Consider the following 57,195-nt stretch of genomic DNA (forward strand, 5'->3'; position numbering starts at 1 on the left):
GACGAGATCGACAAGGCCGACATCGAGTTTCCGAACGACCTGCTGCGAGAAATCGACCGCATGGAGTTCTACTGCTACGAAACGCGCGAGCTCATCCGCGCCAAGCACCGGCCGGTGGTGTTCATCACCTCCAACAACGAGAAGGAGCTGCCCGACGCCTTTTTGCGCCGCTGCTTCTTCCACTACATCAAGTTCCCCGACGCCGAGACGATGAAGCACATCGTCGCCGTGCACTTCCCCGGCCTGAAGCAAGAGCTGCTCACGGCTGCGATGAAGACCTTCTACGACGTGCGCAACCTGCCGGGCCTGAAGAAGAAGCCCTCCACCTCGGAGCTGCTCGACTGGCTCAAGCTGCTGGTGGCCGAGGACATTCCGCTCGAAGCCCTGCAAAGCAAGGACGACAAGGTTGCGGTGCCGCCCCTTGTGGGCGCGCTGCTCAAGAACGAGCAAGACGTGACGCTGTTCGAGAAGCTCGTCTTCATGCAGCGGAACAACCGATGAGTCCCCGCCCGGCCGCTTCGAAGGGGACTCGCACCGCAGTGCGAAGCACGGAGGTTTTCTTGTGAGCCAGCAGCCGCATCCCGTCGGCCAGCTGCTCAAGCTGGGCGTTGCGCAGGCCGTGCTGTTCGTGGCCGGTGCACTGCTCGGCCGCTGGATCGGCCTCCAGCTGGGCCTCGACGCCTTCGGCGCCAACGGCTACGGCAACCGCGAGATCTTCGGCATTCTGCTGATCGGCCTGGGTGGCGGCTGCGGCGTGCAACTGGCGCGCGCGTGGTACGACCGCAAGTACGGCAAGCCGCAGCGCTGAAAAATTCAATCGAGAAGGGTGTCTGCAAGATGGCGTTCGTCGAACCTGTCACGCTGAAGGCGCGCGACCTGGCCCTGGTGCCGCTGTCGCTCGACCATGAAGAGGGCCTGCGCGCCGCCGCGGCCGACGGCGAGCTCTGGAAGCTGCGCATCACCTCCGTGCCCGAGCCGCACGAAACCCGCGCCTACATCGAAGCCGCCTTGCAGGGGCGCGAAGCCGGCCACCGCTTTGCCTTTGCCGTGACCGAGGCCGAAACCGGCACCGTGCTCGGCAGCACCAGCTTTCACGACATCCTGCCGGCCGTGAAGCGGGTGGAGATCGGCTACACGTGGTATGCCAAGCGCTGCCAGCGCACGCACGTCAACACCACCTGCAAGCTGCTCATGCTGACGCATGCCTTCGATACCCTCGGCTGCAACGTGGTGGGCTGGCGCACCGACAATTTCAACTTCGCTTCGCAGCAAGCCATCGAGCGGCTCGGCGCGAAGAAAGACGGCGTGATTCGCGGTCACGCCATGCGCCGCGACGGCACGATCCGCGACACGGTCATGTACAGCCTGCGCTCGGGCGAGTGGCCGGACGTGAAGGCCCAGCTGCTCTACCTGCTCGACAAGCCGCGAAGCTGAAGCGAAGTTCAAGGAAAGAAAAGCCCGACCATGCTGATCGATTTCTTCTACACCCTGCGCTCGGCCAAGCTGCCGGTGTCGGTCAAGGAATACCTCACGCTGCTCGAGGCGCTGCAGGCCGATGTGGTGGGGCCCAATTCCGACGGCGCCTACGGCATCGACGACTTCTACTATCTCTCGCGCACCGCGCTCGTCAAGGACGAGAAGCACTACGACAAGTTCGACCGCGCCTTTGCCGCCTACTTCAAGGGCGTGGAAATGCTGGCCGACTTCACCAAGGAAGTGCCGCTCGACTGGCTGCGCAAGACACTGGAACGGGAATTCACCGCCGAGGAAAAAGCCAAGATCGAGAAGATGGGCTGGGACGAGCTCATGGAAACGCTCAAGAAGCGCTTCGAAGAGCAGAAAGAGCGCCACGAGGGCGGCAACAAGTGGATCGGCACCGGCGGCACCTCGCCCTTCGGCCACGGCGGCTACAACCCGCAGGGCATTCGCATCGGCGGCGCGGGCAAGAACAAGAGCGCCGTGAAGGTGTGGGACCAGCGCGCCTACAAGGACTACGACGACAGCCAGGAGCTGGGCACGCGCAACATCAAGGTGGCGCTGCGGCGCCTGCGCAAGTTTGCGCGCGAAGGCCACGACGAAGAGCTGGACCTGGACGACACCATCCACTCCACCGCGGCCAATGCGGGCTACCTCGACATCAAGATGCGGCCGGAGCGCCACAACAACGTGAAGGTGCTGCTGCTGATGGACGTGGGCGGCACCATGGACGAGCACATCCAGCGCGTGGAAGAGCTGTTCTCGGCCGTGAAGACCGAGTTCAAGCACCTGGAGTTCTACTACTTCCACAACTGCGTGTACGACTTCATGTGGAAGAACAACAAGCGCCGCTTCTCCGAGAAGTTCGCAACCTGGGACATCCTGCGCAAGTACAACAAGGACTACAAGCTCATCTTCGTCGGCGACGCGACCATGAGCCCGTACGAAATCCTGCAGCCCGGCGGCAGCGTCGAATACAACAACGAGGAAGCCGGCGCCGAGTGGATCCAGCGCCTGACGCACACCTTCCCCAAGTTCGCCTGGATCAACCCGGAGCCGCAAGGCGTGTGGCAATACCGCCAGAGCATTGCGGTGATGCAGCAGCTCATGTCCAACCGCATGTACCCGCTCACGCTGCGGGGCCTCGAAGAAGCAATGCGAATGCTTTCGAAGTAAGCCCGCGTGGGTGGGGCCGACCTGTTTCCGGATGCTTCCAAAGCCCGCTCGCCTTGCTGTCAAAATCCGCCCATGTTCAGGGTGGTTCCAGTCTTTGCGCCGGCGTGGTTGCCGGCTTTGCTTTTTTGCGGCGTCCTGCTTTTGCAGGGGTGCAGTCTGCTGCCCAAGAAAGACGCAGCCAAGGACACCCCCTCCCCCGTGCTGGTGCGCAACGGCGACACCGCGGCTACAGCCGCTGATGAAGGCACCAAGGAAGGCGAGAAGCGCGGCCGGCGCGATGCCTTCACCGTGGATGTTCGCGGGCCCGCCGCGGTGCGCGAATACCTCTCGCTGCACCTGGACATCCAGCGCTACCGCACGCTCGACGACCTGGGCGCCACCGAGATCTCGCGGCTCATGGTGGCCGCGGAAGCCAATGCCCGCGAACTGCTCGGCACGCTGGGCTACTTCACGCCCACGCTGACGCTGGAACTCAACGAAACGCCGGCCAGCACCAAGGCCCCGCGCGAGATCGTCATTACCGTGGCGCCCGGCGAGCTCACCCGCGTGAGCACGGTGCAGATCAGCTACGGCGGCCAGATTGCCAGCGACCCCACCGCCGAAGCCCAGCGCGATTCGATACGCACCGCCTGGGCGCTGCGGGCCGGCCAACCCTTCACGCAGCAGGGCTGGGACAACGCCAAGAACACCGCCTTGCGCAGCCTCACGGCCAAGCGCTTTCCCATCGGCAGCATCGAGGTGAGCCGCGCCGAGGTCGATGCCGACCGGCAGGAGGTGCGGCTCAGCGTCACCTACCAATCGGGGCCGGCCTACCGCTTCGGCCCGCTCGTGCTGCGCGGCGTCGAGCGCTACGACGCGGACGGCGCGCGCCGCATCGCGCAGCTTCCGACCGGCACCGACTACGACCAGCAGAAGCTGCTCGATGCCCAGCAGCGCCTGGCCAGCAGCGGTTACTACGACTCGGTGTTCCTCACGCTCGACACCGAAAGCGGCACGCCGCTGGCCGCTCCCGTGATCGCGCAATTGCGCGAAGCCCCCATGCAGAAGGTGGTGCTGGGCGCCGGCTTCACCACCGACAACGGTCCGCGGCTGTCGGTGGACCACATCCACAACCGCCTGCCGCTGCTCGGCTGGCGCGCGGTGTCGCGCCTGTCGGTCGACCGGGACATCAAGTCGCTGGGCACGGAATGGAACGGCATTCCCGACGACACCGGCTGGCGCTGGTTTGCCGGCGCCGAACTCAAGAGCGAAACCTCGGGCAGCTATGTGGTCGACAGCGGCCGCGTGCGCAGCGGGCGCAACAAGTCGAGCGGCCACATCGACCGCAGCTACTTCCTGCAGTACGACTACGCGCAGAACCGCGGCACCAACGCCCCGCCCTCCGCCTCCGCCGTCACTGCCAACTGGGGCTGGACCGGCCGCTACTTCGACGACAACGCCGCGCCCACGCGCGGCTACGGCCTGGCGCTCGAGCTTGCCGCGGGCTACACGCTGACGGGCGAACAAGTGCCTTTCACGCGCACCTATGCGCGCTGGCTGGGCGTGCTGCCGCTGGGCTTTGGAAACGGACAGGACGCCGCCACGCTCGCGCGCCGCAGCCGGCTCCAGCTGCGCGCCGAAGCCGGTGCTGTGTCCGCCAAGGAAAGCGCACAGATCCCCTCCACGCTGATGTTCCTGACCGGCGGCGACACCACGGTGCGCGGCTACAGCTACCGCCAGATCGGCACCGTGCGCAGCGACGGGCAAATCGTGGCAGGCCGCTACCTCGGCGTGATGAGCCTCGAATGGCAGCGGCCCTTCGTCTACAACGACAAGCTCACCGAGTGGGAAAGCACCGTCTTCGTCGACGCGGGTGCGGTCGCCGACAAGCCCGGGGAGCTCAAGCCCAAGGTTGGCGTGGGCGTGGGTGCGCGCTGGCGCAGCCCCGTGGGGCCGGTGCAGGCCGACCTTGCCTACGGCGTGGACACGAAGAAGTTCCGCCTTCACTTCCGCCTGGGCTTTACCTTTTGACCCAGCACGCACGGATGCAGACAGACGCCGAACCCCAGCCAGACAAGGCAGCGCCGCGCGCACGGCGCTCGCGCACGCGCCGGGTGCTGCGTGGGCTGGGCTGGACCGCCGCGGGCCTGCTCGCGCTGGTGCTTGTGCTGGGCGCGGGTACCTGGTGGTGGCTCGGCTCCAACCAGTCGCTGGCATTCGCGCTTGCCAAGGCCGCGCACTACCTGCCCGCCGGCCAGACGCTCGAAAGCCGCGACGTCACGGGCTCGCTACGCACCGGTGGGCGCATCGGCTGGCTGCGCTGGCAAAGCGAGAAATTGGCTGTGGAGGTGCACGAGGCGGACATCGGCTGGCAGCTCGCGCCACTCTTCAAGCGCAAGCTGCAACTCGGCGAAGTGCACGCGGCGCGGCTCGTCATCGAAAAGCGCGGCCCGCCGAGCGACACGCCCACCGAGCCGCTCGAGCAGCTCGCGCTACCCATCGAGGTCGACGTGCCGTTTCGCATCGACCAACTGCAGTGGAGCGGCCCGCCCGCGCTCCAGGCCAACCAGCTCGCGGGCAGCTATCGCTATACCGGCGCCGAGCATCAGCTGGAGGTCAAGGGCGTCGACATTGCCGAAGGCCACTACAGCGCGCGCGTGAAGCTGCAGGGCCCCGCGCCCATGGCGATCGACGCCACGCTGAACGGCCGCGTGAAGGCACCGCTGGCAGAAGGACGCAGCATCGACGTGCTGGCGCAAGCGGCCATCAAGGGCACGCTTGCCGGCACCGATGCGCGGCTGCAAGTCGCCGCCGAACTGAAGCCGGCCGAGCCCGCCGCGGAAGACCCGATGGAAGCGAAGCTGCAGGCCAACATCGCACCGTGGCTGCCGCAGCCCGTCATCGACGCCAAGGCCGACCTGCGCAACGTGGATGCGACCGCCCTGTGGCCCGGCGCACCGCGCACGCGCCTGACCGGCACGGTCGAACTGCAGCCCGACGCGGCCACCGGCGCATCGGCCTGGCTGGCCTCGGCCAGCATCCGCAACGCGGTGCCCGGGCCCTGGGACAAGGGCGCGCTGCCGCTCGAGCAGGTGGAAGCGCGCGTAGGCTTCGACGGCACCAACTGGACCATTCCCAATGCCGTGGTGCGCGCAGGCGGCGGCCGCATCGAAGCGGAGGGCCGCTGGAGCCCCGCCCCCGCGCCATGGCAAGTGCGCGCCACGGTGCGCGGTGTGCGCGCAGGCCTGCTGCACAGCGAGCTGTCGGGCGCGCCCATCAGCGGCACGGCGACGGCGCAGCAGCGCGAAGACACCATCGGCTTCGACCTGGCACTGCGGGCCGAAGGCGGCGCCGGCAGCAAGGCGATGCCCGGCTTCGGCCTGGACCGCGCGCTTGCGCAGGGCCAATGGAAGAACCAGGTGCTCGACCTGCGCACGTTGCGCCTGGAGGCTGAAGGCGCCAGCATCGCAGGCAAGCTGCAGGTGCGCGTGGCCGAGCAGGCCGCGAGCGGCAAGCTCGACTTGGCGTTGCCGGGCGGCGGCGCGCAGCTCGAAGGCCGCATCGCGCCGTCGCAGGGCGGCGGCGACATCAAGGCACGCATCGACGACGCCGACGCGGTGCAGCGCTGGATCGAGGGCCTGCCCGAAATGGCGAACGTGTTCGCCGGCAAGACGGCCAAGGGCTCCGCGCAGTTGGACGCCAGCTGGCAGGGCGGCTGGCAGACCATTCAGCGACGGCTCGAGAACCCCGGTGCGCCGGCCCAGCGCGGCGCGGTGGAACCGAGCATCAAGGCCACGCTCGGCGTGCCGCGCCTCGATCTGCACATGCCGGCGGCCAACGCCAATGCCAATGCCAATGCGGCAGCCACCGCGGTTCAATTGAAGGACGTGCATGCCACCCTCGACGGCAGCCTGACGCAGGCCACGCTCGCGATGCAGGGCGAGGCCACCACCGGCACGCAAAGGCTCACGCTCGACGCCCGCGCGAGCGGCGGCATTGCGGGCCCCAACCATTGGCGCGCTGCCCTTGCCAGCCTGCGGCTGCAGGCCCAGGACAGCGCGCGGGTCAACACCGCGGGCACCACCGCCGCACCGTGGACCGTGGAGCTCGGCCGCGAAGTCACCGCCACCATCAGGACGAGCGGGAGCGGCACCACCAGCCGGCTCGACCTGGAGGCCTCCGCGGCCGAGGCCACGCTGCGCGGCCCGGCGCCCGGCACCGTTCGCATCGAATGGCAGCCGCTGCGCTTCACCCGCAGCGGCGCGGGGCCCAACCAGGCTTTTCGCGTGCAGTCGAAGGGCAAGCTGCAGGGCCTGCCGATGGCATGGGCCGAGGCTTTCGGCGCCAGCACCACCTTGAATGAACTGGGCGTGAGCGGCGACCTGATGTTCGACGGCGACTGGGACATCGATGCCGGCGACACGCTGCGCGCGCACGCGCGGCTCGCGCGCCAGAGCGGCGACATCCGCGTGCAGGCCGGCGAAGCGGCCTTGGTCACGCGCATCACCAGCCGCGGCACCGGCACGGCCAGCGAGCGCACGATGAACTCCGCCACCGCCGGCGCGGAGGCACCCAGCACGCCCGCCGGCCTGCGCCAGGCCGAGCTGCGGCTCGATGCGCAAGGCCAGGCCGTGCGCGCCACCCTGGCGTGGGACAGCGAGCGCGCCGGAAAGATCAATGCCGAGCTGAACACGCGCATGCAGCAGCGCGCGGACGGCTGGCAATGGGCAGCCGATGCGCCGCTGGCCGGCAACATCAAGGCCACGCTGCCCAACCTCGGCGTGTGGTCGATGCTCGCGCCGCCCGGCTGGCGCGTGGCCGGCACGCTGGATGCGGACGCTGTTCTGGCGGGCAACCGCGCGGCACCGCGCTGGAACGGCACGCTCGGCGCCGACAAGCTTGCGCTGCGCGCGCCGGTCGAAGGGCTGGACCTGCGCGACGGCCGCCTGCGCGCCTCGCTCACGGGCGAGCGCATCGAGATCACCGAATTCACGCTGAAGGGCGGCGCCGGCAGCACCGCGCGCATTGCGGGCCAGAGCGGCAACCGCAGCACGGCGGCCAGCGAAGCTGGCACCGACGGCGGCTCGCTCACCGCGCGCGGCGACATCGGCTGGGGCGCGGCCAGTTCGTCGAGCACGGGCATCCGCATGGCCCTGCAGGCCGACCTGCGCGCGCTGCGCGTGCTGGTGCGCACCGATCGGCAAGTCACGCTCTCGGGCAACCTGCAGGCGCGGCTCGACAACGGCCAGTTCAACGTGCGCGGCAAGCTCAAGACCGACCGCGCCGTGATCATCCTGCCCGACGAGACCGCACCCAGCCTGGGCTCCGACGTGGTCGTGCGCTCCGCCGCCAAGGACCGGGAGGCGGCCGAGCAGGCCCAGCGCGATGCCGCGCGCAACGAGGCGCAGGCCGCCAAGCCGCAGACGGCGAAACCGCCCGACATCGTGGTGAACTTCGACCTGGGCGACGACTTCGCGGTGCAGGGCCGCGGCATCACGACGCGGCTCGAAGGCGATCTGGAAATCCGCAGCAACCGGCTCAATGCGCCGCCGCGCATCACCGGCGAGGTCAGGACCGTCAAGGGCCAGTACCGCGCCTACGGACAGCAGCTCGATGTCGAAACAGGCCTCGCGCGCTTCAACGGCCCGTTCGACAATCCGTCGCTCGACATCCTCGCCATTCGGCCCAACATCTCGCAGCGCGCCGGCGTGCAGATCACGGGCACCGCGCAGTCGCCGCGCGTCAAGCTCTATTCCGAGCCCGCGCTGTCGGATGCGGAAACCCTTTCGTGGGTGGTGCTGGGCCGCGCATCGGCCACCAGCGGCGGCGAATCGGCATTGCTGCAGCAGGCGGCTCTCGCGTTGATCGGCCATGTGAGCAAGAGCGGGAGCGGCGGCAGCCTGGCCAGCCGCTTCGGCCTGGACGAACTCGGCTTCAAGGGGCCGGGCAACGGCGGCGACCTGCGCGAGTCGGCGGTGACGCTCGGCAAGCGGCTGTCGAAGGATTTCTACCTCACCTACGAGCGCAGCGTGGGCGGCACCTTCGGCACCCTTTTCATCTTCTACGACCTGACGCAGCGGCTCACGTTGCGCGGGCAGGCCGGCCAGACGAGCGGGCTCGACCTGATCTACACGCTGAAGTACGACTGAGTCCGGGTCTGCCGCCTTGACCGCGGCAATCGCCAGGGATAAGAATCATCTGCGCCCTCCAATACAAGGAACGACGATGCACGATGATGGAGACAAGGGCGAGTGTTCCCGGCTGGACCGTCAGAAGTACGACCCCCCTGGGTACTCGCGAACTACGTTCTTGCGCAACGCACTCCGCTGCGTGATTGCCGCCATTGCGGCGGGCGCCGCGGTGGCGTCCATCCCCTACTGGGGCGGCGATGACTTTCCGCTGATGGGCCTGATCGTCTACGTGGCCGGCATGGTGTTCATCGCCATGCCGCTGTGCCTTTACTACGAGTCGCTGCTCCAATCACACGAAGAGCGCGTGGAGCACGCAAGGCACACGCTCACGCCCACCTAGTCCGTATTGGCAGGCTTGGTCTTCACCACCTGCCTGAGGCCCGCCAGGGCGGGATCCACGATGGCTGCATCCGCGCCGACCGCATACACCGCATAGGCCGGGTACAGAAACTCCGGCGTGTTGGGCACGCGGCGCAGCCGGCCCGATTCGAGATGGCTGCGCACCACGTCGTGCCTGAAGTAGCCCGTGCCGCCCGCGGCCAGCAAATACTCGCGGCCGAGCGGCCCCAGCCCCGCCATCACCGCCGCATTCGAGAGCTCCGGAAACGCGAGGCCGTGCTGCGCCGCGAACTCCGGGCCCCAGTCCACGTACACATAGTCTGCAGGCTTGGGCACGCGCGGGCGTTGCGCAGTGGTGACCATGACGAGCTTTTCTTCGATGAGCAGCTCCACGCGCAGGCCGGGCCGCTGCTGCGGTGCATAGGCAATGGCAATGTCGAGCACTCCGGCCGCGACCTTGTCGAGCAGGTCGTGCGGAAAACCGACCTCGGTGCGAATGGCCAGGTGCGGCGCGGCGATGCGCATCCATAGAAGCCATTGCAGCAGCAGCGGGTCCCACAGGCTGATCTCGCAGCCGATGGCGAGCACGGCGCGGCTGCCGCTTGGCACCGCGACCTGATGGCGCGCACGCTCCCACACCTGCACCAGCGTGGTGGCATGCGGCAAGAACTGCTCGCCTGCCGCGGTGAGCACCGCGCCGGCCTTGTTGCGCACGAAGAGGGGCCGGCCCAGCAGCTCTTCGAGCGTGCGCACACGCGCGCTCACCGAGGTCTGCGTCACGTGCAGCCGCTCGGCGGCTCGCTGGAAGCTGCGCGTGTCCACGATCGCGAGAAAGGTCCGGGCCAGGTTGATGTCCATCTCGGCGCCTCCAAGTTTCAATGCATTATTTTTGCATTCAAATGGCAATTAATATCGTTTTACTTACTGCGAACGCAGCCGGAAGATCGGGGCATCCAAAAAGCAACCAAGGAGCTTCCGAATGCCAACCCTTCGCCAACCGTTCCATGCTGCCGCTTCCGAGAGCTTTGCCGATGCGTTCAAGGCGCTTGTCGACGAAGCGCTGATGCTCGCCGAGGCCCTGCTGAGCCCGAACAAGATCATCGGCGAGGTGGAGCAGATGCGTTCGCTGCAAGTTGCGGCGGACAACATCGAAGCCACCGATCCGGTGCAAGCCGAAGCGCTGCGCTCGCGCGCCTCGCGCATCGGCCTGCGCTAACCCGCCAGCGGCCGCACGGTCTCAGGCAGGCCGCGCGTCCTGCGAGGCCGACTCGAACGGCACGATCTGCGAAATGAGCGTCGGGCCGTCGGCGAGCAGAAAGTCCTTGAAGGCTTGCGCCACCGGCGGCAGGCGCTTGGCGCGCCGGTGCACCACGTACCAGTTGAGCATCAGCGGAAAGCCCTGCACATCGAGCACGCGCAGGCTGCCCGCGCGGGTTTCCTGGCTGATGGTGTGGGCCGAGACAAAGCTCACGCCCATGCCCGCGATCACCGCCTGCTTGATGGTTTCGGTGCTGCGTATTTCCATGGCAATGTTGATGCCGCTCAGGTCGCCGCCAAAGCCCTCTTCCATCGAATGCCAGGTGTCCGAGGCCTTCTCGCGCACCACGAAGGGCTCGCGCATCAGCCGGTCCAGCGGGATTCTGGGCACGCCCACCAGTGGATGGTTGGGCGCCGCAACAATCACGTAGGGGTGCGGCGCGAACGGCTGGTTGACCGTGTCCAGGTCGGTCGGGGGCCGCACCATGATCGCCAGGTCGGTCAGGTTCTCCGCAATGTGGGTCATGAGCCCTTCGCGGTTGTGCACCGTGAAATTGAGCGTCACGCCGCGGTGCCGGCTCGCAAACTCGACCAGAAGGCGCGGGAAGAAGTAGTCGCCCGCGCTGATCACGCCCACGTTGAGCTTGCCGCCCGAGACGCCGTTGAACTGCAGCATTGCGTTCTCGGCCGCCTCGAACTGCTGGATGATGGCGCGGCTGATCTGCAGCAGCTCGGTGCCCGCGGGGGTCAGGTAGATCTTCTTGCCGAACTGCTCGAAGAGCGCGTTGCCCGCATGTTCTTCTAGCTTTCGCACCTGCGTGGAAACGGCCGGCTGCGTGAGGTGCAGTTCTTCCGCGGCGCGCGAAAAGCTCAGCAGCCGCGCCACCGCTTCGAAGACTTTCAACTGGCGCAGGGTCGCGTGCTTCATTCGGAAAAAGATGGCTGCTGCCGCAATCGGCCAGGCATCGTACTGCGCACCAGGCCGCTCTGGAGAAGGGCCTAGGGTATGCGCGCCACGTGCAGCAGGTTCGTCGTTCCCGAAAGCCCGAACGGCAGACCGGCCACGACCACAACATCGCTGCCTGTGCTTGCAAAGCCTTCGGTGCACGCCACGCGGCAGGCGCACTCGATCATCTCGGCCACGTCGTGCACGTCGTCGACCAGCACCGCATGCACGCCCCACACCATCGCCATGCGCCGGGCCGTGGCAATGTCTGGCGTCAAGCTCAAAATGGGAACGGCCGGCCGCTCGCGCGCGGCGCGCAGGCTGGTAAAGCCCGACGAGGTATACGTTGCAGTCGCGGCAGGCGCGAGCAGTGCGGCCACCTGGCGCATCGAAGCGCACACCGCATCGGCCGTGGTCGAGAGCGACGCCTCGTGCGTGGCGTCGATGCCGATTCGGTAGGACGCATCGGCCTCCACGCGCGAGATGATGCGGTCCATCATGGCCACGGCCTCGAGCGGGTATTTGCCGGAGGCGGATTCGGCCGAGAGCATCACCGCGTCCACACCGTCGTAGACCGCGGTTGCAACGTCGGACACTTCGGCGCGTGTGGGCACCGGCGCGGCAATCATCGACTCGAGCATTTGCGTGGCCACCACCACCGGCTTGCCGCGCTTGCGGCAGGCGCGCACGATGAGGCGCTGCAGCTCGGGCACGCGCTCGGGCGGCAGCTCCACGCCCAGGTCGCCGCGCGCCACCATCACGCCGTCGCACAGGTCGACGATGGCGTCCAGGTGGTCGATGGCCGCGGGCTTCTCGAGCTTGGCCATGATCCATGCGCGGTTGCCGATGATGGCGCGCGCCTCTTCGATGTCTTCAGGGCGCTGCACGAAAGAAAGCGCCACCCAGTCCACGCCCATTGCCAGGCCGCAGGCCAGGTCGTCCAGGTCCTTGGGCGTGAGCGGCGAGATAGGCAGCAGCACGCTCGGCACGTTGACGCCCTTGCGGTCAGAGATGGGTCCGCCGACGAGCACCGTGGTCTCGGCAAAGTCTGCGCCGTAGCTGTCCACGCGCAGCCGCAGCTTGCCGTCGTCGAGCAGCAGCTCGGTGCCGACCTGCAGCGCCGCGAAGATCTCGGGATGCAGCAGCGGTGCGCGGCGCGCATTGCCGCTCGTCTTGTCCATGTCGAGCCGGAAGCGCGCGCCCGCATCGAGCTGCGCGCGCCCGCCCTCGAAAGTGCCCAGCCGCAGCTTCGGCCCCTGCAGGTCGAGCAGCACGCCGATGGGCCGGCCAAACTCCGCCTCGAGCCGGCGGATGGTGTCGAGCCGGCGCGCATGGTCATGCTGCGTGCCGTGGCTGAAGTTGAGCCGGAACACATCCACACCGCGTTCGAACAGGGCACGAATGGCCGGCTCGTCGGTGGTGGCGGGGCCCAGCGTGGCCACGATCTTCGCCCTGCGTGTACGTCGCATCATCCGTTCCATTTCATTGATCACAGCGCACACATGCTGCGCAAAATCGCCCAGCCCAGTGGTGCTAGCCGGCCATCTCTTGAAGACAAACCCGGCCGCGCTGCTCTTCCATGGTACGCGCCAGCAATTTGACGAGCGCATACACGGTGTCGATGTGCGGCGTGGGGGTTTCGGTAAGCCGAGCCAGTTCGACCACGGCGCCCACCAGCGCATCGATCTCGGGCGCGCGCCCTGCCTCGACGTCCTGCAGCATCGATGTCTTGTGCTTGCCCACCTTCTCGGCACCGGCAATGCGCTTGTCGAGCGTCACGCGAAACTCGATGTCCAGCTTATGGGCCACGGCCTGCGCCTCCTGCATCATCGCGGCGGCCAGTTCGCGCGACGGCGGGTACTGGCAGATGTCGACCAGCGTGGAGTGCGAAAGGCTGCTGATCGGATTGAAGGTCAGGTTGCCCCAGAGCTTCAGCCAGATTTCAGAGCGGATGTTGTCGAGCACCGGCGCCTTGAAGCCGGCCGCGGTGAGGCAGGCCGAAACGCGGCTGACGCGCTCGCTCGAAGAGCCGTCGAGTTCGCCGACAGGAAAGCGGTCGCCTTCGATGTGCTTCACCACGCCCGGCGCAATCAGCTCCGACGCCGGGTACACCACGCAGCCGATGACGCGCTCGGCGGGAATCTTTGCGGCCACCACGCCCGTGGGGTCGACACTGCGCACGGGCGTGCCCGCCAATGCCCCGCCATGGTTGTGGAAGTACCAGAAGGGAATGCCGTTCTGCATCGTGACCACGACGGTCTCGGGTCCGAAGAGCTTGGGAACGTCGTTCGCCACGGCCTCGACCTGGTGCGCCTTCATCGCCAGGATGACGATGTCCTGCGGACCCGCCTGGTCGTAGCGGTCTGTCGCTTTTGCATTCAGCGCCACCTGCTCGGTGCCATCGGCCCCGATGAGCTTGAAGCCGTTGGTGGCAATGGCGTCGAGATTCTTTCCGCGCACGATGAACGTCACGTCCTCGCCGGCCAGGGCGAGCTTGGCGCCCACCAGGCCGCCGATGGCGCCCGCTCCGATGACTGCTATCTTCATGTCGATCCCCAAGTTGTTGATTCTTTGTGCGCGGGCAGGCATCAGCCGAAGCGGTTGCCGAGCCTGCCGATGCCGCCGATCTCCACCTCGACAAGGCTGCCGGGCTTCATCGAACCAACGCCGATGGAAGTGCCGCACAGGATCACGTCGCCGGGGTACAGCGTCATGTCGAGGGAGATCAGGCTCACGAGTTGCTGGACCGAAAAGCGCATATCGCTGATCGGATAGTTCTGGCGCACCTCGCCGTTGAGCAGCGTGGTCACTGTCAGCGTGGCGGGGTCGAGGCCGGTGGCCACCACCGGACCCATCGGGCAGAAGGTGTCGAAGCCTTTGGCCCGCACCCACTGCGCGAAGGAAGCGTCGCGGTTCAGTATGTCGGCCACCGTCACGTCGTTGGCGCAGGTGTAGCCGAACACATGGCTGAGCGCTTCGGCCTCGGGCACTGCGGTGCAGGTCTTGCCGATGACGATGCCGAGCTCGCCCTCGAACACGACCTTGCCGTCGCACAGGGGCTTGCGAATGTCCGCGCCGGGCGAGAGATAGGAGTTGGGCGACTTCAGCAGGTAGAGCGGCTCCGCAGGCACCGGCAGCTGGAGCTTTTCGCCGAGTGCGTGAAAGTTGTTCCACAGCGCGATGACCTTGGTCGGCTCGGTGGGCGTGAGCAGCCGCACGCCCGAGAGCACGAACACGCGGCCGGTGGGCTCGGGGCGGTCGAACATGTTGCCGCGGTGCTCGTGCACGGTGTCGCCGTCGAGCGTGCCGAAGCCGGTTTCACCGCCGTGCTCGAAACGGACCCATCGCTGTTGCTGTTGTGCTTGCTTGCTGCTGCATGTCGTGCCTTCCTTGGTTTCTGTTGGAGTGGTTTTTGCAGGGCTCAGTCGAAAGGCAGGTAGTCGGGAACCACGAGCGACGCGAGCAGCTTTCCCATCTCGGCGGGGTTGTCGGTCACGTGAATGCCGCACTCCTTCATGACCGCGAGCTTTTCCTGCGCGGTGCCCTTGCCACCGGAGACGATGGCGCCCGCATGGCCCATGCGCTTGCCGGGCGGTGCGCTCGCACCGGCAATGAAGCCGACCACGGGCTTTTGCATGTGGTCCTTGATCCAGCGCGCGCAGATCTCTTCGTCGTTGCCGCCGATTTCTCCGACCATGATCACGGCGTCGGTGCGAGGGTCGTCGTTGAACATCTTCAGCACGTCGACGTGCCGCAGCCCGCCGACCGGATCGCCGCCAATGCCGACGACGGTCGATTGCCCGATGCCAAAGCTCGCAAGCTGGCTCGCGGCCTCGTAGGTGAGCGTGCCCGAGCGCGACACCACGCCGATGCGGCCCTTCTGGTGAATGTGGCCGGGCATGATCCCGATCTTGATTTCGTCGGGCGTGATGAGGCCTGGGCAATTGGGTCCGAGCAGCAGGGTCTTGCTACCCTCCATGCGGTGCCGTGTGCGGATCATGTCGCGCACCGGAATGCCTTCGGTAATGCACACGACGAGGTCGAGGCCGGCATCGACAGCCTCGTCGATGGCGGCAGCCGCGAAGGGTGGTGGCACATAGATGACCGACACGGTGGCACCGGTCTCGGCCTTGGCTTCTTTCACTGTGCCGAAGACCGGGATGCCGTCGAATGACTTGCCTGCCTTGTTGGGGTTGACTCCGGCGACGAAGCACTTCTGGCCGTGGCCGTAGTCGCGGCACATGGCGGTGTGGAACTGTCCTGTCTTGCCGGTGATACCTTGGGTGATCACGCGGGTGTGCTTGTTGATCAGGATCGACATGTCTCAGCTCTCCGTCTCTTGTTCTTGGCGCTGCTGTTCTTTGGCGCTGCCGTCTTTGGTGCTGCTATTCAGGGCGGGTGCACAGCCGATCAACGACCGCCGTTCATCACGCACACGTCGATGGGGTGCCTTGCGCAGCGAAATAAAGGAGGAGGGGCGCAGCCCCGGGGGACATTCGCGGAGAAAGGTACCCCGTCGGCGGGTGCGCCGCCCTGAACGCACGACCCGGCAAATCAAGCAGCGACCCTTCATCGAGCCCCCGACGAGCCGCAGCCACAACCGTCTGGGCCGCATCCGCCATGTCGTTGGCAGAAATGATCGGAAGCCCCGATTGCCCGAGGATGGTTCGCCCCAGGGTTTCGTTGGTGCCCTTCATGCGCACCACCAGTGGCACCGATAGATCGACCTCGCGCGCCGCGGCGATGATGCCGCGCGCAATCACGTCGCACTTCATGATGCCGCCGAAGATGTTGACCAGGATGGCCCGCAGATTCGGGTTGCGCAGCATCAGCTTGAAGGCTTCCGTCACCTTCTCGGCGGTGGCGCCGCCGCCCACGTCCAGAAAATTGGCCGGCGATCCGCCGTAGAGCTTGATCGCGTCCATCGTGGCCATTGCCAAGCCCGCGCCATTCACCAGGCAGCCGATGTCGCCGCCGAGCGGAATGTAGGAAAGATCGAACTTCGAAGCTTCCACCTCGGCTGGGTCTTCCTCGTCGAAATCGCGCATCGCGGCGATCTCCGGTTGGCGGAAGAGCGCGTTGGGATCGAAGTTGAACTTGGCGTCCAGCGCCATCACGCGGCCGTCGCGCGTCAGCACCAGCGGGTTGATCTCGGCCAGCGATGCATCGCTGGCATCGAAGGCCTGGTAGAGGCTTTGCACCAGCGTGCGCACCTGCAGCATCGCCTTTCCGGAAAAGCCGATGTCGCGTGCCAGGCCGTCGGCCTCGGCCGCCTTCACGCCTGTGGCGGGGTCGATGAGCAGCTTGCGGATTTTTTCCGGCGTGCGCGCCGCAACCTCTTCGATGTCCATGCCGCCTTCGCTCGACGCCATCAGCGCAATGCGGCGCGACTCCCGGTCGACCACCATGCCGAGATAGAACTCCTTCTCGATCTCGACGCTCTCCTCGACCAGCAGGCGCTTGACCAGGCGGCCTTCGGGGCCGGTCTGGTGCGTTCTCAAGGTCATGCCCAGCAACTCGTCGGCGTGGCGCCGCACTTCGGCTGCCGACCAGGCCAGCCGGACACCGCCGCCCTTGCCGCGGCCGCCGGCATGAATCTGCGCCTTGACCACCCAGGCCCGGCCACCGAGCCGCGTGGCGGCATCGGCTGCCTCGTCGGGCGAAAAGCATGCATATCCACGCGGCGTGGGCACGCCGTATTTGCGCAATACGTCCTTGCCTTGGTATTCGTGGATATTCATGGCAATTTCAGGCGCCGAGTTCGGCGCCGCGGCTTTCGGCCCAATTGAAATAGCGCTTTTTCATGGCGCCGGCTTCGAGCTCCCGCTTTTGATGCTCTTCCTTCTTCTGCTCGATCACTTCAGCCAGAAATTTGGCGTCGTAGGCGCGCAAAAGATGCGGCTGGTGGTCGGCCAGGTAATTGCACACGCGCTCGATGCCGTCCTGGCTCTGGCGCAGCAGCTGGCAGTAGATTTCGCGATCCCAATGCCAGCGGAAACCCAACTCATAGAACGCTGCGTTGTAGGCATTGCGCTCCGTTTCACTGCTCCAATATTGAACCGGCAAATCATCGATCATGAAATTTCTCCTAGAAATTGAACGCCGTGCGGCAAATGTTTTGCGTGTCGGCATGATCAAAATGTAGATTCGATGATCGATAAATAATAGTTAAACTATTTTATTGAATACATTCGCGATAAGTTATACATAAATGGCCGTGAATTCCCGAAGCGGGTGAATTCGCACCCGCAATTCTTCCGGCCTTCAAAGACAGCGTTTCTTCAGCTCAAGCTTAGATCACGCCCTCGGCGCGCAGCGCCGCAACGTCGCCCGCCGTATAGCCGAGCTGCGTCAGCACTTCTTCGGTGTGCTCGCCGAGAAGCGGCGAGCGCGTCACTTCGGTCGGGCTGTCGGACATCTTGATCGGGTTGCCCACCGTCAGGTACTTGCCGCGGGTGGGGTGGTCCACCTCGACGATGGTGCCGGTCTCGCGCAGCGACTCGTCGGCGGCGATTTCCTTCATCGAAAGAATCGGCCCGCACGGAATGTCGTACTGGTTGAGGATGTCCATGGCCTCGAACTTGGTCTTGGTCATGGTCCATTGCTCGATGCGCGCGAAGATCGGCTTCAGGTGCAGCAGGCGCGCCGCCGGCGTGGCATAGGCCTCGTCGGTAATCCAGCCTTCTTCGCCGATGACCTTGCACACAGCCGGCCACACCGCACCCTGAGTGATGAAGTAGATGTACGCGTTGGGGTCGGTTTCCCAGCCCTTGCACTTGAGAATGGAGCCCGGCTGGCCGCCGCCCGATGCATTGCCCGCGCGCGGCACCGCGTCGCCAAACTTGCCGTCGGGGTACTGCGGGTACTCGTGCATGGTGCCGGTGCGCTCCAGCCGCTGCTGGTCGCGCATCTTCACGCGGCAGAGGTTCAGCACCGCGTCCTGCATGGGCGCGAGCACCTGCTGGCCGCGGCCCGTGTTGTTGCGCTGATAGAGCGCCGCCACGATGCCCAGCGCCAGGTGCAGGCCGGTGCCGCTGTCGCCGATCTGCGCGCCCGTGACCACCGGCGGTCCGTCTTCGAAGCCCGTGGTCGACGCCGCGCCGCCCGCGCACTGCGCCACGTTCTCGTACACCTTGCAGTGCTCGTACTTGCCGGGGCCGAAGCCCTTGACCGAGGCCACGATCATGCGCGGGTTCAGCTCCTGGATGTGGGCCCAGGTAATGCCCATGCGGTCGAGCGCGCCGGGTGCGAAGTTTTCCACCAGCACGTCGCACGTCTTGATCAGCGAGTCGAGCACCTGCTTGCCCTTGGGCTTCTTGGTGTCCAGCGTGATCGAGCGCTTGTTGTGGTTCAGCATCGTGAAGTAGAGGCTGTCCACACCGGGAATGTCGCGCAGCTGTGCGCGCGTTGCGTCGCCTTCGCCGGCGCGCTCCACCTTGATCACGTCGGCGCCGAACCACGCCAGCAGCTGGGTGCAGGTGGGGCCAGACTGGACATGGGTGAAGTCGAGAATGCGAACGCCCTCAAGTGCCTTGCTCATCAGCTGTCTCCTTTGATCGTGGTCTCTGCTTCTTGCAGTCGAGCGCGCAATTTACGCTCTTCGGCAAAGCGGGCGGTTTCGTCTCGCACGATGGCAACGATGCCCGTGACCTCGCGATCCTCCGAGAACAGCATCGACACCGTGAAGGCGATCGACAGCGTGTGCCCGTCCTTGTGCAGCGCGGGGACGCGCAGCAGGTCGGCTCCGTACTTGGTGATGCCGGTTTCCATGGTCTTGTGGTAACCGTCCCAGTGGCGCTGGCGCTGCCGCTGGGGAATGATCATGTCGAGCGACTGGCCCAGTGCCTCGGCTTCGGTAAAGCCGAAGATCCGCTCGGCGGCGCGGTTCCAGAGCGTGATCGCTCCTTTCGCATCGCACACCATGATCGCGTCGCCGGCGCCTTCGACGAGCTGCTTGAAATCAACGTTCGCTTGCATGTTTACCTCTGGCGCTTCAATGTCGATTCCCGGCTCCGCCCGCCGTGGGAGCGGCGAAGCCGGGGAGCCGCTACACGGCTTTTGCTTCCTTCAGGTTGGCGATCTGTTCCTTGGTGTAGCCCAGTTCGGCCAGCACTTCGTCAGTGTGCTCGCCCAAGAGCGGCGAGGCGGTGACCTCGGGCTTGAGGTCCGAGAACTTGATCGGGCTGCCGATGGTCCAGTAGCTGCCGCGCTCCTTGTGCGGCACTTCGACGATGGAGCCGCTCTTGCGCAGCGACTCGTCGTGCAGCAGTTCCTTCATCGACAGCACCGGGGCGCAAGGAATATCGTGCTTGCGGAAGATGTCCACAGCCTCGAACTTGGTCTTGTCCTTGATGAAGTCCTCGATGGTTGCGAAGATCTGGTCGATGTGCGGCTGACGGGCCTTAGGGGTCATGTAGTCCGGGTCGGTCTTCCATTCGGGCTTGCCGAGCGCGTCGCAGATCGGGTCCCAGGCATGGCCCTGCACCGTGAAGTAGATGTAGGCGTTGGGGTCGGTCTGCCAGCCCTTGCACTTCAAGATCCAGCCCGGCTGGCCGCCGCCGCCGGCATTGCCGCCGCGCGGCACCACCTTGTCCTTGAAGGCGTCCATCTCGTGCGGGTACTGGGGGTATTCCTCCAGGTAGCCCACGCTGTCCAGGCGCTGCTGGTCGCGCATCTTCACGCGGCACAGGTTGAGCACGGCGTCCTGCATCGAGCAGGCCACCTTCTGGCCCTTGCCCGTTTGCTGGCGGCCGATGATGGCCGTCAGGATGCCGATGGCCAGGTGCATGCCGGTGTTGGAGTCGCCCAACGCCGCCGCCGAAATGGTGGGCACCGAGTTTTCGCCCTTCCACCAGCCGGTGGTGGAGGCGGCGCCGCCGGCGCACTGCGCCACGTTCTCGTACACCTTCAGGTCTTCGTAGTGGTGGCCGTCGCTGAAGCCCTTGACCGAGGCGACGATCATCTTGGGGTTCAGTTCCTGGATGCGCGTCCAGGTAAAGCCCATGCGGTCGAGCGCGCCGGGGCCGAAGTTTTCCACCAGCACATCGGATTCGCGGATCAGCTTTTCCAGCACCGCCTTGCCTTCGGGCTTCTTGGTGTCCAGCGTGATCGAGCGCTTGTTGCTGTTGAGCATGGTGAAGTACAGCGCGTCGACATTCGGGATGTCACGCAGCTGGCTGCGCGTGACGTCGCCGGCGCCCGGGCGCTCGACCTTGATCACGTCGGCGCCGAACCAGGCCAGCATCTGCGTGCATGCCGGACCGGCTTGCACGTGCGTGAAGTCGATGATCTTGATGCCGTTGAGGGGTTTGTTGTTGCTGCTCATTGCTGCGATCTCCTGGTTGAATGGAACGGATTACTTCTTCTTGGCCGTGGCCGGATTGAGGCTGGTGATGCGGCCGCTCTCGGTGCCGGCGGTCTCGTCGATCACGGCGTTGATGAGCGTGGGGCGGCGGGAAGCCACGGCTTCGGCCAGCGCCTTCTGCAGTTCGTCCGCGGTGGTGGCGTTGACCCCCACGCCGCCGAAGGCTTCCATCAGCTTGTCGTACCGCGCGTTCTTCACGAACACGGTGGGCGCCACGTCGGGCGTACCGCTCGGGTTGACGTCGGTGCCGCGGTAGACACCGTTGTTGTTGAACACGACGATGCAGATCGGCAGGTTGTAGCGGCAGATGGTTTCCACCTCCATGCCGCTGAAGCCGAAGGCGCTATCGCCTTCGATGGCAATCACCGGCTTGTCGGTGACCACCGCGGCCGCCACGGCAAAGCCCATGCCGATGCCCATGATTCCCCACGTGCCCACGTCCAGGCGCTTGCGCGGCTCGTACATGTCGACGATGCTGCGCGCGAAGTCGAGCGTGTTGGCGCCCTCGTTCACCACAATGGCGTCGGGCCGGGCCTTCACCTGGTCGCGAATCACGCTCAGCGCGCTGTGGAAGTTCATCGGCGAGGGCCGCGCGGCCAGCGTCACGGCCATCTTCGACAGGTTCTTGTCCTTGCGCTCGGCAATGGCGCCGGTCCATTCGGCCGGCGGCTTGGCCCACTTGGCATCGACACCAGCAAGCAGCGCCGCCACGCAGGAGCCGATGTCGCCGATTACCGGCGCGGCAATGGCCACGTTGCTGTCGATCTCGGTCGGTGCGATGTCGATCTGGATGAACTGCTTGGCGCCCTTCTCCTGGCCCCAGGTCTTGCCCTTGCCGTGCGACAGCAGCCAGTTGAGGCGCGCGCCCACCAGCATCACCACGTCGGCTTCTTGCAGCACATAGGAGCGCGCCGCCGCGGCCGATTGCGCATGCGTGTCGGGCAACAGGCCCTTGGCCATCGACATCGGCAGGTAGGGAATGCCGGTCTTCTCGATCAGCGCGCGGATATCGGCATCGGCCTGTGCGTAGGCGGCACCCTTGCCGAGCAGGATCAGCGGCTTCTTGGCGCCCTTGAGCAGGTCGAGCGCGCGCTGCACCGCATCGGGCGCCGGAATCTGGCGCGGGGCCGGATCGACCACCTTGATGAGCGACCTGCGACCGGCCTCGGCGTCCATGGTCTGCGCAAACAGCTTGGCCGGCAGGTCGAGGTACACGCCGCCGGGGCGGCCCGACACCGCCGAGCGGATGGCCCGTGCAATGCCCACGCCGATGTCTTCGGCGTGCAGCACGCGGAACGCGGCCTTGCACAGCGGCTTGGCGATGGCCAGCTGGTCCATCTCTTCGTAGTCGCCTTGCTGCAGGTCGACGATCTCGCGCTCGCTCGAGCCGCTGATGAGAATCATCGGGAAGCAATTGGTGGTGGCGTTGGCCAGCGCCGTCAGGCCGTTCAGGAAGCCCGGCGCGGACACCGTGAGGCAGATGCCCGGCTTTTGCGTGAGAAAGCCCGCAGCCGCCGCGGCATTGCCCGCATGCTGCTCGTGGCGGAACGAGATGACGCGCAGGCCTTCTGCCTGGGCCATGCGCGTCAGGTCGGTGATCGGGATGCCCGGCAAGCCGAAGATCGTGTCGATATCGTTCAGCTTCAGCGCATCGATGACCAGGTGGAAGCCGTCGATCGTGTTGTCGTGCGCCTCTTCCGGCGGTTGCTTGAGTGCGAGCACGACCGCGTCGCCTTCGGCAGCCTTGTTCTTTGGCTTGAGGGCGTCGTCGAGGGTCGTGGATGCCTCTTTATCCGTTCTTACTGAAGACATGTCTCTCCTTCTTGCTTGGGTGAATGGCCGAGGCCCGAGCCGGGACTATGATTCGGGGGCATGTCTTTCGGGCGTTGACCTCGGTCAACTTTCCGGAAAACGGCACCAGCCAGATGAACCAGAAGTTGTTGTTGCGAATTCGAGCAAGACGGGCCCCATGACTTTGTTGGAAAACCATCCGGAGAAAAACATCATTCGCGCGCAGCTCCGGCAGAACATCCTTCTCAAGGACCTGAGCGAGAGCGAACGCGCCGAGCTGGAAACCCATCTCGTCATCGTGGACGGCAACAAGGGCGACTTTCTGCTGCACCAGGGCGTGCGCGAGATGGAGCAGTACTTCATCCTCGACGGCATCCTCAAGCGGGTGGTGAGCAACCCCGAGGGCAAGGAAATGATCCTGCGCTTTGCCGACGCGCACGACATGGAAACCAGCTACGCGGCCCTGCGGCTGGGCACGCCCACGCCCTACGGCATCGTGTGCGTCACCAAGGCCCGGGTGGCCAGCCTGCCGCTGAAGGAGTGGATCGCGTTCCTGAACCGCCACCCTGAAACGAAAGAGCTGTTCGAGTACTGCGTGATGCGCGGCATGAGCGAAATCATGGCGCACACCATCACGCTGCATCTGCTCGATGCACCCGGGCGCGTGCACCGATTCATGCGCAAGCACCCCGAGTTGGAAGACCGCATTCCCAGCAAGGAGCTTGCGTCGTATCTCAACCTCTCCGCAGAAACCCTTAGCCGCCTGCGCAAGCGCGGAAAGATCTAGGCAGTCGCCCAGTCGCGCGCGGAATTCAGGTCTGCTTGGACGACGCGAAGCGGCGCGGAACGGTCATCAGGCGCAGCGCGTTGTCCACGCTGCTTACGCCGCCCACTTTGGAGGCCACGTCCTCCGTAAGCGCGCGCTCTTCCGCATTGAGAACGATGCCGCTCAGCTTTACCTTGCCCTGGTCGGCCTCGACGGTCACGCGGATGTCGCTGGTCGCCTCGTCGTCCTTCAGCGCCGACTTCACGCGCGCCGCAAGCGTCATGTTGGCCAGCAGTGCGCGCGAGGCCGGTGTTTCGGCAAACTCCGGCCGCTCGACCAGCGCGCGGATCTGCGCCACGCAGCTGTCCACCGAAATGCGATCTGTGTTGAGCACCAGGTCGTAGAGCACCGGGTCGCCCCATGTCACGCCGAACTGCGCATGCATGCGCGCCGCGTGCGCGTCGTCGCTGCGCCGGATTTCGGCCTCGGCAAACTCGGCGTCGTCGGTTTCCAGGTGCGCCATCAGCCATGCGACGCGATTCTTCATCGAGCGGGTGATGCGCACGCACACCACGTGCGGCACAGGCCGCAGCAGGCAGGTGGCGCCCCAGCCGCGCAGCACCACGTTGCCGCGGTCCGCCAGTGCAAAGAGTTCTTCGGCCGTGTAGAGCGCGAGGCTGCGCTTGTCGGCGGTGAGCCGTTCGACAAAGCCGGCCTTGCCGTCGCGCAGGCGGCCGATGAAGCTGGTCGGTACCTGCATGCGGTCGGCCACGCGCTCGATCGTCTCGTGGCGCATGATCTCGAGGCCGAGCTGCTCGGCAAGGCGCTGCGACACGTCCTTGGCGAGGGAGCCCATCTCCTGGGTGAGTGCAATCACTGGCATGTTGGTTGTTCTCCGGTCAGTCCACGGGACGCTCGACGGCAAACTCGTCCGGCTTCTTCGGCTTGATGAAGGCCAGCACCTTCGAGATCAGCGGCCAGAACAGCAGCACCAGCGCCAGGGTGGTGATGCCACCGACCAGCGGGTTGGAGAACATGATCATCACATCGCCCTGCGAGACCAGCATGGCCTGGCGGAACGAGTCTTCGGCCTTGTCGCCGAGCACCAGCGCCAGCACCAGCGGCGCCAGCGGGAAGTCGAGCTTCTTGAACAGATACCCCACCACGCCGAAGCCGAGCATGAACCAGATGTCGAGCATCGCGTTGTGCACCGTGTAGGCGCCAATGGCGCAGATCACGATGATTACTGGCGCAATGATCGAGAACGGAATGCGCAGGATCGAGGCGAACAGCGGCACCGTGCTCAACACCACGATGAGGCCGACGATGTTGCCCAGGTACATGCTGGCGATGAGCCCCCAGACGAAGTCTTTCTGCTCGACGAACAGCAGCGGCCCGGGTTGCAGGCCCCAGATCAGCAGGCCGCCCAGCAGCACTGCGGCCGTGGGCGAACCCGGAATGCCCAGCGCCAGCATCGGCAGCAGCGCGCTGGTGCCTGCGGCGTGCGCCGCGGTCTCGGGCGCAACCACGCCTTCCATTTGGCCAGTGCCGAACTTGGAGCCGCGCTTGGACATTTTCTTGGCCAGGCCATAGGCCATGAACGAGGCCGGGGTGGCGCCGCCGGGCGTGATGCCCATCCAGATGCCGATGAGCGAACTGCGCAGCGACGTGACCCAGTACTGCGGCAGCTGCTTCCAGGTCTGCAGCACCACCTTCGGATCGATCTTCGCGGTCTTGCCGGAGAACTTGAGGCCCTCTTCCATCGACAGCAGGATTTCGCCGATGCCGAACAGGCCGATCACCGCAATCAGGAAGTCGAAACCTCGCATCAGCTCGGGTTGGCCGAAGGTGAGTCGCAGTTGGCCCGTGACCGTATCCATGCCCACGCTCGCCAGCGCAAAGCCGAGCGCCATGGACGCCAGGATCTTGAACGGCGACCCCTTGCCCATGCCCACGAAGCTGCAGAAGGTGAGCAGGTACACCGCAAAGAATTCGGGCGAGCCAAACTTCAGCGCAAACTTGGCCACCAGCGGCGCCAGGAAGGTGATCATGATCACCGCCAGCAGCGCGCCGATGAACGACGAGGTGAACGCCGTGGTGAGCGCGGCGCCTGCATTGCCCTGCTGCGCCATCGGGTAGCCGTCGAAGGTGGTGGCCACCGACCACGGCTCGCCCGGAATGTTGAACAGAATGGAGGTGATGGCGCCGCCGAACAGCGCCCCCCAGTAGATGCACGACAGCATGATGATCGCCGAGGTGGGCGACATCGTGAACGTGAGGGGCAGCAGAATGGCCACGCCGTTGGCGCCGCCGAGCCCCGGGAGCACGCCGATCAGTACCCCCAGGATGATGCCGACGAACATCAGGCCGATGTTCATGGGGGTGAGGATCACCGAGAAGCCCTGCAGCAGGGCGCTGATTTCTTCCATTTCGCGTTTGCTCCGTGAAATTCAGTAGCCGAGGAATCGGAGGGGATCGAGAGCGCCCTTGAACAGCGGCACCTTGAACCACACCTCGAACATGAAGAAGAAAACCGTGTTGACGACCAGTGCCGCGATGACGCTCTTCACCCACGAGTACTTGCCGAGAAACACCATGAAGAGCGCGATGTAGATCGCCGACGCCAGGTACAGCCCGAGCAAGGAGATTGCGAGTACGTACACGATGGCCGGCAGAAGCACCGACAGCACGCGCTTGAGCTGCACGGAGTCGACGAAGATTTCGGTCTTCTTCTCTTTGCCCAGCAGCGCCTGGTACAGGATGCCGGCGCCGGAGATCGCGATGATCGCGCCGATGTAGAAGGGAAAGTAACCCGCGCCGGGGCCGTCGCTGGTCCAGCCGGAGCCCAGCCTCTGGCTCTCGACGATGACTACAAGGCCTATTGCCAGCAGGACCGCTGCAACCACCGCCTCGACCACGTTGGTCGCTACGCCGGTGCGTGCCGCGCCTTCGGAATTCTCGTCGTGCTCCATGGAGACCTCATCGTTCGTGTGTATGTACCGGGAAAGAAACGAGAGTGCAGCGCCCCGCCCGCCGCGTATCGGCGGCGGCCGCGTCCTCAGGCAAGGAGCGCTGCAGGGCGCTCGATTGCTGCTACTTGCTGCTGGCCAGGAAACCGGCTTCGCTCATCAGCGTGCGGTGCGTGGCTTCCGCTTCGGTCAGCCACTTGGTGAAGGGTTCGCCCGTCATGAACGTCGGGTTGAACGCGCCCTTCTCCATGTATTCCTTCCAGTCGGGCGTGGCTGCGATCTTGGTCAGCAGGTCGACATAGAAAGCGCGCTGCTCGGGCGTGACGCCCGGGGCCATGAAGATGCCACGCAGCATCGTGTACTTGGTGGGAACACCGGCTTCCTTGCAGGTGGGAATGTCGTTCCACGACTGCGTCTCGGTCACCTTGGCCTTGAACGGCATGCGCTCGTCGTCGAACACGCACAGCGCACGCAGCTTGCCCGCGCGCCACTGGGCCACGGCCTCGATCGGGTTGTTCACGGTCGACTGCACATGGCCGCCCACCAGCTGCACCGCCACTTCGCCGCCGCCCTTGAACGGCACATAGATGAACTTGGTGCCGGTGGCCTTCTCGAGCGCCACGGTGATGATCTGGTCTTCCTGCTTGGAGCCGGTGCCAGCCATCTTGAACTTGCTCGGTCCCGCCGCCTTGGCTGCCGCGATGTACTCCGCGGCGCTCTTGTACGGCTGCTCGGCATTGGTCCACAGCACGAACTGGTCGAGCGCCAGCATCGCTACAGGCGTCATGTCCTTCCAGTTGAAGGGCACGCCGGTGGCCATGGGCGTGGTGAACAGGTTCGACAGCGAGATGATGATCTTGTGCGGATCGCCCTTGGCTTCCTTCACCGCCAGAAAGCCTTCGGCGCCCGCGCCTCCCGACTTGTTGACGACGATCAGCGGCTCTTTCATCAGCTTGTACTTGATGACGATGCCCTGCAGCAATCGGCCCATCTGGTCGGCGCCTCCGCCGGTGCCCGCTGGAATCACGAACTCCACCGGCTTGGCGGGTTCCCATGCTGCAGCTGGTGCAGTGGCCGCGAGTGCCAGCATGGCAGCGGTAAAGACTTTGGCCCGGCAAGCGTGGGCACGCGAAAAGAAGTTCTTCATCATGTTGTCTCCTGTGTAAGGGTGCGCTCTATTTTTTAAAGAATCTGAGCCGAGATGCGAACAGGGCAGATGGTGCGCGCAGCACGAACATCGCTTGCTTGACCATGGTCAACTTTTCAAAGATTTTGTCTTGGGGTTAGCCCGCGCCGTGTGGTTGGACGGGCTGCGCAAGCGAGCCGCGCGGAGCCCACTCCCGGTGCGTGCGGGTGCCCATTTCCCCCGCTCCAGGGTGTATTCGGGTAAACCCTAGAATAGAGGGGTCTACCCACTCACCAGATCCAGGAGTCCCTTTTATGTCTACCCTTGACCGATCGTCCAGCGCGAGCACATTCGGCAGTGGCTTGGCTGGCGCGCTCAAGGCGCTTGCAGAAGAAGCAAGCGTGCTCGTTCAGGCCCTGCTGAGCCCAGGCAAGATCATCAGCGAGGTCGAAGAAATGCGCGCCCTTCAAACGCGCGCCGACCGCATCGAAGCCTCCGACCCGGCGCGCGCAGCCGCGCTGCGCTGGCACGCCTCGCGCGTCGGCCTGCGCTGAGCGCTGCCGCCCCCAAAGCAAGGGGCAGTTCGAGCCGCAAGCGAACTGGTAAAGTTCGGGCCGTCTACCGCGTCTTCGTAGTTCAATGGATAGAACGGGGTCCTCCTAAGACTCAGATACAGGTTCGATTCCTGTCGAAGGCACCACCGCACACCAAGTTCAGATGCCGCCACGTTGCGTGCGGCTGATGAAGTCAAGCATGAGCGCCACGGCAGCGGCCGCGTGCGTCTCGAGCAGGAAATGCCCGCCGTCGAAAACATGCGCTTCCATGCGCGGCAGGTCCTGCATCCACGACAGCGTTTCAGCGATATCGAAGTAGGGGTCGTGACGGCCCCACAGCATGAGCGCGGGCGGTTGCCATTCTTTCAGGTACTTCGCGATCACATCGAAACGCGCGGCGTGGTTCTTGTAGTCGGCAATGAGCGCGCGCTGGGTTTCCATGCGCCCGGGAAGGTTCATCACCCTCCAGTCCTCCACCCAGGTTCCGCCTCTGATCGTGGCGGCGACTTCTTCCGGCAGGCCGCCGGTGTATTGCTCGCGCGTGAACTCGAAGGTCAGTTCGACGGCCGCGGCTGCCTCGTTCTCCTTGGTCGGATTCGACCAGAGCTTCAATTGGGCGTCCCAGACGGGGCCGAAGCCGGTTCGATGCGCGTTCGCGTTCTGGATGACGAGCCCCGCAACCAACTCCGGCGCGCGCATGGCAATCTGAAGGCCGACGGCCGCGCCCGAGTCATGCAGGTAGATCAAGCGACGCTTGATCGCCAGTCGATCCAGCAGTTCGAGAATCGCATCGCTGAACGCTGCAAATGAAGGCGACGGCAGAACATCGGACTGGCCAAAGCCGGGAAGGTCGGGCGCGATCACATGAGCGACTTGCGACAGCTCGGGTATGACGTCCCGAAACTCGCGCGCGGAGCTCGGAAATCCGTGCAGGAGCAGTACGGTGGGCTTGGAGGCCTCCCCGCCGTGATGAAGGCCAGCTCCGTGCCGCCGGACAAGCGCAGCCGTTGCGGGGTTGCCGGGTTCATGTCAGAACTCCTTGACCGGTTAAATCACTCCGCAGGATAGGAAGCATTTCGCTGCGTGTGAAGACCACCTCAGGTGGTCTCGAACGCCGGCCTGAAAACCCTGGCCGCAAAATCCGCGAGCGTCGTCGGGGTGATCTCGGTAGGGCCCTTGTCGTACTCGCCGTCCAGGCGTCCCAAAGAGAATGCCTCGCTCATTTCCGCCAACTGCGCGGCGGCGTTCGCCGAGAAGCCCTGCTGCATCAGCACCGCCTTGGCTTGCGCCGGATCGGATTGGACATACGCGAGGTCCGGCCTGCCGATGGCCTTGCCGAGCAACGCCGTCGCTTCCTTCATCGTGTAGAGGCTTGGCGCACGCAGATGGAGCACGCGCTTGCCCTTGCCCGAGGGCGTGCCCAACTCGCGCGCTATGACTTGCGCGATGTCGGCCGTGGCCACCATCGGCAGCGGCGAATTGGGCGCGGTCATGTCCGCGTACGCGCCGATGCTGCGGATCATCTCTATCGCGGCCAGGTGGTTCTCGAAGAAGTAGCCGGGCCGCGCGTGCAGCACGTCCACGCCGGCGAGTTGGTCGAGGCGCTGCTCCTGCCGATGCAGGCCCGCGATCGGTCCGGTTCCCGCGCTCACATGCGCGCCGACGCTGCTGAGATTCACGACGCGTTTCACCTCGGCCGCGGCGATTGCGCGCGTGATGGCATCGCCCAGCCGATCTTGCTCCGCAAGCATATCGTCCGCTGCGTAATCGGTAGGGATCATCGTGTAGACGGCCGTGGCACCAGCGAATGCGCGGGCCAGGAAGCCCGCATCGCCGATGTCGCCAGCCGCGATGTCCGCGCCCGCGGCCTTCAGGGAAGCGAGCGATCCCGCATGGCGGCCGACAACGCGTACGGCCATGCCTTGCGCGAGCAACAGTGCCGCGACTTTGGAGCTGATGTTGCCGTTGGAGCCGAGAAGTACATACATGGCGGTTTCCTTCATGGGTGATGTTGCGATGGGTGCCATGGTGCGCGCTGCGGTTGTTTCCAGAAAGCGCCTGCGACAGAATTCATTGTCCAGTTGTGGAGAACAATCGCATGAAGGCTCCTGCCATCTCCTTCGGCCGCCTGGCGGCCTTCGTCGCGGTGGCCGAGGCCGGCACCTTCACCGCCGCTGCCGAACGCCTGAACACGACCAAGTCCGCGGTGAGCCAGGCGGTGGCGTTGCTCGAGCGTGAACTGGGCACGCAGCTTTTGCAGCGATCCACGCGCAAGCTCGCCATCACCGAAGCAGGGGTTGCGTTTCTCGCCGACTGCCGTGAGCTGCTGGCCGGTGCGGAGGCTGCGATGGAGCGGGCACGCAGCGGGCGCGCGCAACCTTCGGGTACGTTGCGGCTCACCAGCCCGCAAGCATCGGCCGGCATGGTCGCGAGCTGGATCGCGGCGTATAGCGAGCGCTATCCGGCAATGCGCGTGGACTATGTGCCCACCGACCGCAAACTCGATGTGATTGCCGAGCACTTCGACCTCACGATCCGCATCGGGCCGATGGCCGATTCCGGCCTTCGCGCGGTGGTGCTCGAGGAACTCGGGCTTTGGACCGTCGCCGCGCCCAGCTATCTCGCCCGCCATGGCACGCCGCGCAAGCCAGAGGAGCTCGCGAAGCACGAGTGGATTGCGCTGTCGCTGCTGCCGGCTCCGTGGTCGATCGATCTCGAGCGCGGCGGCCGAAAGGTGCGTGTGAAGCTGCGCGGATCGATATCGGCGGCGAGCACGGACGCCGTGCTGCAACTGGTGCGCCAGGGCGCGGGCATCTCTTTTTTTCCGAGTACGGCAAACGTCCGCGCCGAGGTGGAAGCCGGGCGCCTTGTTCGTCTTTTTCCTGGCTGGGCGTCGGGCCGCATGTTTCTCTACGCGGCCTATCCGGGCAACATCGCCCCTCCCGCAAAGACGCGCGCGTTCATCGACCTTGCGAAGGAAGCGGTGCGATCTCGCAGCAAAGGACAAGAGTCCTGACAGTTCTCCCGTCAGCTTGGGGCGCTACTGGCCTTCGAGATGCCGAGTGCCTATTCCGGCGCGGCCGGCGTACGCAAGGCCGGCGACGATGCCTGTTGCTGGCCCTGCATCGGGCCGACGAAAGCGACCGGTCCGGGCTCGCCTTGCGTCCTGCGCCCGATGCCTCGTACGAGGTGGCGCGGTAGATGGTGGGTTCTTCTCAACTGCTCCAGCGCCTCGCTGCGGGCTGGTTCCGACACCGGTAGAAACATCTGCAATACGCTCATGATGTCATCCCGTGAGGCCAGAAAAGAATGTGGCTGGCTCGCAGTGATCGGAGCACAGCTTCCAGTTTCAGCGGCCTCTGGCGTGGCCGCAGGAGGCGCATTATGGGCGCACTGCGCCGGCACGCCACTACAGCCACGCGGGCAGTAGTGTTGCTGTGTTTTCTCAGTTGCCGGAATCTTCGCGGCGGGCGCTCTCTTCGGCGGCGCGGCGGCGTGCACGGCGCGTGGCCAGCTCGGCCGCCCGTTGCAATGCCCGCAGCTGAAAGGTCACATCGTGAATTTCGCCGACAAGGCCGAACTGCTTGCAGGCGTCGATGCGATCGGCGGCGCCGCCGCGCCAGTCCACAGGCGCCGAGGCTCCTTTCGGGGCAACGAGGTGCATCAGCTCGGCGACGCAGGCGGTCACGTCGTCGGCGGCGGCTCTCAGCGCGGATGTCGCTGTATCGACATCGCTGTCGCGCTTCATCATTGCGTCCTTGACGGTGACGCGCACAGGCGGTCTCGGGCGCCTCTCCGTGCTTCGCTCATGCATTTTCTTGTCCACGGCATTCGATTCCGAAAGGGAGTTCATTGCGCTGGTCGGTGAGCAGCATCGGCGGGCGATCCACCGGCTTGAAGTTGCGCATGCTACTGCTATTGGCCTAGCGAGGCTTCGGACAGCCGGATTCACTCCCCTGAAACGCATGCACACGCATGTTTCTTCGCAGCCACTGTGTGGGCCCGAATAGGCATTGAAGCCGAGCTAAACGGCGCGTCGAAGTGTCTAATGCATTGATCATGTAAGGAGCCGCAACATGAGGCATTTGGTACGCACATTCGCAGCATTCGCGCTCGGACTTGCGATCAGGAAAGCGGACGAAGCCCTATGAGCAAACAGCAAAACCGGCGCATCCTGCTGGCGGACGACACGCCCGCCATCCACGAGGACTTCCGGAAGATTCTCCTGGCGGAGGCCACCGCATCGGACCTTGACGACATGGAGGCCGCACTGTTCGGCACCTCGGCCAGGCAGGCCACGGTGGACTTTGTGCTGGACAGTGCCTACCAGGGACAGGAAGCGCTTGCCAAGGTGCGCGAGGCACTGGAGGCCGGCAAGCCCTACGCCATGGCGTTCATCGACATGCGCATGCCCCCGGGCTGGGACGGCGTGGAGACGATCGAGCAGCTGTGGCTGGTAGACCCGCGCCTGCAGATCGTGATCTGCACGGCCTATGCGGACCAGTCTTGGGTCGAGGTGTTCGAGCGCCTGGACGCGCGCGACCGCCTGCTGGTGCTCAAGAAGCCGTTCGATCCGATCGAGGTGCGCCAGCTGGCCAGTGCGCTCACGATGAAGTGGCAAATGACGGAAGACGCCGCCTTCAAGATGAACATGCTCGAGCAGGCCGTCGAAGAGCGCACGCGGGAGCTGTCGGACGCCAACATCATCGTGCAGAACAGCCCGACCATCCTCTACCGCCTGCGCGGCGAGCCCGCGTTTCCGCTGATCTACATCTCGCACAACATCACCAAGTTCGGCCACGATCCGGCCGGCCTGATGGCGAACCCGGACTGGGCCGACGTGCTCATCGACCCGGCCGACCAGGCCGGAGTTGCCGATGCGATGGCCCGCGTGCTGGAGAAGGACGCGGAAGGCGCCTCGATCGAATACCGCCTGTGCACCGGTGACGGCGGGCGGCGCTGGGTGGAAAACCGCTACGTGCCGGTCCGCGACAAGGAAGGCCGGCTCATCGAGGTCGAGGGCATCGTCATCGACGTCACGGAGCGCAAGGCGGCGGAAGAGCAGCTCGCGCGGCTGGCGCGCACCGACGGGCTGACCGGGCTCGCCAACCGCGCCACCCTCACCGAACGCCTGCACCAGGCCCATGCGGCCGCACGGCGGGGCTCCATGCCCTTTGCGCTGCACTACCTCGACCTGGACCACTTCAAGCCGGTCAACGACATGTACGGCCACCCGACCGGTGACCTGCTGCTGCGCGAAGTGGCGCAGCGCCTGAAGAACTGCACGCGCGAGACCGACGTGGTGGCCCGCCTGGGCGGGGACGAGTTTGCGGTGCTGCAAAGCGAAATGGGCGAGCCCGCGGCCGCGGGCGCGCTGGCCGCGAAGATCCAGGCGGAACTGGCGCGCCCCTACATGCTGGGCGGCAACGAGGTGCATGTGTCCGTCAGCATCGGCATCTGCCCCTACATCGCGGGCAGCGCAGGGCCGGACGAAATGCTCGTGCAGGCCGACCTGGCGCTCTACCGGTCGAAGGAAGAGGGGCGCAACCAGTTTCACTTTCACTCCGAGGAGATCGACCACGAAGTGCGCGACCGCGTGGCGCTGGGCGAAGACCTGAAGAAAGCGATCGAACGCGAAGAGCTGGAGCTTTATTACCAGCCGCAGGTCGAACTGTCTTCCGGAAAGATCGTGGGCGTGGAAGCGCTGCTGCGCTGGAACCACCCCGAACGCGGCCTGCTCGACGCGGGCGCATTCGTGCCTATTGCCGAGCGCACCGGGAGCATCGTCACGCTGGGCCGCTGGGTGCTGGACCGGGCGTGCGGTCAGATGAGCCAGTGGCGCCAACAGGGCGTGGCGCCGCCCGTGCTGGCCATCAACCTGTCGCTCGGCCAGCTCAGAAAAGGCGCCGAGCTGGTTCGCGATGTGGTCGATTGCCTTGCGAAGTGGCAGCTCAACCCTTCCGACCTGGAGTTCGACGTGACGGAGTCGACGCTGGCCCAGATGACGTGGAGCCACAACGACGTGCTGCCACAGCTGCGGGCACTCGGCGTGCGGATTGCCATCGACGACTTCGGTACCGAGTATTCGTCGTTCGAATACCTGCGGACCTACCGAGTCAACCACCTGAAGATCGCGCAATCGATGCTCAAGCGGGCCATCGACGACCCCGACAGCGCTGCGACCGTTCGCGCCATCATGAACCTGGCGCGGGAGGCCCGCATCGGCATCATCGTCGAGGGTCTGGAGACGGAAGCGCAGCGGGCCTTTCTGCACTCGACGGGCTCCACCACGCTTGCACAGGGCTATTACTTCAGCGAAGCCGTGGTCGCCGACGAGGCTGGCGACCTCCTGCGCTCGGGCACCATGGAGCAGAGCGAGCGCAGCAAGGGCGAAGGCCAGGAGCCACCCGGCTGACTGCGGGCATGCCTCTGCGCAGCGGCCTTGGACGCCCGGCCTACGTATGTAGGCACTCGCCCACGCGCATGAACTGACTTCTCCCGCAAGCCGCGGCCGCCGCAGCGTTCAACCTGCAGTCAAGCTCGCAAGGGCACCCCGCCCTTGGTGCGGCTTCTCATTGCGGTTCCTCCTCACGGCGCATTCGTGCGTCGTTAAGCGCTCCTTCGGGAGCGCTTTTTTTGCCCGGTGTGTTTCTTTCAGTGTGTTTCGCGGCGCAATTGCTGCACGTCTTCATGCAGCGACTGCGCCCAGGCGCGGCGCTCGCGGCCCAGCGAGGACTGCGGCTCGCCGAAGCGCACGATCGCCAGGAGGGGCGGTGCGCGCAGCGTGTTCCAGAGCGAGGTCAGCAGGTTGTCGTCGTCGATGTAGCGCGGCGCCTGGCTGGTTTCTCCGGTGGCCGCATCGGCAAAGCGCAGTGCGGCGGGCAGCACCGGCGCGCCCGACGAGATGGCGGCCTGCAGCAGGTTGGCGTGAAAGGGCAGCAGCCCGCGGCCGTCGCTGGTGGTGCCTTCAGGGAACACACCGATGCGGTCTCCGCCTTGCAGGGCTTCGGTCATGTGGTGCACCACCCGCAATGCATCGCGTCGGCGCTCGCGCTCGATATAGAGCGAACCCGCGCCCGTGGACAGCGTGCCGATCAGCGGCCAGTGCTTCACGCCCGCCTTGGAAACAAAGCGCACGTGGCAGGCGGCATGAATGGCGGTGATGTCGAGCCACGAGAGATGGTTGCAAATGAGCAGCACCGGCCCCTTGGCGGGCGGCGTGCCCTGTACCTTGAGCGTGACGCCCATGATCTCGAGCAGGCGCCGCGACCACTGCTGCACCCGCAGGTTGCGCTCCTCCTGCGAAAGCCGCGGAAAGGTGAAGCGGATCGTCCACCACCCGCCCAGCGCGTGCCCTACGGCATGCAGCAGGCGCCAGCAGGCCTTCAGCGAATGAACCATCGAGACGTGCGCCCTCTTCTTCTCGTCAGCCGTGGACCACGCGGCCTGCAACCAGCGTGTGGCGGGCGCGGCCCTGCAGCGGGTAGCCCGCGAACGGCGTGTGCTTGCCCTGGCTCTTCAGCGCGTCGGGCTGCACCTGCCACTCGAGCGCCGGATCGAATACGCAGAGGTCGGCCACGCCGCCCTCGGACAGGCGGCCGATGCCGGTGCCCGCATCGGCGGCGGCCAGCAGCCGCGCGGGTGCGGAGGTAACCACCTCGAGCGCGCGCGCAATGCCGGCGCCGCTGCGCTCGCCCCATTGCAGCGCCAGCGGCAGCAGCAGCTCGAGCCCGGTCGCGCCCGGTTCGGCTTCGGCAAAAGGCAGCGTCTTGGCGTCGGCCTCGACCGGCGTGTGGTCGGACACCAGCGCGTCGATGGTGCCGTCGGCCAGCGCGGCCGAGAGCGCATCGCGGTCGCCCTGCTGGCGCAGCGGCGGGTTCAGGCGTGCGCGGCTGTCGAAAAAGCCGATGTCCGTGTCGGCCAGGTGCAGCGAATTGATGCTCACGTCGCATGTGAGCGGCAGGCCTTGCGCCTTGGCTTCGCGCACCAACGCCACGCCTCGGGCGCTGGAGATACGGCACAGGTGCACGCGCGCGCCGGTGCTCTTCATGAGCTCGATGATGGTGAAGATGGCGATGGTTTCCGCCGACACCGGCACGCCCGAGAGGCCGAGCCGCGTGGCCAGCGGGCCGCTCGCGGCCACGCCCTTGCCCAGGTCGCGGTCCTGCGGGCGCAGCCATACGGTGTAGCCGAAGGTGCTTGCATAAAGCAGTGCGCGCTGCAGCACCTGCGTGTCCGCCAAGGGCACGTCGGCCTGGCTGAAGCCGATGCAGCCGGCCTCGGTGAGCTCGGCCATCTCGGTGAGCACGCCGCCGGCCAGGCTGCGCGTGAGCGCGCCCAGAGGAAACAGGCGCGCGCCCTGCAGCTTCTCTGCGCGGAACTTGAGCATTTCAACCAGGCCGGGCTCGTCGAGCACGGGGTCGGTGTCGGGCGGGCACACGAGGCTGGTCACGCCACCCGCAATGGCGGCGGCCATTTCGCTTTCGAGCATGCCCTCGTGTTCGTAGCCGGGTTCGCGCAGGCGCGCGGCCAGGTCGACAAGGCCGGGCGCGACGACGCAGCCCGCGGCATCGATGGTGCGCTCCGCCTTGAAGCCGGGCGGCACGCTGCCGACGCTGGTGATCTTGCCGTCGGCAATGGCGATGTCGGCTTTCTTGTCGGTGCCCGAGGCGGGGTCGACCACGCGGCCGTTGATGATCAGTGTGTTCATGCTTCGTTACCTGCGACGATGCTCATGACGGCCATTCGCACCGCGATGCCGAAGGTGACCTGCGGAAGGATCACGCTCTGCTTTCCGTCCACCACGGCGGAGTCGATCTCGACACCGCGGTTGATCGGACCCGGGTGCATCACGATGGCATCCGGCTTGGCCAGTTGCAGCTTCTCCGGCGTGAGGCCGTAGGTCTTGAAGAACTCCTGCGACGAGGGCAGCAGCGCGCCGCTCATGCGCTCGTTCTGCAGGCGCAGCATGATGATGACGTCGCAGTCCTTGATGCCCTCTTCGAGCGTGTGGCACACGCGCACGCCCATGCCCGCCATGTCGCCAGGCACGAGAGTCTTGGGGCCGACCACGCGCACTTCGGCGCAGCCCAGCGTGGTGAGCGCATGGATGTCGGAGCGAGCCACGCGCGAATGCAGCACGTCGCCGACGATGGCGACCGTGAGGTTCGCAAAGTCCTTCTTGTAGTGGCGGATCGTGTACATGTCGAGCAGCCCCTGCGTGGGGTGCGCATGGCGCCCGTCGCCGGCGTTCACCACGTGCACGTGCGGCGCCACATGCTGCGCAATGAGGTACGGCGCGCCCGACTCGCTGTGGCGCACCACGAACAGGTCCGCGGCCATGGCGCTCAGGTTGGCGATGGTGTCGAGCAGCGACTCGCCCTTGGTGGCCGAGGAGCGCGCAATGTCGAGGTTGATGACGTCGGCGGAGAGGCGCTTGGCCGCGATCTCGAAGGTGGTGCGGGTGCGCGTCGAGTTCTCGAAGAACAGGTTGAACACGCTCTTGCCGCGCAGGAGCGGCACCTTCTTCACCTCGCGGTCGCTCACGCTCGTGAAGTTGGCGGCGGTGTCCAGGATGTGCGTGATGATGTCCTTGGGCAGGCCCTCGATCGACAGCAGGTGAATCAGTTCGCCGTTCTTGTTGAGCTGCGGGTTTCGCTTGTAGAGCATCAGCTGTTCTCCTCCACTTTGAGACTGAACGCACCGTCTTCCGCACGGGCGAGCGCGAGGAGTTGGGTATCGGGCAGCGTGAGTTTCGCGGCCGCGAAATCGGCCGCCACCGGCAGCTCGCGTCCACCGCGGTCGACCAGCACCGCCAGCCGCACGCAGGCCGGGCGGCCGAAGTCGAACAGCTCGTTGAGTACCGCGCGGATGGTGCGGCCGGTGTAGAGCACGTCGTCCAGCAGCAGCACGTCGGCACCGTTCACGTCGAAGGGCAGCGCGGTCTGCGCGCTGGCCGAAAGGCCGCGGCGCGCGAAGTCGTCGCGGTGCATGGCCGACGAAATGACGCCGGGCGCGCCGGCAAGGCCCAGGTCTTTTTGCAGCCGCTCGACCAGCCATGCGCCGCCGGAGGTAATGCCCACCAGCTTTGTCTCTGTGCGCATCAGCGCTTTCACGCCGTTCAGCAGCTCCTTGTAGAGCGCTTCGGCATCGGGTATTGAACTCACGGGAGACTCCTCAAAAATTGCTCCAGGATGATGCAGGCCGATGCGGCATCGGCATCGCGGGCGCCGGAAGCCAGCGCCTCGGTGGTGCTGTAGCGCTCGTCGACCTCGAACACCTGGAGATTGAAACGGCCGCGCAGCTGGCGCGCAAACTTCTGCGCGCGGCGGGTGTTCTCGTGGGGGGCACCGTCGGGGTGATACGGCACACCCACAACCAATGCGTCGGGCTGCCATTCCTTGATGCGTGCCTCGACCTGCGCAAAGCGGGCATCGCCCTCGGCCTTGATGGTGGCCTGCGGCGTGGCGGCGCCCAGCAGGCGGTTTCCGCTCGCGACGCCGGTTCGCTTCAGGCCGAAGTCGAAGGCCAGGAAGCTCTGGAAATGGGAGGGGACGGCAACGGAAACAGGAGAAGCGGAGGGAACGGGAGCGTCTGGCATGGCAGCGGCCATCACGCGTGTCCCGCTTCCGGCGACAGTTTCCAGGCCTCCAGGCCCAGCAGCATCAGCGCCTTGTCGTAGCGCTGCTCGATGGGCGTGTCGAAGATCACGGCCGGATCGGCGCTCACGGTGAGCCAGCTGTTTTCGGCCAGTTCCGACTCGAGCTGGCCCTCGCCCCAAGCCGAATAACCCAGCGAAACCAGCACCTTGCGCGGCCCGGCGCCGGTGGCCAGGGCCTCCAGCACGTCCTTGGAGGTGGTCATTTCAAGGCCGCCCGGAATGGTCATGGTCGAGGCGTAGACCGACTCCTCGGGCTTTTCGGCGTGGGAGAACACGGGCTCGTGCAGCACGAAGCCGCGCTCGGTTTGCACCGGGCCGCCCTGGAAAACCGGCGCGTCGCCGAGTTCGGGGCGCGCCAGGTGGAGCTCGATCTTCTCGAACAGCACCTTCAGGTTGATGTCGCTGGGTTTGTTGATCACAAGGCCGAGCGCACCGCGCTCGCTGTGCTCGCAGAGGTAGACGACGCTGCGGTTGAAAGTTTTATCTTCCATCCCCGGCATCGCTATCAAAAAGTGATGCGTGAGGTTCATCGGGGCAGAATCGGAAGCCATATGCCGCCGATTTTACTGGCCGTCGACAAGACCTATCCCAAAGGGCTCATGTGGTTTCGCCGCGATCTGCGCGTGGACGACAACGCGGCGCTCTACCACGCCCTGCGGGCCTGCCGCCAGGTGGTGTGCGTTTTCGTGTTCGACCGGGCCATTCTGGACCCCCTGCCCCCGGCCGACCGCCGGGTGGAATTCATCCGCGAGTCGCTCGTGGAGCTCGATGCCGAGCTGCGCGACCTGAGCGGCGGGCTCATCGTGCGCCATGCCGCCGCGGTCGACGAGCTTCCGGCGCTGGCGCACGCGCTGGACGTGCAGGCCGTGTTTGCCAACCGGGACGACGAGCCCGACGCGCTGGCGCGCGATGCCCAGGTGCTCGGCGCGCTGGCCAACGCGGGCGTGGCTTTTCACACCTACAAGGACTCGACCGTCTTCGACCGCGACGAGGTAATGACCAAGACCGGCCAGCCCTACACGGTGTTCACGCCCTACAAGCGGGCCTGGCTGGCCAAGGTGGATTCGTTCTTTCTCAAGTCGTACCCGGTTCGGGCATACGCCGACGCGCTGGCCGCCCCGCCCGAGCCGTGGCGCGCGCCGGTGCCCTCGCTCGAGGAAATCGGCTTTCAGCAAACCAACCTTTCCGAACTCGAGATTCCCACGGGCACCCAAGGGGCGGCGGCGCTGTTCGAAGACTTTTTCCAGCGCATCGACCGCTACGATGCGGCGCGCAATTTTCCGGCCGTGCGGGGGCCCAGCTACCTGGGCGTGCACCTGCGCTTCGGCACGGTGTCGATCCGGCAGGTGGCGGGGGTCGCGCACCAGCTTTCGCTTCAGGGCGATGCGGGCGCGGCCACCTGGCTCAGCGAGCTGATCTGGCGGGAGTTCTACTTCCAGATCCTGGCGCACTTCCCGCACGTGCATTCGGGCGGCGAATCGAAGAGCTTTCGCCCCGAGTACGACAAGATCCAGTGGCACCACGGCAAGCATGCCGACCAGCTGTTCGAGGCCTGGTGCCAGGGCCGCACCGGCTATCCGCTGGTGGACGCGGCCATGATGCAGATCAACCAGAGCGGCTACATGCACAACCGCCTGCGCATGGTGACGGCGAGTTTTCTGTGCAAGGACCTGGGGCTGGATTGGCGCCGCGGCGAGCGCTACTTTGCGCTGCACCTGAACGACTTCGAGCTGGCCTCGAACAACGGCGGCTGGCAATGGGCAAGCTCCAGCGGCTGCGATGCGCAGCCCTACTTCCGCATTTTCAACCCCGTGACGCAGAGCGAGCGCTTCGATCCCGAGGGCAAGTTCATCCGCCGCTACCTGCCGCAGTTGGCAGGGCTGTCGAATGCCGCGATCCACTCGCCGTGGACGGCCTCTCCGGTGGAGCTGGAAGCGGCGGGCATCAAGCTTGGCGAGACGTACCCCAAGCCTGTGGTCGACCACGCCGAGGCGCGCGAGAAAACGCTGCAGCGCTACGGCGTGGCGCGGGCCAAGGCGCTGCAAAAATAAAGGGGCCCGGCGGGCCCCTTTACTGGTCGAGCGCTGGAGAGCGTCAGGCCGCTGCGGCCAATGCCGGTTCGCTCGTGTACGCACGCACCAGGCGCAGCAGTTCGTCTTCCGAGTACGGCTTGCCCAGGTAGTGGTTCACGCCCAGCGTGCGGGCGTAGTCGCGGTGTTTCTCGGCGATGCGCGAGGTGATCATGATGATCGGCAGGCCGGCCATCGACTCGTCCGCACGGATGTTGCGGGCCAGGTCGAAGCCGTCCATGCGCGGCATCTCGATGTCGGACAGCACCACCGCCGGCCGCTCCTGCTGGAGCCGCTCGAGCGCCTGCAGGCCGTCGGCCGCGAGCGACACGCGATAGCCTTCGCGCTGCAGCAGGCGCTGCGTCACGCGGCGCACGGTGATCGAGTCGTCGACCACCAGCACCAGCGGAACCTGCGGCACCGGCGGAGCCAGCATCGGCAACGGCTCTTGCGGCGCGCCGTGGTCGGCTTCGGCCGATCCGGCCTGCGCGGACACGGCCAGCGCGGCGGCCTGGCGCATGCGCGCCTGTTCGCCGTGCACCGCGGCCAGCGCCACCGGGTTGTAGATCAGCGCCACCGCGCCGGAAGCCAGCACCGAGATGCCCGCCAGACCCGGCAAGCGCGCAAGTTGCGGCCCGAGGTTCTTGACCACGACTTCCTGGTTGCCCAGCACTTCGTCCACGTGCAGGCCCACGCGCTGTGCCGCGCTTCGCACGATCACGACGGTGTTGTTCTTGCTGGTGGGATGCTCGCTGTGTGCCGAGGCCTGCAGCAGCGCGCCCGCCCAGTAGAAAGGCACCTGTTCGCTGCCGAACGGATGGCTGTTGTGCAGGTAGGCGGCTTCGAGCTCGGTGCTGCTCACGCGCTGCACCAGCTCCACCAGGTTGGACGGCACGCCGATCGACACTTCGCCGGCGCGCAGCATCACCACGTGCGTCACCGCGGTGGTGAGCGGCAGCACCAGCTTGAAGGTGGTGCCCTGTCCGGCCGTGCTGTGCGTTTCGATGCGGCCGCCGAGCGCGGCGATCTGCGCGCGCACCACGTCCATGCCGATGCCGCGGCCGGCCAGTTCGGACACCTGCCCCGCCGTGGAGAAGCCGGGCTTGAAGATCAGCTCGGTGGCTTCTTCGGGCGAGAGTTCCTGGCCCGGCTCGAGCAGGCCCAGCGTGCGGGCACGCTCGGCAATGCGCTTGTGGTCCAGGCCGGCGCCGTCGTCGCGGAAGCTCACCGAGACGTCGTTGCCTTCATGGTGCAGGTCGATCACGATCAAGCCGTTGGCGTCCTTGCCGGCCTTTTCGCGCGCGGCCGGGTCTTCGATGCCGTGCGCCACGCAATTGCGCAGCAGGTGCTCGAAGGCGGGCGTCATCCGGTCGAGCACGCCGCGGTCCATCTCGATGGAGCCGCCGACGATGTCCAGGCGCACCTGCTTGCCGGTGTCTTTCGACGCCTGGCGCACCACGCGGTAGAGGCGGTCGGAAATGCCTTCGAACTCCACCATGCGCGTGCGCAGCAGGCCGCGCTGCAGTTCACGCGTCTGGCGTGCCTGCACGCTCAGGTCGTCTTCCGTGGCTTGCACCGTCTTTTGCAGCGTGCGCTGCACGGTGGCCACGTCGTTCACCGACTCGGCCATCATGCGCGTGAGTTCCTGCACGCGGGTGAAGCGGTCGAACTCGAGCGGGTCGAAGCTCTGCTGCGAATCCTTCGCCTGTGCCAGGCGGGACTGCATCTGGCTTTCGGCCTGCACCTCGATGTCGCGCAATTGCTGGCGCAGGCGGTCGAGGTTGCCCGTCAGGTCGGAGAGCGAACCGCGCAGCTGGCCCAGTTCGGCCTCGAGGCGCGAACGCGTGATGATGACCTCGCCGGTCTGCGCCACCAGCCGGTCGAGCAGTTGGGTGCGAATGCGAACGGCCTGGGTAGACGCAGTGCGCAAAGGAGCGAGCAGCGCCGGAGCCGGACGCGGCAGGAGCGACGGCACGGCGGCCGTTTCCACGGCATCGGCGTTCTGGTCGCCGCCCGCAGCAATCTCGTCGTTGGCGGGCACGCCGGCTTCGGCGGCAACCTGCACCAGTTGAACGCCCGGCTGGGCAGCGGTTGCCGCCACCACGAGCTGGGCCACTTCGGCCTGGGTGGCATCGTCCGCCGCGCGCAGCGCGTCGAAGGTGGACTGCAGCGAATCGAGCCGCGTGAGCAGCTTTTCGATTTCCGCCCGGTCGGCACCGCCCTGGGTACCCAGGACTTCGATCTCCGACTCCATGCGGTGCGCCCGCTCGCCAAGGCGCATGGCGCCGGCCAGCCGGGCACTGCCCTTGAGCGTGTGCAGCGTGCGCAGCACCGAGGCGCGGGGCGCGTTGTCGTCAGGGTGGTGCGCCCACTGGCGCAGCGCCTGGCCGAGTTGCGGCAGCAGTTCCGCGGCCTCTTCCTCGAAGATCGGGAACAGGTCGACGTCGACCGCATCGGCCACGTCGATCGCGTCTTCGGAGTCGTCCAGCGCCACGTCGGCAACGCTGTCGGTGGCCACCATGTGCTGCAGCGGCCGCACATCGGCACGGGCGGCAGCCTCGGCCGGCATGGGCGCGGCGGCAATGTCGCGCAGCGCCTGCAACGTTCCCTCGGACGGCTCGCGCAGGAAGCCGACGGCAAACTGGTGCAGCAGGCGGCGCAGCTCGTCGGCCGCGGCAACCAGCACCACGCCCTGCTCACGCGTACCGCTGCCCTGCATTTGCAGATGCTGCAGCGCGGCTTCGAGCAGGCGGGCCATGCCCGACAGGCTGTGGAAGCCGACCGTGGCCGAGCTGCCGGCCAGCGAATGCGCCAGCGCGACGGTCGAATCGGACAGGCGCTCGTGCGATTCGAGCGCCCACTCGCCGACTTCGGTGGCCAGTTGCCTGGACCATTCGTCGGCTTCGTTGAGATAGACGTTGTAGAGCGCAATGCCGATGCGCAGCGGTCCGATGACCTTGACCTGGTCATCCGCACCGGAGGGCGCAGCCGCCTCGGCGGTTTCCTGCACTTCGGCTTCGGGCTCAGGTTCGGGCTGCGGCGCTTCTTCGGCAACTGCAACCGCGTCTGCAACCGCCACCGGCGGCTCGACCGGCCCAGGCGCTGCCGCGGGCGTTTCGTCCACGGCTGCAACGGGTTCTTCCGGTGCCAGCAGGAACGCGGGTTCGGTGACCGCGGGCTCTTCTTGCACCGGCTCGGCCGCGGCAACGGCCGCAGGCTCGCTCTCCTTGGCCTGCAAGGGCTCGGGTGCCCAGTCCAGGTCGGGCAGTGCCACGGGCGTTTGCAGCAGCTCAGGCGTGGCGACCGGCGCGGGTTCTTCGGCGGGTTCGACGGCAAATTGAGCGGCGGACGGTGCGGGTTCTGCCTTTTCGGGCGCCAGGAAATCGAAATCTCCGCTGCCGGTCAGCACCTCGAAAGACTCTTCCGGGCTCGGCTTGGTATCGAAGTCGAGGAAGTCGGTCGATGCGAAGTCGTCGTCGGTTTCGTGCTTGGCGGGTTGCTCCAGCACCTGCGGCGGCAATTCGAAGTCCGGGGCGGGCGCGGCGGCTGGCGACGCGACGGGTGACAGCGCCAGATCCGGCAAGCCGCGCAGTTCCGGAAGCTCGGGCAACTCCGGCAGTTCCGGCATCGGCAGGGGAGCAGCCACGGGCGGCTCTGCGGCAATATGGCGCGCGGCCACCGCAAGGGCGTCCGCATCGACGCGCGGCGGCGCGGTCGGCACGGGTTCGCCGGCCAGCAGGGCGTTGGCCACGCGGCTGAAATGCGACGACTGCCAGCTGTGCTGGGCGCCCGACGCAATGGCTTCCACCCATTCGCTGAATTCGCCGAGTGCATTGCGGGTGGCGGAAAGCAGCTCGGGCGTGGCGTCGCGCTGGTCGGCCAGCCAGGTGTTGAGCACCTGCTCGAAGGACCAGGCGGCATCGCCGAAATCGGTGAGGCCGACCATGCGCGAACTGCCCTTGAGCGTGTGGAACGCGCGGCGCAGGATGGTGAGTTCTTCGGTATCGTCGGGGTGGCCGCCGAGTTCGTCGATGGCGGCCAGGCCGTTCTGCACCACTTCGCGGGCCTCGTCGAGGAAGATGTTCTGCAGGTCGTCTTCTTCGAGCTCGGTCACTTCAGTGTCGGGCAGCGCCGCGGGACCGGTGATCTTGTTGGTCCAGCTGTCGGCCTTGCGGCTGAATTCCTCGATGGGCGACACCTTCGCCTTGCGGTTGGGCGTGGCCAGCGCGGCCAGCTTCGAGGCGATCTGTGCGTCGACCTCTTCGATGCTGAGCACGGCTTCGGCGCCCGCGGGCTTGCCATCCGCCACCGCCGTATCGGCGGCATCGCTGTCGGCGGCCTGGCGGCCCATCAGCGGCTTGAGTTCACCGGCTTCGGCGTCGAACACGAACAGGCGCTTGGCCAGCGCCGGCTGGTAGCCCAGCATGTCGATCAGGAAGCCGAGCGCCCCCAGGTTGTTGCCCAGCGCATCGAAGCTGTGCATTTCCTCGACGGGAGATGCGTTGCCCACGAGCATCTGCTCGACGTCATCGCGCATGCGCTGCACGGTGTGCGCGGCCTGCTCCAGGCCCAGCACCGAGAACACGCCGCGCATTTGCAGCAACTGGCTCGGCACGGTGCGCAGCAGCGCCTTTTCGGCCGGGCGGCGGAAGTACTGGTCGAGCGACTTTTCAAGCTCGCTCAAGTGGCTGCGCAGCTCGTCGACCACGGTACCCATGGTCTGGCGATCGCTCACGCGGCGATACAGGTCTTCCATCCAGGGCTCGAGCGGCTCCGAATGGCCGCCAGCGCGCACGCGCTCGATGCGGCCGGCCAGCTGCAGCGTGCGGGAGGTGAGCTGCGGATCGCTCGGGTCCAGATCTTCGAGCGCGGCTTCCAGGTAGAGCACCGAGGTGGCGACTTCCATCGCGAGCTCGGTGTCCGGCGCCTGGCCGGTGCGCACGGAGGCTTCGACCGCATGCGTCAGCGCTTCCACCATCGGCAGGCTCGGCGGATGCAGCTTCTGCAGCGATTCGCCCAGCTGGGCGAAGGTGTCGGCCACCTGGCGCGTGCGGGTGACGTCGCCGCCCGAAAGCGCGGACCACATTTCCTTGGCGGTTTCGATGCGCTTGCGGGCTTGCGTGAGCACCAGCGGATCGAAGCGGCCGAACTGCTCGACGCTGTAGTTGATGTACGGCTCGCTCGCAACGCCCCAGGCGCTGCGCACGGTGCGCAGCGTGGCGGCGTCGTCGCGGCCGGTAGGCACGGCTTGCGCGCAGAAGAACAGCAGGTCCTGGCCGAGCCGGTCGGACACGGTGCTGTCGCCGCGTGCCAGCGTGGCGTACTGCAGCAGCACGCGCGAAGCCGCGCGTTTCACGTACGAATCGGCGGGAATCAGCTCGAGCGCCAGGGCCTCGAAGAAGCCCGCGGCCAAGGTCCAGAAGCTCGCGACGCGGGGCAGGAGCGCGCCGCGTCCGAGCCCCAGGCACAGGGCGTGCAGCCGGCGAGCGGCCTGCGCGTCGCCGGTCTTGACCAGCTGCAGCACTTCGCGGTCGAGCCGCGAACGCACCGCCGGGTCATAGGCCAACGCGGCCTGGGTGAGCGCGGGACGGACTTCGACCCAGCGCCAGGCAATGCTCCACAGGTCCGCCGGGTGAACGCGCTCGTTGCCGACCAGTTCGAGCACATCGCGGTACTGCGGAAACAGCGCCACCGACGACACGGGCTTGCCGGCCAGCAGCGCGTTGAGGAAATCGACGACGGCAAAGCCGGCACGCTCGATCTTTACGACGGCGCTCTCGGTGCAGCGCTGCGGTTCGGCAATGAAGCCCTGGACCGCGAATTCGATGGAGCCGAGCACCAGCGCCGGCGCGGTGTTGCCCACCATCTGCAAGGCACCGACGGACTGGTGCAGTTGCTGGCGAGCCATTTGCAGCGGGCCGCTCTCGAGCTCCGAGGTATTGCCTACGTCGCGCACAAAGCGACGCAGCGACTTGGCAACGCTGTCGAGGGATTTCTGGATTTCTCCCAGAACCCAGGCCAGCGGCCCAAGGTCTTCGGTGGCCGGCACATTGCCAGCGAGGGGGGCCGTGGCAGGGGTTTGAATCGACACGTTGGATGCTCGCCGTTCTTATCTCTTGTCAGGCAATTTTGAAACGGGCGACGGAGCGGCGCAGTTCTTCGGCCATCTGCGAAAGCTCGCGCACCTGCTGGGCGGTGGTACGGGTACCTTCTCCGGTCTGCTCGGTCACCGCAAAAATGTGCTGGATGTTGGCAGCCACCACGTTGGCCGAATCGGCTTCGCGGGAGGCGGATTGCGAAATCTGCTCAATCAGTTCTGCAAGGCGGCGCGACACGCGGTCAATCTCCGTCAGTGCGGTACCGGCATTGTCGGACAGCTTGGCCCCTTCGACCACACCCTGCGTGGAACGCTCCATGGCGCCCACCGCGTCTTGCGTGTCGGTCTGAATGGCCTTCACCAGCGCCGAAATCTGGCGCGTGGCGTCCGCGGAGCGTTCAGCCAGCCGCTGCACTTCTTCCGCCACCACCGAGAAGCCGCGACCGGCTTCACCGGCCGATGCGGCCTGAATGGCGGCGTTCAGCGCCAGCACGTTCGTCTGTTCGGTAATGTCCGAGATCAGCTCGGTGATTTCACCGATCTCCTGCGAGGATTCGCCCAGGCGCTTGATCCGCTTGGAGGTTTCCTGGATCTGGTCGCGGATGGAGTTCATACCGCCGATGGCGTTCTGCACGGCCTGCAGGCCCGACGATGCGGCTTGCAGCGACTGGCGCGCCACCGTGGCGGACTCTTGCGCTTGCGAGGACACGCCGTTGATTCGCTCGGCCATGGTCAGCACCGACTGGCCGGTTTCGCGAATTTCGCGCAGCTGTTCGGTCGAGGCGGCGAGCAGTTCGGTCGAGGTGCTTTCCACCTGCGACGTCGTCTGCGCCACGCGGGTTGCCGTGTTCTGCACGTTACCCACCAGCAGTCGCAGTTCTTCCACCGTGTAGTTCACCGAGTCGGCGATGGCGCCGGTGATGTCCTCGGTCACGGTGGCTTCCTGCGTCAGGTCGCCTTCGGCCACTGTCTGCAGTTCGTTCATCAGCCGAAGAATGGCGGCCTGGTTGGCGTTGTTGATGCGGCCGGCTTCGTCGCTGGCCTGTTCGGCCGCGAGACGTTCGCGTTCGGCGATGGCGGCACGTTCACGGCCTTCGCGCACCTGCACGAAACCGATGGCGCCTGCCAGGGCCAGGGCGGCCAGCGACAGCACGAACAGCAGCACGATGGTTCCAGCGCCCAGGCCGGTGCGTGCGGAGAGCTTGTCCTGCAGCTCGCCGAGCGATTTGCGCAGCGGTTCGCTGTCGGTCAGGATGGAAGCCTGCGCTTCGCGCGCGGCCACCAGGCCCTGCAGGTTGCCCAGAATGGCGGAGGCCTGCGTGCGCATCTGCTCGTAGGTCTTCAGGATGGCTTCGAGCTGCTGGCGCGTTTGCGGGTCCTTGGAGCCGGGGAAGCGCTGCTGCGCATTGCCGTCGAGCAGGCCGCGGGTGGTTTCCTGGAAGGTGTTCAGGTCCTTGCCGAGCAGGAACACGGCGTCGGGGTTCACGCCTTCGACCGTGAAGAATTCGTTGGTCGACTTGCCAATGCGCTGGGTCAGCATCACGAGCTGGCCGGCGGCCGAGATTTCAGGCAGCGTGGCGTTCTGCTGCATCTTCAGCGAAGCGACGGTTTCCGTCATTTCGAGCAGCGCGGACGATTGCTGGTTGATGTCGCGCAAGGCGGCGCCCACCTGGGTCAGGATCTGGCGCTGCGACAGCACGACCTTGGCGCTGGCATCCGCACGGGCGACCAGCGGGTTGATCTTGGCCATGTCCTCGTCGTACTGGTTGCCCACGCGTTCGAGGCGCAGGGCATCGTCGCCGTTGGTCAGTCCCTGCACGCGGCGCGTGAGGTCGTCGGCGCTGTCCTTCACTTCGACGAACGCGGGCGCACTGCCCACGAGGGCCTGCGAGATCGATTTGGCGAGACGCTGCGACTGCATCAGCGACTGGCCGGTGGCGGCCACCTGCTGCGCGAGGCGCTCGGCGCGAAGAATGGCCGAACCGGCCACCAGCAACAGCAGCAGCACCACCACAGCCAGCATGATCGCAAGGATCCGCTGCTGGCGCGCCGGCCTGGAGCCGGCCTTGGCGGCTGCGGCCTGCGCTTCGTCGAGCGGGCCTGCGGCTGCCTCGTTGGCTGCTTCGCTGGGAGGCAGCGCGCCGTCGGCAAAGCCGGTGGGCGCGGGGTCGGCGGCGGAGCGGCCTTGTTTTCGGGCGAGGCGGACGGTCTTCTCGTCCAGCGCCTGCACCGTATCGACATCGTCGAGCGACAAGGTGGAACCTGAGCCGTCGACGCGGGCCTTTTCGTTGCCGCTGTTCGCGGGCAGTAATTTCTTGAACTTGTCGGCGATCGAGCTCACGGTCGGTCCTTCAGGGTGGTTGTCTTTGGGCTGTGCGAAAGCACTAGGCGCCAATACTCAAAAACTCGGGTTGCTGCGAAAGCGCCTGCAGGTTGATCTCCTGCCAGCGCTCACCCGCCGCATCGGTGTACAGATGCCCCAGCCACGCGGGTGCTTCTGCGCTTGGCGGCTCCGCGGCCGTGAAGGCCTCGGCGCCGCGCAACCCCGCCAGTCGGTCGACCAGCAATGCGCAGTTGACTTCGAGCAGCTCGTTGAGGGCAACGAGCCGCGATTGCATCCGGGCCGCCTCGGTGGCAGCCGGTCCGCTCGGAACGCCCGAGGCGAATGCCGATAGCTGCACCACGCCGAAGAGGCCGCCGCGCAGGTTGGCAACGCCAAGGAACCAGGGCTCCGTGTAGGGTACGGGCTGGGGGGGCGTCCAGGGAAAAATTTCGCCCGCGTGGCCGAGAGGAAAGAGGTACTTGCCCTCTCCCGCCTCGACCGCGAGCCACGTGGCGGCGACGCCAGTCGTGCGTGCGGCCTGCAGGCGGCTTGCTAGCCGGGACTGGAAGGCTCGGAGAGCGTCGCGATTCGCCATGGACTCGGTCGGCTCCAGCTCAGGCGAGCGCGGTGATCTTCGACATCAGGTCGGCCTCGTTGACCGGCTTCACGATGTAGTCGCGAGCGCCCTGGCGCATGCCCCAGACGCGATCGGTTTCCTGGTTCTTGCTGGTGCACAGGATGATCGGGATGGTGCCGTACTTCGGGTCGCGGGCAATCGCGCGCGTCAGCTGAAAGCCGTTCTGGCCGGGCATGACCACGTCCATGAGGATCAGGTCGGGCTGCTCTTCCTCGAGACGGCGCATGGCGTCGTCGGCGTTTTCGGCGGTCTTGACGGCAAAGCCGTTCTTGCGGAGCAGGTCTGACAGGAACACCAGTTCCGTCTTGGAGTCGTCGACGACGAGGATTTTTCGAATGGGCATTTACTGCACTTCCTGTTGAACAATGCCAAACTGCTGCACGGCCTGCAGCAGCTGGTCTTTGGTGAAAGGTTTGGTCAGGTAGTCCTGCGACCCGACCATGCGGCCGCGAGCCTTGTCGAAGACGCCGTCTTTCGAAGAGAGCATCACGACCGGAACATTGGAGAATTGAGCGTTGCGCTTGATGATGGCGCAGGTCTGATAACCGTCCAGGCGGGGCATCAGGATGTCGCAGAAAATCAGATGCGGCTTGTGATCGTTGATTTTCGAGAGCGCGTCAAAGCCGTCTTCCGCAAGAAGAACCTCGTGCCCGCCCTGCTTCAGAAATATTTCGGCACTGCGCCGGATCGTATTGCTGTCATCGATGACAAGCACCTTGTAACCTGATCCATTCGGCCCCATTGCACACACTCCTGCTGAGATGAGACTTGGATGCCCGCCGCGCCGTACATCGACGCAAATCGCGTAGCCCTATGCCATGCTCTTCAGATTTCAACCATTTCGAAGTCTTCCTTGCGCGCACCGCACTCAGGACAGGTCCAGTTCATCGGGACATCGGCCCAGGCCGTGCCTGCCGCGATGCCGTCCTCCGGCACACCAACCGCTTCGTCATAGATCCACCCACAAATCAGGCACATCCAAGTTTTCGTATTCATCGGAGCTTAAAGTCCTTGTTCATTAAATGCAACGAGTGTATCTATGCGTATCTCACTGGCGGACGGTAAACGTCGCGCCTATGCCACCATCCAGGGGATTTTGCCCGGCGTATGACCATTTACTTACATCCAGCAGACAACGCCCGCAAACCGGGCGATCTTAACGACCCCCCGGCGGACGCCGAAGAGGTGGCCGAGCGCGACCTGAATCCGCCCTGCGTGCTGGTCTTCAACGCCAGCGATCCGAGCGGCGCCGGCGGCCTGGGCGCCGATGCCCTGGCCATGGCGTCGGTGGGCGCCCACATGCTTCCCGTGGTCACGGGGGCCTACGCCCGGGACACGGCCGAGATATTCGACCATTTCGCCTTCGACGAAGAGGCCGTGGCCGAGCAGGCGCGCGCCATCCTCGAGGACGTGGAAGTCCAGCTCATCAAGGTGGGATTCGTGGGCAGCCCCGACACCCTGAGCACCATCGCCGAGACCGCCTCCGACTACCCGGAAGTGCCGCTGGTGGCCTATATGCCCAACCTCTCGTGGTGGGACGAGAACCTGATCGAGCCCTATCTGGACGCTTTTCGGGAGTTACTTCTTCCCCAGGCCACAGTGTTGGTTGGAAACCACAGTACGCTCTGGCGATGGCTGCTTCCCGACTGGAGCGGCGACCGTCCGCCCGGTGCGCGCGACATTGCCAAGGCCGCGGGGGAGTTCGGCGTGCCCTACACCCTGGTGACCGGCATGGTGCTGCCCGACCAGTTCATCGACAACGTGCTGGCCTCCCCGCAGTCAGTGCTCGCCAGCGAGAAATACGAGCGGCTCGAGGCCGTTTTTGCCGGCGCCGGCGACACCTTGTCGGCCGCGCTTGCCGCCCTGCTCGCAAGCGGTACCGACCTGGTGGCCGCTACCAGCGAAGCCCTGGCCTACATGGACCGCTGCCTGGACGCGGGCTTCAGGCCCGGCATGGGCCATGTGCTGCCCGACCGCCTGTTCTGGGCCGAGCCCGAAGACGACGAAGACGACGGTGAAGACCCCGACGCATCCCCAGACTTTGCCCTGCCCCCTCACGACACCAGACATTGATGCCAAACGCTGACCAAAACGACATTCTTTTCGACCGCGCCCGCGCCGTCATTCCCGGCGGCGTCAATTCGCCCGTGCGCGCCTTCAAGGCCGTGGGCGGCACGCCGCGCTTCATCCGCCGTGCCGAAGGCGCCTACTTCTGGGACGCCAACGACAAGCGCTACATCGACTACATCGGATCGTGGGGGCCGATGATCCTGGGCCACGGCCACCCGGCCGTCGTCGAGGCGGTGCAGAAGGCCGTGCTCGAGGGTTTCTCGTACGGCGCGCCCACCGAGCGCGAAATCGAGCTGGCCGAAGCCATCCTCGCGCTGGTGCCCTCGATGGAGATGGTGCGGCTGGTGAGCTCGGGCACCGAAGCCGCCATGAGCGCGCTGCGCCTGGCGCGCGGCGCTACGGGCCGCAAGCACATCATCAAGTTCGAAGGCTGCTACCACGGCCACGCCGATGCGCTGCTGGTGAAGGCCGGCTCGGGCCTGGCCACCTTCGGCCACCCCACTTCGGCCGGCGTACCGCCCGAAGTCACGCAGCACACGCTGGTGCTCGAGTACAACAACATCGCGCAGCTCGAAGAAGCCTTTGCGCTGCACGGCAACGACATCGCCTGCCTGATGATCGAGGCGATTGCCGGCAACATGAACTTCGTGCGAGCCACGCCCGAATTTGCCAAGCGCTGCCGTGATCTGTGCACGCAGCACGGCGCGCTGCTGGTGTTCGACGAAGTGATGACCGGCTTTCGCGTGGGGCTGCACGGCGCCCAGGGCGTGCTGGGCATCACGCCCGACCTCACGGTGCTCGGCAAGGTCATCGGCGGCGGCATGCCGCTAGCGGCTTTCGGCGGCCCGCGCGCCATCATGGAGCAGCTTGCACCCCTGGGCCCGGTGTACCAGGCCGGCACGCTTTCGGGCAACCCCGTGGCCACGGCCTGCGGCCTGGCAACGCTGAAGGAAATCGCCAAGCCCGGCTTCTACGAAGCGCTGTCGAAGAAAACGCAGTCGCTCGTCGCGGGCCTCAAGGCTGCCGCGGCGGCCGAAGGCCAGCCCTTCAACGCCGACAGCGAAGGCGGCATGTTCGGCTTCTTCCTGATGAACGAGCTGCCGCAGAACTACGCCACGGTGATGACCACCGACAACGCAAAGTTCAACGCGCTGTTCCACGGCCTGCTCGATCGCGGCGTGTACATCGCACCAGCGCTTTACGAAGCGGGCTTTGTGAGCGCCGCGCACAGCGACGACGACATCGCCGCCACGATCGAGGCTGCCAGGCAGATCTTCAAGGCCTCCGGGCCCCGCTAAGGGCGAACCTCCGGCCAAGAAAAAGCCGGGCTGCGCACGCCAGCAAAACGCTGGCGGTACAGCCCGGCCTTGCCCGAAGGGCCGTTGATGCTCAGTGGCGGAAGTGGCGCACGCCCGAAAGCACCATGACCACGCCGCGCTCGTCGGCCGCGTCGATCACTTCCTGGTCGCGCATCGAACCACCGGGCTGAATGACGCAGCTCGCACCGGCGTCGACCACCACGTCGAGGCCGTCGCGGAACGGGAAGAAGGCATCGCTCGCCACCGCCGTGTCCTTGAGCGACAGGCCCGCATGCTCGGCCTTGATGCTCGCGATGCGCGCCGAATCGAGGCGACTCATCTGGCCCGCACCCACGCCCATGGTCATGCCACCGGCGCAGAACACGATGGCGTTGCTCTTCACGTACTTGGCCACCTTCCATGCGAACAGCAGGTCTTGCAGTTGCTCGGGCGTGGGTTGCTTCCTGGTGACCACCTTGAGGTCGCTCGCCGCGAGCTCGTGGTTGTCCGCGGTCTGGATCAAGAGGCCCGAGCCGACGCGCTTGACGTCCATCGCGTTGCGGCCGCTGTCCCAGTCGGTAGCGCCGCCCTTGGAAACCTTCGGAAGAGCAATCTCGAGCACGCGAACGTTGAGCTTGGCCTTGGTCGCCTGGAACACCTCGAGCGCCTCGGGCGTGTAGCCCGGCGCCATCAGCACTTCGACGAACTGCTTGGCAATGGCCTGCGCCGTCTCGCCGTCGACCGGGCGGTTGAAGGCGATGATGCCGCCGAAGGCCGAAGTCGGATCGGTCTTGAAGGCCTTGCCGTAAGCCTCGGCCGCGTCCTTGCCCACGGCCACGCCGCAGGGGTTGGCGTGCTTCACGATCACGCAGGCCGGCACGTCGAAGCTCTTCACGCATTCCCATGCGGCGTCGGCATCGGCGATGTTGTTGTAGCTGAGCTCCTTGCCCTGCAGCTGCTTCGCGGACACGAGCGAGCCAGGCGCCGGGTGCAGATCGCGGTAGAACGCGGCCTGCTGGTGCGGGTTCTCGCCATAGCGCAGGTCTTGCACCTTCACGAAACGGCCGTTGCTTTGCGCCGGGAACAGCGAGCGTGTGGGCGACGGCTGGCCGATGCTGGCCTCGAAGTCGATGGCCGAAAGGTAGTCGCTGATGGCGCCGTCGTAGTCGGCAATGCGGTTGAACGCAGCGACCGAGAAAGTGAACTTGGTCTTGTCGCTGAGCTTGCCGCCGGCCTGCAGCTCGGCCAGCGCCACGGGGTACTGCGAGGCGTCGGTCAGCACGCCCACGTCCTTCCAGTTCTTGGCCGCGCTGCGCACCATGGCCGGGCCGCCGATGTCGATGTTCTCGATGGCATCTTCGAGCGTGCAGCCGGCCTTGGCCACCGTGGCTTCGAACGGATAGAGATTGACCACCAGCAGGTCGATGGTGTCGATGCCGTGCTCCTTGATGGCCGCCACGTGCGCCGGCAGGTCGCGCCGCGCCAGCAGGCCGCCGTGGATCTTGGGATGCAGCGTCTTCACACGGCCGTCGAGCATTTCAGGAAAACCGGTGTGGTCGGCCACTTCGGTCACAGGCAAGCCGGCATCGGCCAGCAGCTTGGCGGTGCCGCCGGTGGACAGCAGCTTGATGCCAAGGCCGTGCAGCGCTTGCGCGAATTCGAGGATGCCGGTTTTGTCGGAGACGGAGATGAGTGCGGTCTGGGCCATGGAATATGCCGTGTAGTTATTTCAAAAGTTTGTGTTCAACCAGCTTCTTGCGAAGCGTGTTGCGATTCAGGCCCAACCATTGCGCAGCCTTCGACTGGTTGCCCTCGGCGCGCGTCATCACGACATCGAGCAGAGGCTTCTCGACCACGCGCACGAGCATCTCGTACATGCCGTCGGGTTCGGTGCCGCGCAAATCGCGAAAGTAGCTGTCCAGACTGGTGCGAACGCAGTCCTCGATGTGTTTCTTGCTCATGCTTTTCTTCTCTTCTTCTCTCTCAATCAGCGGCGCAGGAGGCCTCCTCTTCACCGGACAGCTCTTCGGCCGCCTGGTGCACGGGCATGCGGTCCATGCGGTCCGCCAACCCGTCGAAATAATCGCCGACCGCACGCAGCTGCGCGGCGGAATCTTCGATGGTGTTCATCTGCGCGCGGAAGGCTTCGCCGTCCGGTAGCGTACGCACATACCAGCCGATGTGCTTGCGCGCAGTGCGCACGCCGCTGAACTCACCGTAGAGCGCATAGTGCTCCACCAGATGGTCGAGCAGCAAGCGGCGAACCTCTATGACCAGCGGCGGCGCAAGATGCGTACCCGTTGCAAGAAAGTGAGAAATCTCACGGAAGATCCAGGGCCGGCCTTGCGCCGCGCGGCCGATCATCACCGCATCGGCACCGGTGGCCGCGAGCACGTCGCGCGCCTTCTCCGGTGAATTGATGTCGCCGTTGGCCACCACGGGAATGCGCACCGCCGCCTTCACGGCGGCAATGGTGTCGTACTCGGCGCTGCCCTTGTAGCCTTGCTCTCGCGTGCGGCCATGCACGGTGAGCATCTGCACGCCGGCCGATTCGAAGTCGCGCGCGAGCCTCACCGCATTGCGGTGCTCCTGGCTCCAGCCGGTGCGCATCTTGAGCGTGACCGGCACGTTGAACGGTTGAGCCGCATCCACCACCGCCTGCACGATCTCGCGCGCCAGCGGCTCGTCGCGCATCAGCGCCGAGCCGGCCCACTTGTTGCAGACCTTCTTGGCCGGGCAGCCCATGTTGATGTCGATGATCTGCGCACCACGTTCGATGTTGTAGACCGTGGCCTCGGCCATCATGGCCGCATCGGTGCCGGCGATCTGCACCGCGATGGGGCCGGGCTCGCCGTCATGGTTGGCGCGGCGCGATGTCTTGAGCGTGTTCCACAGGTCTTTGCGCGAGGTCACCATCTCGCTGACCGCATAGCCCGCACCCAGTTGGCGGCACAGCATGCGGAACGGCCGGTCCGTCACGCCGGCCATGGGCGCGGCGAACAGGCGGTTTTCCAGCGTGTGAGTGCCGATCTGCAGGGTCATGGAGGAGAAAGCGTCGCGAGTTCGGCTGCTGAAAAATGAGGCACGATTGTAGCCACGCGGGATTTCGGCGAATGAAACGATTTGCGCTTGGGGTAGGGAAATAAAACCGGCGGTCCTCGGCGCTTTCTCCGACCTGTACAAGCAGGCGGGCTACCTATACTGCGTCGACTCATTTCACCTTATGCAAGCCTGGCTCGACGCTCTTCTGGCGCTACTCGCGCTTCCGCAATACGGACTCTCCACGCTGTTCATCGCGGCCTTTGTCTCGGCCACGCTGCTGCCGGTGGGCTCCGAGCCCATTCTGTTCGGCTTGCTCAAGCTCAACCCCGAACTGTTCTGGCCGGCGGTGCTGGTGGCAACGGCGGGCAACACTCTGGGCGGCGCGGTCGACTGGTGGATAGGCTACGGCGCGCACAAGGTCGCAGACAAATACTCGCACTCGAAACATCATGTGCGCGTATTGAGCTGGCTGGAGCGGCTCGGTCCGAAGGCATGCCTGCTGAGCTGGCTGCCGATCGTGGGCGATCCGCTCTGCGCGGTAGCGGGTTGGCTCAAGCTGCCGTTCTGGCCATGTCTTGGGTACATGGTCATCGGCAAATTCTTGCGCTACGTGTGCATGACCGTCGCGCTGCTCTATATCTTTCCGGGGTAGCCCACGCTGCCCCCGGCGGGCTCAGCTCAATAGATCGTAGGGACCGCCGCGTTCCAGCGCACGCTGGTAGGCCGGCCGCGCATAAATGCGCTCCAGGTAGGCCATGAGACGGGGGCGCGTTGCATTCAGGCCGCCGCGCGCCTGCGAGGCTTCGACGGGAAAGCTCATCTGGATGTCGGCGCCCGTGAATTCATTGCCCGCAAACCATTCGCTCTTGCCGAGCTCGGCTTCCATGAAGTTCAGGTGGCTCTCGATGTTGGGCATGATGATGGCCGCCTTGGCCTTGCCCGAGATCATCTTCGCGACCGGCTTCACGAAAAAAGGCATCTTGCTGCGCTCGATCTTGTCGAACACCAGCTTCAGCAGCAGCGGCGACATGGCCGTGCCCTCCGCGAAATGCATCCAGTAGCGGC

At 65.9% G+C, this 57,195-nt stretch carries 50 protein-coding genes, 1 tRNA gene and 1 pseudogene (2 of these 52 cut by a window edge); 17 read left to right on the forward strand and 35 right to left on the reverse strand.

Translation table 11 applies throughout. From position 1 onward, the window contains the following. The 7 genes from M0765_RS04975 to M0765_RS05005 all read left to right on the forward strand — a co-directional run. Positions 1-501, forward strand: the 3' portion of a protein-coding gene (locus M0765_RS04975; RefSeq protein ID WP_157615886.1) for an AAA family ATPase. The gene continues 354 nt to the left of window position 1, outside the view; the window shows 501 of its 855 coding nt (coding positions 355-855); its start codon lies off the left edge, out of view; the stop codon is at positions 499-501. Between the two features lie 61 nt (positions 502-562). Further along, positions 563-808, forward strand: coding sequence for a hypothetical protein (locus M0765_RS04980; protein WP_258502356.1), 246 nt, complete (start codon positions 563-565; stop codon positions 806-808). Positions 809-837: 29 nt separating this feature from the next. Further along, positions 838-1,434 (forward strand): GNAT family N-acetyltransferase, encoded by a 597-nt coding sequence (locus M0765_RS04985; RefSeq protein WP_258502357.1) that lies wholly within the window; start codon positions 838-840, stop codon positions 1,432-1,434. A gap of 30 nt (positions 1,435-1,464) precedes the next feature. After that, on the forward strand, positions 1,465-2,652 hold the full coding sequence (locus M0765_RS04990) for a vWA domain-containing protein (protein ID WP_258502358.1): 1,188 nt from the start codon (positions 1,465-1,467) through the stop codon (positions 2,650-2,652). 72 nt (positions 2,653-2,724) lie between these two features. Next, on the forward strand, positions 2,725-4,662 hold the full coding sequence (locus tag M0765_RS04995) for an autotransporter assembly complex protein TamA (RefSeq protein ID WP_258502359.1): 1,938 nt from the start codon (positions 2,725-2,727) through the stop codon (positions 4,660-4,662). Between the two features lie 14 nt (positions 4,663-4,676). Further along, entirely contained in the window at positions 4,677-8,780 is a 4,104-nt protein-coding gene (locus M0765_RS05000) for a translocation/assembly module TamB domain-containing protein (RefSeq protein ID WP_258502360.1), read from the forward strand. 160 nt (positions 8,781-8,940) lie between these two features. Beyond that, complete coding sequence (locus M0765_RS05005; protein WP_258502361.1) at positions 8,941-9,162, forward strand: hypothetical protein; 222 nt, start codon at positions 8,941-8,943, stop codon at positions 9,160-9,162. Here the strand turns inward: M0765_RS05005 and M0765_RS05010 are convergent. Continuing rightward, positions 9,159-10,019, reverse strand: coding sequence for a LysR family transcriptional regulator (locus M0765_RS05010; RefSeq protein WP_258502362.1), 861 nt, complete (start codon positions 10,017-10,019; stop codon positions 9,159-9,161). The two genes, M0765_RS05005 and M0765_RS05010, sit on opposite strands and share 4 nt — an antisense overlap. Positions 10,020-10,140: 121 nt before the next feature. Between M0765_RS05010 and M0765_RS05015 the strand changes: the two genes are divergently transcribed. Further along, on the forward strand, positions 10,141-10,377 hold the full coding sequence (locus M0765_RS05015; RefSeq protein ID WP_258502363.1) for a hypothetical protein: 237 nt from the start codon (positions 10,141-10,143) through the stop codon (positions 10,375-10,377). A gap of 21 nt (positions 10,378-10,398) precedes the next feature. On the opposite strand, the gene M0765_RS05020 is transcribed toward M0765_RS05015, so the two are convergent. The 11 genes and pseudogenes from M0765_RS05020 to oxc all read right to left on the reverse strand — a co-directional run bounded on the left by M0765_RS05020 (position 10,399) and on the right by oxc (position 22,540). Continuing rightward, positions 10,399-11,346 carry a LysR family transcriptional regulator gene (locus tag M0765_RS05020; protein ID WP_258502364.1) on the reverse strand — a complete coding sequence of 316 codons (948 nt, stop codon included), beginning with the start codon at positions 11,344-11,346 and terminating at the stop codon, positions 10,399-10,401. 71 nt (positions 11,347-11,417) lie between these two features. Next, positions 11,418-12,833 (reverse strand): pyruvate kinase, encoded by a 1,416-nt coding sequence (pyk, locus tag M0765_RS05025; RefSeq protein ID WP_258502365.1) that lies wholly within the window; start codon positions 12,831-12,833, stop codon positions 11,418-11,420. A gap of 64 nt (positions 12,834-12,897) precedes the next feature. Next, positions 12,898-13,911, reverse strand: a complete 1,014-nt coding sequence (locus tag M0765_RS05030; RefSeq protein ID WP_258502366.1) for a 2-dehydropantoate 2-reductase — start codon at positions 13,909-13,911, stop codon at positions 12,898-12,900. Positions 13,912-13,952: 41 nt separating this feature from the next. Further along, a complete protein-coding gene (locus tag M0765_RS05035) occupies positions 13,953-14,789 on the reverse strand; it encodes a fumarylacetoacetate hydrolase family protein (protein WP_258508124.1) in 837 nt (278 codons plus the stop codon). After that, positions 14,786-15,685 (reverse strand): succinate--CoA ligase subunit alpha, encoded by a 900-nt coding sequence (gene sucD / locus M0765_RS05040; RefSeq protein ID WP_258502367.1) that lies wholly within the window; start codon positions 15,683-15,685, stop codon positions 14,786-14,788. The genes M0765_RS05035 and sucD overlap by 4 nt, the downstream gene beginning before the upstream one ends. Positions 15,686-15,947: 262 nt before the next feature. After that, positions 15,948-17,105, reverse strand: a pseudogene (gene sucC, locus M0765_RS05045) (ADP-forming succinate--CoA ligase subunit beta); the annotation flags it as partial. Positions 17,106-17,112: 7 nt separating this feature from the next. Beyond that, the gene (locus M0765_RS05050) at positions 17,113-17,496 is read right to left on the reverse strand and encodes a hypothetical protein (RefSeq protein WP_258502368.1); all 384 of its coding nucleotides are present in this window, start codon (positions 17,494-17,496) and stop codon (positions 17,113-17,115) included. A 160-nt stretch (positions 17,497-17,656) separates the two neighbouring features. After that, the gene (frc, locus tag M0765_RS05055) at positions 17,657-18,904 is read right to left on the reverse strand and encodes a formyl-CoA transferase (protein ID WP_258502370.1); all 1,248 of its coding nucleotides are present in this window, start codon (positions 18,902-18,904) and stop codon (positions 17,657-17,659) included. Continuing rightward, positions 18,904-19,341 (reverse strand): PAS domain-containing protein, encoded by a 438-nt coding sequence (locus tag M0765_RS05060; RefSeq protein ID WP_157615917.1) that lies wholly within the window; start codon positions 19,339-19,341, stop codon positions 18,904-18,906. The genes frc (M0765_RS05055) and M0765_RS05060 overlap by 1 nt, the downstream gene beginning before the upstream one ends. A gap of 70 nt (positions 19,342-19,411) precedes the next feature. Then, the gene (frc, locus tag M0765_RS05065; protein WP_258502371.1) at positions 19,412-20,689 is read right to left on the reverse strand and encodes a formyl-CoA transferase; all 1,278 of its coding nucleotides are present in this window, start codon (positions 20,687-20,689) and stop codon (positions 19,412-19,414) included. A 30-nt stretch (positions 20,690-20,719) separates the two neighbouring features. After that, on the reverse strand, positions 20,720-22,540 hold the full coding sequence (gene oxc, locus M0765_RS05070) for an oxalyl-CoA decarboxylase (protein ID WP_258502372.1): 1,821 nt from the start codon (positions 22,538-22,540) through the stop codon (positions 20,720-20,722). A gap of 157 nt (positions 22,541-22,697) precedes the next feature. On the opposite strand from oxc, the gene M0765_RS05075 reads away from it, so the two are divergent. Then, entirely contained in the window at positions 22,698-23,306 is a 609-nt protein-coding gene (locus tag M0765_RS05075; RefSeq protein ID WP_157615924.1) for a Crp/Fnr family transcriptional regulator, read from the forward strand. Positions 23,307-23,331: 25 nt separating this feature from the next. On the opposite strand, the gene M0765_RS05080 is transcribed toward M0765_RS05075, so the two are convergent. The 4 genes from M0765_RS05080 to M0765_RS05095 all read right to left on the reverse strand — a co-directional run bounded on the left by M0765_RS05080 (position 23,332) and on the right by M0765_RS05095 (position 27,401). Next, entirely contained in the window at positions 23,332-24,168 is an 837-nt protein-coding gene (locus M0765_RS05080; protein WP_258502373.1) for a cytidylate kinase family protein, read from the reverse strand. A gap of 16 nt (positions 24,169-24,184) precedes the next feature. Then, positions 24,185-25,714 carry a tripartite tricarboxylate transporter permease gene (locus M0765_RS05085; RefSeq protein WP_258502375.1) on the reverse strand — a complete coding sequence of 510 codons (1,530 nt, stop codon included), beginning with the start codon at positions 25,712-25,714 and terminating at the stop codon, positions 24,185-24,187. A gap of 21 nt (positions 25,715-25,735) precedes the next feature. Continuing rightward, positions 25,736-26,257, reverse strand: coding sequence for a tripartite tricarboxylate transporter TctB family protein (locus tag M0765_RS05090; protein ID WP_258502376.1), 522 nt, complete (start codon positions 26,255-26,257; stop codon positions 25,736-25,738). Positions 26,258-26,378: 121 nt separating this feature from the next. Then, positions 26,379-27,401 (reverse strand): Bug family tripartite tricarboxylate transporter substrate binding protein, encoded by a 1,023-nt coding sequence (locus M0765_RS05095; protein WP_409514036.1) that lies wholly within the window; start codon positions 27,399-27,401, stop codon positions 26,379-26,381. Positions 27,402-27,694: 293 nt separating this feature from the next. Here M0765_RS05095 and M0765_RS05100 point away from each other — a divergent pair, with 293 nt between their 5' ends. Continuing rightward, on the forward strand, positions 27,695-27,934 hold the full coding sequence (locus M0765_RS05100; RefSeq protein WP_258502377.1) for a hypothetical protein: 240 nt from the start codon (positions 27,695-27,697) through the stop codon (positions 27,932-27,934). Positions 27,935-28,005: 71 nt separating this feature from the next. Next, positions 28,006-28,080, forward strand: a tRNA-Arg gene (locus M0765_RS05105). Between the two features lie 13 nt (positions 28,081-28,093). On the opposite strand, the gene M0765_RS05110 is transcribed toward M0765_RS05105, so the two are convergent. Together M0765_RS05110 and M0765_RS05115 are read right to left on the reverse strand one after the other, a co-directional pair. Beyond that, on the reverse strand, positions 28,094-28,873 hold the full coding sequence (locus M0765_RS05110) for an alpha/beta fold hydrolase (protein WP_342456061.1): 780 nt from the start codon (positions 28,871-28,873) through the stop codon (positions 28,094-28,096). 158 nt (positions 28,874-29,031) lie between these two features. Continuing rightward, on the reverse strand, positions 29,032-29,937 hold the full coding sequence (locus M0765_RS05115) for an NmrA family NAD(P)-binding protein (protein WP_258502378.1): 906 nt from the start codon (positions 29,935-29,937) through the stop codon (positions 29,032-29,034). 95 nt (positions 29,938-30,032) lie between these two features. Between M0765_RS05115 and M0765_RS05120 the strand changes: the two genes are divergently transcribed. Next, entirely contained in the window at positions 30,033-30,950 is a 918-nt protein-coding gene (locus tag M0765_RS05120) for a LysR family transcriptional regulator (RefSeq protein WP_258502379.1), read from the forward strand. A 429-nt stretch (positions 30,951-31,379) separates the two neighbouring features. Here the strand turns inward: M0765_RS05120 and M0765_RS05125 are convergent, their stop codons facing one another. Next, positions 31,380-31,682: a hypothetical protein gene (locus M0765_RS05125; RefSeq protein WP_258502380.1), complete on the reverse strand. Its 303-nt coding sequence runs from the start codon at positions 31,680-31,682 to the stop codon at positions 31,380-31,382. Positions 31,683-32,081: 399 nt separating this feature from the next. Between M0765_RS05125 and M0765_RS05130 the strand changes: the two genes are divergently transcribed. Then, positions 32,082-34,349, forward strand: coding sequence for an EAL domain-containing protein (locus M0765_RS05130; RefSeq protein WP_258502381.1), 2,268 nt, complete (start codon positions 32,082-32,084; stop codon positions 34,347-34,349). A 239-nt stretch (positions 34,350-34,588) separates the two neighbouring features. On the opposite strand, the gene M0765_RS05135 is transcribed toward M0765_RS05130, so the two are convergent. From M0765_RS05135 to M0765_RS05160, 6 genes are read right to left on the reverse strand one after another with little or no spacing between them, the layout of a single operon-like run. Beyond that, a complete protein-coding gene (locus M0765_RS05135; protein WP_258502383.1) occupies positions 34,589-35,335 on the reverse strand; it encodes a lysophospholipid acyltransferase family protein in 747 nt (248 codons plus the stop codon). Between the two features lie 25 nt (positions 35,336-35,360). Next, on the reverse strand, positions 35,361-36,644 hold the full coding sequence (locus M0765_RS05140; RefSeq protein WP_258502384.1) for a dihydroorotase: 1,284 nt from the start codon (positions 36,642-36,644) through the stop codon (positions 35,361-35,363). Further along, complete coding sequence (locus M0765_RS05145; RefSeq protein ID WP_258502386.1) at positions 36,641-37,603, reverse strand: aspartate carbamoyltransferase catalytic subunit; 963 nt, start codon at positions 37,601-37,603, stop codon at positions 36,641-36,643. Before M0765_RS05145 ends, M0765_RS05140 begins: the two co-directional genes overlap by 4 nt. Further along, positions 37,603-38,100, reverse strand: a complete 498-nt coding sequence (gene pyrR / locus M0765_RS05150) for a bifunctional pyr operon transcriptional regulator/uracil phosphoribosyltransferase PyrR (protein WP_258502387.1) — start codon at positions 38,098-38,100, stop codon at positions 37,603-37,605. The genes M0765_RS05145 and pyrR overlap by 1 nt, the downstream gene beginning before the upstream one ends. Further along, positions 38,097-38,546, reverse strand: coding sequence for a Holliday junction resolvase RuvX (gene ruvX / locus M0765_RS05155; protein WP_157615946.1), 450 nt, complete (start codon positions 38,544-38,546; stop codon positions 38,097-38,099). The genes pyrR and ruvX overlap by 4 nt, the downstream gene beginning before the upstream one ends. Then, positions 38,546-39,145, reverse strand: coding sequence for a YqgE/AlgH family protein (locus tag M0765_RS05160; protein WP_126749378.1), 600 nt, complete (start codon positions 39,143-39,145; stop codon positions 38,546-38,548). The genes ruvX and M0765_RS05160 overlap by 1 nt, the downstream gene beginning before the upstream one ends. On the opposite strand from M0765_RS05160, the gene M0765_RS05165 reads away from it, so the two are divergent. Continuing rightward, positions 39,146-40,645, forward strand: a complete 1,500-nt coding sequence (locus M0765_RS05165) for a cryptochrome/photolyase family protein (protein WP_258502388.1) — start codon at positions 39,146-39,148, stop codon at positions 40,643-40,645. It abuts the gene before it with no gap. A gap of 43 nt (positions 40,646-40,688) precedes the next feature. Here M0765_RS05165 and M0765_RS05170 read toward each other — a convergent pair whose 3' ends face one another. The 6 genes from M0765_RS05170 to M0765_RS05195 all read right to left on the reverse strand — a co-directional run bounded on the left by M0765_RS05170 (position 40,689) and on the right by M0765_RS05195 (position 50,716). Beyond that, positions 40,689-46,754 (reverse strand): Hpt domain-containing protein, encoded by a 6,066-nt coding sequence (locus tag M0765_RS05170; RefSeq protein ID WP_258502390.1) that lies wholly within the window; start codon positions 46,752-46,754, stop codon positions 40,689-40,691. Between the two features lie 28 nt (positions 46,755-46,782). After that, a complete protein-coding gene (locus M0765_RS05175; RefSeq protein WP_258502391.1) occupies positions 46,783-49,101 on the reverse strand; it encodes a methyl-accepting chemotaxis protein in 2,319 nt (772 codons plus the stop codon). 43 nt (positions 49,102-49,144) lie between these two features. Beyond that, on the reverse strand, positions 49,145-49,678 hold the full coding sequence (locus tag M0765_RS05180) for a chemotaxis protein CheW (protein WP_258502392.1): 534 nt from the start codon (positions 49,676-49,678) through the stop codon (positions 49,145-49,147). 19 nt (positions 49,679-49,697) lie between these two features. Next, a complete protein-coding gene (locus M0765_RS05185; protein ID WP_126749383.1) occupies positions 49,698-50,063 on the reverse strand; it encodes a response regulator in 366 nt (121 codons plus the stop codon). Next, positions 50,064-50,462, reverse strand: coding sequence for a response regulator (locus M0765_RS05190; RefSeq protein WP_126749384.1), 399 nt, complete (start codon positions 50,460-50,462; stop codon positions 50,064-50,066). Positions 50,463-50,545: 83 nt separating this feature from the next. Beyond that, the gene (locus M0765_RS05195) at positions 50,546-50,716 is read right to left on the reverse strand and encodes a rubredoxin (protein WP_007838397.1); all 171 of its coding nucleotides are present in this window, start codon (positions 50,714-50,716) and stop codon (positions 50,546-50,548) included. Positions 50,717-50,827: 111 nt separating this feature from the next. On the opposite strand from M0765_RS05195, the gene thiD reads away from it, so the two are divergent. Beyond that, positions 50,828-51,793: a bifunctional hydroxymethylpyrimidine kinase/phosphomethylpyrimidine kinase gene (gene thiD, locus M0765_RS05200; protein WP_258502397.1), complete on the forward strand. Its 966-nt coding sequence runs from the start codon at positions 50,828-50,830 to the stop codon at positions 51,791-51,793. Beyond that, positions 51,793-53,088, forward strand: coding sequence for a glutamate-1-semialdehyde 2,1-aminomutase (gene hemL, locus M0765_RS05205; protein ID WP_258502398.1), 1,296 nt, complete (start codon positions 51,793-51,795; stop codon positions 53,086-53,088). The genes thiD and hemL overlap by 1 nt, the downstream gene beginning before the upstream one ends. A gap of 91 nt (positions 53,089-53,179) precedes the next feature. Here the strand turns inward: hemL and purH are convergent, their stop codons facing one another. From purH to dusB, 3 genes are read right to left on the reverse strand one after another with little or no spacing between them, the layout of a single operon-like run. Further along, on the reverse strand, positions 53,180-54,796 hold the full coding sequence (gene purH, locus M0765_RS05210; protein WP_258502399.1) for a bifunctional phosphoribosylaminoimidazolecarboxamide formyltransferase/IMP cyclohydrolase: 1,617 nt from the start codon (positions 54,794-54,796) through the stop codon (positions 53,180-53,182). Between the two features lie 16 nt (positions 54,797-54,812). After that, positions 54,813-55,049, reverse strand: a complete 237-nt coding sequence (locus tag M0765_RS05215) for a Fis family transcriptional regulator (protein WP_007838304.1) — start codon at positions 55,047-55,049, stop codon at positions 54,813-54,815. A 22-nt stretch (positions 55,050-55,071) separates the two neighbouring features. Next, on the reverse strand, positions 55,072-56,130 hold the full coding sequence (gene dusB / locus M0765_RS05220; RefSeq protein ID WP_258502403.1) for a tRNA dihydrouridine synthase DusB: 1,059 nt from the start codon (positions 56,128-56,130) through the stop codon (positions 55,072-55,074). Positions 56,131-56,311: 181 nt separating this feature from the next. Between dusB and M0765_RS05225 the strand changes: the two genes are divergently transcribed. Beyond that, positions 56,312-56,782: a YqaA family protein gene (locus M0765_RS05225; RefSeq protein WP_157615964.1), complete on the forward strand. Its 471-nt coding sequence runs from the start codon at positions 56,312-56,314 to the stop codon at positions 56,780-56,782. 21 nt (positions 56,783-56,803) lie between these two features. On the opposite strand, the gene M0765_RS05230 is transcribed toward M0765_RS05225, so the two are convergent. After that, a protein-coding gene (locus M0765_RS05230; protein ID WP_258502404.1) for a glutathione S-transferase family protein crosses the window boundary here: on the reverse strand, positions 56,804-57,195 show its 3' portion. The gene runs 283 nt beyond the window's last position; 392 of the gene's 675 nt are visible here — the last part of the coding sequence; the start codon falls outside the window, past its right edge; its stop codon occupies positions 56,804-56,806.

This window comes from Variovorax sp. S12S4, from assembly GCF_023195515.1.
GTDB lineage: Bacteria > Pseudomonadota > Gammaproteobacteria > Burkholderiales > Burkholderiaceae_C > Variovorax.

Bases quoted from the DNA above. Each gene is read 5' to 3' on its own strand.
- M0765_RS04985 (WP_258502357.1), top strand. From the start codon at position 838: ATGGCGTTCGTCGAACCTGTCACGCTGAAGGCGCGCGACCTGGCCCTG.
- M0765_RS04990 (WP_258502358.1), top strand. From the start codon at position 1,465: ATGCTGATCGATTTCTTCTACACCCTGCGCTCGGCCAAGCTGCCGGTG.
- M0765_RS04995 (WP_258502359.1), top strand. From the start codon at position 2,725: ATGTTCAGGGTGGTTCCAGTCTTTGCGCCGGCGTGGTTGCCGGCTTTG.
- M0765_RS05000 (WP_258502360.1), top strand. From the start codon at position 4,677: ATGCAGACAGACGCCGAACCCCAGCCAGACAAGGCAGCGCCGCGCGCA.
- M0765_RS05010 (WP_258502362.1), bottom strand. From the start codon at position 10,019: ATGGACATCAACCTGGCCCGGACCTTTCTCGCGATCGTGGACACGCGC.
- M0765_RS05015 (WP_258502363.1), top strand. From the start codon at position 10,141: ATGCCAACCCTTCGCCAACCGTTCCATGCTGCCGCTTCCGAGAGCTTT.
- M0765_RS05020 (WP_258502364.1), bottom strand. From the start codon at position 11,346: ATGAAGCACGCGACCCTGCGCCAGTTGAAAGTCTTCGAAGCGGTGGCG.
- pyk (WP_258502365.1), bottom strand. From the start codon at position 12,833: ATGCGACGTACACGCAGGGCGAAGATCGTGGCCACGCTGGGCCCCGCC.
- M0765_RS05030 (WP_258502366.1), bottom strand. From the start codon at position 13,911: ATGAAGATAGCAGTCATCGGAGCGGGCGCCATCGGCGGCCTGGTGGGC.
- sucD (WP_258502367.1), bottom strand. From the start codon at position 15,685: ATGTCGATCCTGATCAACAAGCACACCCGCGTGATCACCCAAGGTATC.
- M0765_RS05050 (WP_258502368.1), bottom strand. From the start codon at position 17,496: ATGCCGACACGCAAAACATTTGCCGCACGGCGTTCAATTTCTAGGAGA.
- frc (WP_258502370.1), bottom strand. From the start codon at position 18,904: ATGAGCAAGGCACTTGAGGGCGTTCGCATTCTCGACTTCACCCATGTC.
- M0765_RS05060 (WP_157615917.1), bottom strand. From the start codon at position 19,341: ATGCAAGCGAACGTTGATTTCAAGCAGCTCGTCGAAGGCGCCGGCGAC.
- frc (WP_258502371.1), bottom strand. From the start codon at position 20,689: ATGAGCAGCAACAACAAACCCCTCAACGGCATCAAGATCATCGACTTC.
- oxc (WP_258502372.1), bottom strand. From the start codon at position 22,540: ATGTCTTCAGTAAGAACGGATAAAGAGGCATCCACGACCCTCGACGAC.
- M0765_RS05075 (WP_157615924.1), top strand. From the start codon at position 22,698: ATGACTTTGTTGGAAAACCATCCGGAGAAAAACATCATTCGCGCGCAG.
- M0765_RS05080 (WP_258502373.1), bottom strand. From the start codon at position 24,168: ATGCCAGTGATTGCACTCACCCAGGAGATGGGCTCCCTCGCCAAGGAC.
- M0765_RS05085 (WP_258502375.1), bottom strand. From the start codon at position 25,714: ATGGAAGAAATCAGCGCCCTGCTGCAGGGCTTCTCGGTGATCCTCACC.
- M0765_RS05090 (WP_258502376.1), bottom strand. From the start codon at position 26,257: ATGGAGCACGACGAGAATTCCGAAGGCGCGGCACGCACCGGCGTAGCG.
- M0765_RS05095 (WP_409514036.1), bottom strand. From the start codon at position 27,401: ATGAAGAACTTCTTTTCGCGTGCCCACGCTTGCCGGGCCAAAGTCTTT.
- M0765_RS05100 (WP_258502377.1), top strand. From the start codon at position 27,695: ATGTCTACCCTTGACCGATCGTCCAGCGCGAGCACATTCGGCAGTGGC.
- M0765_RS05115 (WP_258502378.1), bottom strand. From the start codon at position 29,937: ATGAAGGAAACCGCCATGTATGTACTTCTCGGCTCCAACGGCAACATC.
- M0765_RS05120 (WP_258502379.1), top strand. From the start codon at position 30,033: ATGAAGGCTCCTGCCATCTCCTTCGGCCGCCTGGCGGCCTTCGTCGCG.
- M0765_RS05125 (WP_258502380.1), bottom strand. From the start codon at position 31,682: ATGAAGCGCGACAGCGATGTCGATACAGCGACATCCGCGCTGAGAGCC.
- M0765_RS05130 (WP_258502381.1), top strand. From the start codon at position 32,082: ATGAGCAAACAGCAAAACCGGCGCATCCTGCTGGCGGACGACACGCCC.
- M0765_RS05135 (WP_258502383.1), bottom strand. From the start codon at position 35,335: ATGGTTCATTCGCTGAAGGCCTGCTGGCGCCTGCTGCATGCCGTAGGG.
- M0765_RS05140 (WP_258502384.1), bottom strand. From the start codon at position 36,644: ATGAACACACTGATCATCAACGGCCGCGTGGTCGACCCCGCCTCGGGC.
- M0765_RS05145 (WP_258502386.1), bottom strand. From the start codon at position 37,603: ATGCTCTACAAGCGAAACCCGCAGCTCAACAAGAACGGCGAACTGATT.
- ruvX (WP_157615946.1), bottom strand. From the start codon at position 38,546: ATGGCCGCTGCCATGCCAGACGCTCCCGTTCCCTCCGCTTCTCCTGTT.
- M0765_RS05160 (WP_126749378.1), bottom strand. From the start codon at position 39,145: ATGGCTTCCGATTCTGCCCCGATGAACCTCACGCATCACTTTTTGATA.
- M0765_RS05165 (WP_258502388.1), top strand. From the start codon at position 39,146: ATGCCGCCGATTTTACTGGCCGTCGACAAGACCTATCCCAAAGGGCTC.
- M0765_RS05180 (WP_258502392.1), bottom strand. From the start codon at position 49,678: ATGGCGAATCGCGACGCTCTCCGAGCCTTCCAGTCCCGGCTAGCAAGC.
- M0765_RS05185 (WP_126749383.1), bottom strand. From the start codon at position 50,063: ATGCCCATTCGAAAAATCCTCGTCGTCGACGACTCCAAGACGGAACTG.
- M0765_RS05190 (WP_126749384.1), bottom strand. From the start codon at position 50,462: ATGGGGCCGAATGGATCAGGTTACAAGGTGCTTGTCATCGATGACAGC.
- M0765_RS05195 (WP_007838397.1), bottom strand. From the start codon at position 50,716: ATGAATACGAAAACTTGGATGTGCCTGATTTGTGGGTGGATCTATGAC.
- thiD (WP_258502397.1), top strand. From the start codon at position 50,828: ATGACCATTTACTTACATCCAGCAGACAACGCCCGCAAACCGGGCGAT.
- hemL (WP_258502398.1), top strand. From the start codon at position 51,793: ATGCCAAACGCTGACCAAAACGACATTCTTTTCGACCGCGCCCGCGCC.
- purH (WP_258502399.1), bottom strand. From the start codon at position 54,796: ATGGCCCAGACCGCACTCATCTCCGTCTCCGACAAAACCGGCATCCTC.
- M0765_RS05215 (WP_007838304.1), bottom strand. From the start codon at position 55,049: ATGAGCAAGAAACACATCGAGGACTGCGTTCGCACCAGTCTGGACAGC.
- dusB (WP_258502403.1), bottom strand. From the start codon at position 56,130: ATGACCCTGCAGATCGGCACTCACACGCTGGAAAACCGCCTGTTCGCC.
- M0765_RS05225 (WP_157615964.1), top strand. From the start codon at position 56,312: ATGCAAGCCTGGCTCGACGCTCTTCTGGCGCTACTCGCGCTTCCGCAA.